The organism is Luteimicrobium sp. NPDC057192 (assembly GCF_042670205.1).
Classification (GTDB): domain Bacteria; phylum Actinomycetota; class Actinomycetes; order Actinomycetales; family Cellulomonadaceae; genus Luteimicrobium.
Genome location: NZ_JBHUWD010000005.1, coordinates 1 through 57,671, shown reverse-complemented (window position 1 = coordinate 57,671; position 57,671 = coordinate 1). Strand labels below are relative to the sequence as shown.

The window sequence follows — 57,671 nt, the reverse complement described above, 5'->3', positions numbered from 1 at the left end:
GGGCTCGGCTGGCGGGATCCCGAGATGGACGCCAGTCACGAGCTCTCGACCAAGCTGCTCGAGTACGGCGCGGCCGGCGTGGCCCCGATCGTGAACCGTAACCGCATCCACGAGCAGCTGCTGGGCGAGGACTACCCGCTGTTCGTCGACGACGGGCGGATCCTCGACACGCTCGCCGCGGTCGCCGTCGATCGCGGGCTCCTCGATCGAGCCAGTGCGGCAGCGCGGCGTGCTGCCGCACATTTCGCCGTCGGACGTGCCTCGGAGCGGCTTCAGTCCGTCTTCGACGTCGATCTGGGTGTGGCGTCGGCTGTCGGCAAGAACACCGTCACGAGGCCCTCGCTCCCCGCTCATCAGTTCCAGCTCGGGATCGTCGAACCGAGCGCTGGGGAGCTCCTGGCTGCTGTCGCTCAACTGCGCGTGCTGCGCGAGGTGTGTCCCGAGTTCACGCTCCGGGTCCTCGTTCGCGGCGGCGCTCTCCGGGCGCGGCGCGGTGCGCCCGACGAGCTGGCGTGGTCTGCAGCTCTGGTCACACTGTTCGCCGACGACGATCTGGCGTGCAGCCTGGCCTTCGACGTCGACGATCACCAGGAGACGTGGATGCGGAAGGTCGGCTGGGTGCGTGCCCGCGGCCTCGCCGGCAGCTGGCGACCGACGTCGGACGAGAGCCGGGCGCGGGTTCCAGACAGGGTGGTGCCGCTGCTGGAGGGCGGCTCCGACGTCATCGTCCCCCGTGACGGCGTAGCGACGTGCGCCTGACGGCAGAGAAGGCGCGGCTGCCGCGCGAGGCTCGGACGGGGCGCATGCCTCGGCACCCTGGAGGAGATTCATGAAGCCGCCGAGCGGTGCGACCGTCGTGCTGGAGCTCGACGAGGGCACGTACACGATGGTCCTTCCCCACGCGCCGGTCGACTACATCCAGCGGACGATCAGCGAGACCGGTAGGCCCTACGAGCACGAGATGCTGCGCGACATCGCGGACCGGCTCGGCTCGGGTGCGGTGTTCGTCGACGTCGGGGCCAACGTCGGCAACCACGCGATCTACGTCGCTGCCACGACCGGCGCCCGCGTGATCGCCTTCGAACCGAATGGTGAGCTGGTCGACGCCCTGCGCGAGAGCATCAAGCTCAACGGTCTCGACCACGTTGTCGACGCGCGCCCCGTCGCGGTCGGCGATGCGCCGGGGAAGGGGCACTTCGCAGCGCTCGACGAGGCGAACCTTGGTGCACAGCGCGTCGCCCTCGATGACGGGGCGGACGGCCCCGGCCTCGACGAGTTCCCGGTCTCGACGCTGGACTCCGAGCTCGGCTCCACGGAGGTCTCGGTCCTCAAGGTCGACGTGGAAGGGATGGAGCTGGCGGTCATCCAGGGCGGTCGTGAGACTCTGCGCAGGTGCCGGCCCCTTCTCTACGTCGAGGCGCAGTCGCCTGAGGCTCTGGCCGCGCTCGTCCCCGAGCTGGTTCCCCTGGGTTACGCGTTCGTGCGCTCCTTCAACGCGACGCCGACCCACCTCTTCGTCCCGGTGGAACGGCTCACGGCGGCAGACCTCCGGGACGCCGCGGCGGCCGGGGCCGCCTCGGCCTACCGGAGCGCTGACGAGCACGTTCTCCGGCGCGACCTCTCAGCGGCCCGTCAGCGGTTCAGAGCACTCTCCACCGAGCACTCGCAGACGAAGGCCGACCTGGCGCGCACCTCGGCCATGGCGTCAGAGGCTCTGCGCCAGCGGAGCCGCCTCAGCCGCGAGCTCGCCAACGACGACACCGGGAGCACCGAGGCTCGCGACGCCGTGGACGAGCTCGCGCGGTCGCTCACGGGTCAGGTGCGCGCCACCCTGGTCGCACGGCGGCGCGCGCTCGCGGTCGACGCCCAGCTGGCGACGTCCCAGGCCGAGCTCGAGGCGGTCCGTTCCGGACGCTGGTATCGGGTCGGCGAGGCTCTTCGACGCGCGCGGACCTCGCCGGGGCGACTCGTGAAGCTCCCCGTCACGTTGCTGCGGATCGCGTCGTCGAGCCCTGCGACGACGTCCGCCCCACGGACGCCACTCCGACTGCCCACGGGTCCGCTGATCCTCAGCCGGGCTCTGGAAGAGGAGCATCTCGCGCGGGTGCGCGCCAGGTTCGGCGCGCGGGTGAACAGGCGGCCGCGACTGCGGGTGGCGGCGATCACCGACGACTTCACGCGGCTGGGCTTTTCACCGGACTGCGACTGGGCGGACATCCCGCGCGAGGGCTGGAAGGAGGCCCTCGAGGAGTTCGATCCCGATCTGGTGTTCGTCGAGTCGGCGTGGCGCGGGCGCGACGAGGCGTGGAAGGACGTCGTGCACACGGCGCCGCCCGAGCTGCGGGAGATCCTCGACTGGGCGCGGGCGGGGTCGGTTGCGACAGTCTTCTGGAACAAGGAGGACCCTGTTCGCTTCGAGCAGTTCGTGGGCGTGGCCGGCCTCTTCGACTTCGTCTTCACGACCGACGTCGACATCGTCGGGCGCTATCGAGCGCGGCTCGGGCACGATCGAGTGCATGCGCTGGGCTTTGCTGTTCAGCCGCGGGAGGTCAACCCCTTCGTTCGCGGGCCGCGGAGCTCCGCGATCATGTTCGCCGGCTCGTACTACCGGAAGTATCCCCAGCGGATGCGCGACTTCGACGCGATCGCCTCAGCGCTCGTCGCCGCCGGGCGCGAGCTGGCGATCTACGACCGCAACGCTGCATCGAACGCGGAGCAGTTCCGCTACCCGGAGTACGCACAGGAGCTCGTCGTCGGTTCCCTGCCTGCTGACAAGATGGCCGCGGCGTACCGGCGGTATCGGGTCGGTCTGACGATCAACACCGTCAAGCAGTCCGACTCGATGTTCGCTCGGCGGGCGCTGGAGCTGCTAGCGAGCGGGACGCTGGTCCTGTCCAACTACAACCGGGCGCTCTCCCTGTTGTTCGGTGACGTCGTCAAGCTGACCGACGACGGGCGGGAGGCCGTGCGCTGGCTCGTCGATCTCGATCGTGATCCGCTCCTTGAGCGGATGATCCGATCCGAGGGGCTTCGGCGCGTGATGTCCGAGCACACGTACGCGGATCGGTGGGACGCGGTTCGGTCGGTGATCTCAGGCGTCGCGCCTGACAGGGGCGGCCCACGCGTCGCCGTGGTGCTCCGTGCCGACACGCCGGACGAGCTCGACCTCATGCTGGCAGTGCTCCGTGACCAGCGCGGTGTCCGAGCCGACGCGATGGTGCTGACCATCGAGCCCGCGGTTGCTGCCCGCGCGATCGAGGAAGGCCTCGCAGCGTTCACGTTCGAGGAGTGGGACGGTGGCGCCCTCTGGACCGACGACCACGTCGTCGTCGGGCTCGCGATGCTCGCTCCTGACCAGCAGTACGACAGCTATCACCTGCTCGACCTCGCGCTCGGCCTCCGCTATGCGGATGCGGAGGTCGTCGTGCGTCCGGACGCGGACGATCCCGAGTTCGCCTACGTGAAGCAAGCGTCCTGGTCGCGCGCGATGGTGAGGGACTCGGCGCTGCGTGCCGAAGATGTGGTCCAGGGACTGCGCGGGCAACCGGTCGTGAAGGCTCTCGGCCGCCGGATCGTCACCCTCGGACACGCTCTTCCGGACGATGTCGAGGTGTCCCTGCGCCGGCTCCGTCACTACCACCACGTCCGGACGCCGAGCGTCCTCGACGAGCTCGAGGAGGTTCCTTCGATCGCTGGTCGGGGCTGGGTGGGAGCAATCCTCCACGGATGGCTCACCGAACAGGTCCCGGGGGTGACACTGGTCGACGGCACGCTGCTGCGCGTCGAAGGACTGGACGGACAACCGACGGTCGTCGAACTGCCGCGGACCATCTCACCGCGACGTCTTTGGCGCGCCAACAAGGTGATGCTGCGGGTGGACGGCGTCGGCCACGGCGTCGACGTCGCGCTCGTCCTTCGCGACGCTGAGAACGAGGTAGTCGCCACCGTGGTGGCGCCAGTTGGCCGGGCAGTCCGTGGGGAGTTCCCGCGTTCGGCTGTCTCGGCAACCCTCGAGCTGCGCGCTGAGGCGACCGGCAGAGCGGATATCAAGGCCGTGTGGCACCAGCTTCCCGCCGAGGGACGTGCCCTGGTCCCGCGGACCGGCACGCTCGTGGTGTCGACGGCGTATCCCAGCCGGGAGGACCTCTACAAGTACATGTTCGTGCACAGTCGCGTGCTTCGGTACCGGCAGCGCGGGGTCGACGTCGACGTGGCGATCGGGAACCCGCGCCACAAGGAGCTGGAGTTCGCGGAGTTCGAGGGCATCGAGGCGAGCCGGATGCCTTTCGAGGTGCTAGGACGAGCAGTTCGGGAGCCCGGCGTCGAACGCGTGCTGGTCCACTTCCTCAACGAGCGCATGTGGGAGGAGCTTCGGACGGCGTCGTCGACGACGCAGTTCTATCTCTGGTTCCACGGCTCGGAGATCCAACACTGGTCGCGGCGACTCGAGTTTCTCGAACCAGACGAGGACCGGGAACGGTTCGAGCGGGATGGACGAGCACGGGCGGCGTTCTGGGAGCGGCTCGTCGAGCTGGACGACCCGCGGGTGAACTACATCTTCGTGTCGCGGCACTTCCTCGAGGAGACCGAGGCCGACCTCGGTCGTACCCTTCCCCGAAACCGCGTCGCCGTCATTCACAACCCCGTCGACACAGACGTCTTCCCGTTCCGCGAGAAGACGGCGGATCAGCGCCTTCGGATTCTCTCGGTGAGGCCGTACGCGTCACGGAAGTACGCCAACGACCTTGCCGTCGAAGCCGTGCTGAGGCTCGCCGAGAAGCCGTACTTCGACCAGCTGCGCTTCACGTTCGTGGGTGACGGTCCGCACTTCGACCGGACCTTGGCGCCGCTGCGCGGGTTCGCCAACGTCACGATCCAGCAGGGATTCCTGTCGCGGACACAGCTGGCCGCGCTCTACCGGGAGAACGGCGTCTTCCTCTGCCCGACCCGCCAGGACACCCAGGGAGTCTCCCGAGACGAGGCCATGTCGTCCGGGATGGTGCCGGTCACGAGTGGCGTGTCCGCCGTTCCCGAGTTCGTCGACGAGGACTGCGGCTTTCTGGCAGGCGCGGAGGACGCGGGCGGGTTGGCGGACGGGATCGACGCGCTCTACGAGGACCCCGACAGGTTCCTCCGGATGTCCGCGGCGGCCGCGCAGCGGGTGCGGCGGCAGTCGGATGCGGCGCGCGTGATCGAGCAGGAGCTCGGCTTCATGGGCTTCGACCTCTGACGCGGTTCGACGGTGAGCCCACAGACTCCGAGAGAGCGGACGTGACGATGCAAGGACGCGATCTGGACCGGTGGAAGCGCCCGGTCCACGAGTACACCGATGTGGCTGAGCTCGAGTCCCTCTCGAGCGTTCCGACGGGTCTGCACTCTGTCGGCGTGGGGCGCTCGGTCGTCGACCTCATCTTCGAGCCGGCAGGCGCGGCGACCACGATTGTGCTGTTCCACGCTGCCCTTCGGCGCGATGCCTACCCCAGCCCGCATTTCACGGGGTTCAACCTGACCGGTGGTGCTCCCGTCAACCGGGTGTTCGTCGCGGACCCGGTCCTGTACGACGACGAGGGCCTCGACCTGGCGTGGTACGCCGGAGCCGACGGCCTGCCGCTGCAGCCGGCCCTGCTCCGCATCATCGAGCACCTTCACCACACTGCCGGCGGGACACGGCTTGCGACTTTCGGCGCTTCGGGCGGTGGGTTCGCTGCGATGTACTACGCGAACCACCTCCCGGGTGCGCTGGCCATCGCGGTCAACCCGCAGACGAACATCGCCCGGTACGTCCAACGTTCCGTGAGGCGCTATCTCGAAGTCGCCTGGGACCGTGGTGACGAGCCGGACCTCGAGCAAGCCCTCGCGGCGGTCGACTTCGACCTGACGACGACGTACGACGGCCGTGCGAGCGACCTGCTCTATATCCAGAACACGGGCGACAGGCACCGCGACCAGCACCTGCGGCCGTTCGTCGAGAAGCTCGACGACAAGGACCGGACGTGGATCCTCGAGAGGGCGTGGGGCGAGGGCCACGTCGCCGTCCCGCCAGCTGAGCTGAAGGAGATCGTCCAGCTCGTCCTGAACGAGCCGGGGCCCTGGGCGCAGGTGCTCCGCAACGTCGGGACGCGGGGCCCGTGGTGGCGCATGGGGCGTCGGGAGCAGCCCGTCCTGCCGCTGGTGCCCGCTGCTCGCTGGAGCTGACGGTCCGAGGGCTCAGGCGAGCAGGCCGGTCGTGTCGAGGACGTGACCGGACGCTCCCGCGAGCTCGGTGCCGGTGAAGGCGTCGTGCGCGACGAGCACGACGACGCAGTCGGCGCCGTCGATCGCGCGGGCGAGGTCGGTCAGCTCGACGTTGCGACGGTTCGCGAGCTCCGCGGGGAGGGCCTCCACGTGCGGCTCGACGACACGGACCGTGGCCCCGGGGTGCCGGTCGGCGAGCTCCGCGACGATGCGCCGTGCGGGCGACTCGCGGAGGTCGTCGATGTTGGGCTTGAACGCCAGGCCGAGGGCCGCGACGACGGGGGCCTCGACGCCCTCGATCGCACCGGCGACCTTGTCGAGCACCCACTCGGGCTTGCTGTCGTTGACCTCGCGGGCGGTGCGGATGAGTCGGCTGCCCTCGGGGTCCGCGGCGACGATGAACCACGGGTCGACGGCGATGCAGTGGCCGCCGACGCCCGGTCCGGGACGCAGGATGTTGACCCGCGGGTGGTGGTTGGCGAGCTCGATGAGCTCCCAGACGTCGACGCCGAGCTTGTCGCAGATCAGCGAGAGCTCGTTCGCGAAGGCGATGTTGACGTCGCGGAACGAGTTCTCGACGAGCTTCGCCATCTCGGCGGTCGTCGCGTCGGTGAGCAGGATCTCGCCGACGCAGAACAGACGGTAGAGGTCGCGGGCGGCCTCGGCGGCGGCGGGCGTGAGACCGCCGACGACGCGGTCGTTGGAGACGATCTCCTTCATCACGTAGCCGGGGAGGACCCGCTCGGGGCAGTGCGCGACATGGACGTCGAGCGCGCCGTCGGTCACGAGGTCGGGGCGGAGCTCGCTCAGCCGGCGGGCGACGAGCTCGGTCGTCCCGGGCGGGGAGGTCGACTCCAGCACGACGAGCGAGCCTGCGGCGACCGTCGGCGCGATCGACTCGGTGGCAGCGACGACGTACGTGAGGTCGGGGGAGCGGTCCTCGTGGAACGGCGTCGGGACAGCGAGCACGTAGGCGTCCGCGGGCTCGACGGTGTGCGACGCGGTGAGGCGGCCCGCACGGACGGCCTCCTCGACGTACTCGGCGAGGCCGGGCTCGACGAACGGCACGGCGCCCGAGCTGATGGCCTCCACGGTCCGCGGGCTGACGTCCATGCCGTGGACGCGCACGCCCGCCGAGGCGAGGACGGCCGCCGTCGGGAGACCGATGTATCCGAGGCCGACGACCGTGACGGTCTCGAAGGTGCGGGTGTTCACGAAGCTCTCCAGCGGGTCAGGCGTGAGGACGGAAGTCGGAGAGGCGGGCGCCCCTGCCGAACAGGTGGTCGAGGGCGGCGACGGTGCGCGCCGCGGCGCGCCCGTCACCGTACGGGTTCACGGCGTTCGACATCTGCGCGTACGAGGCCTCGTCGTGGAGGAGGAGCTGCGCCGTGTCGACGATCAGGTCCTCGTCGGTGCCGACGAGCCGGGCGGCCCCTGCGGCGACACCCTCGCCGCGCTCGGTGTCCTCCCGCATGACGAGGAGCGGCTTCCCGAGCGAGGGCGCCTCTTCCTGGATCCCGCCGGAATCGGTGAGCACGAGGGCGCTCTTGCGCAGGAGGTGCGCGAAGTCGAGGTAGTCCAGCGGCTCGGTGAGCCGGAAGTTGTCGAGGCCCGTGAGCAGCGGCGCGAAGGACTCCCGCACCACGGGGTTGGCGTGGAGCGGGAACACGAAGTCCACGTCCGGCTCGCTCGCGGCGAGGCGGTGGAGTGCCCGCGCGACCCGCTCCATCGGCGCACCCCAGGACTCGCGCCGGTGCGACGTGACGAGGACCAGGCGGCGCGGCGAGCGGAGCGTCTCCATCAGGACGGGGTCGGCGGGCGTGTGCTCGACCGTCGAGGCGAGGAGCAGCGCGTCGATCACGGTGTTTCCCGTGACGACGATCGAGTCCGGGTCGACCCCTTCGCTGAGGAGGTTCTTCCGCGTGTGCTCGGTCGGCGTCAGGTGGAGGTCCGTGATGTGGGTGAGTGCCCGGCGGTTGCCCTCCTCGGGGAAGGGAGACCGGATCGACTCGGTGCGCAGCCCGGCTTCGACGTGGACCACCGGGATCCGGTGGTAGAACGCGCTGAGGCCTGCGGCGAGCGCCGACGAGGTGTCGCCCTGCACGAGCACCGCCGCCGGCGCGACGTCCTCGAGGATCGGGCTGAGTCCCTGCATCGTCCGCGCAGCGACCAGGTCCGGGCCTTGTCCGTGGGCGAAGACGTCGAGGTCGTGTGCCGGGACGACGCCGAAGCCGGCGTTGATCTGGTCGAGCATCCCGCGGTGCTGGCCCGTGACGACCACGACGCACGAGAAGTGCTCCGACGCCTCGAGGGCCTTCACGATCGGCGCCATCTTGATCGCCTCGGGCCTCGTGCCGTAGACGAGCATGATCGGCATCTTCATCGGACTGCATCTTCCCCTGGACGGGCGCGGACCGGTTGTGCCGCGCGGTGGATCGTATCGTGTCGCGCGCGCCAGACGAAACCTGCCGTTCGCCTACGAGACGTCTCGCTGTCGCCGGGGGTTCACGTGACGCAGCCGGCCTGCGCGAGTGCCGCGCGACGGGGGGAGAGCCGTCGAGCAGCGGACGCGCCCGGCGGGCGCGTCGCCCGACCCCGACGCGCCCACGACCGGGGCGCGCTCCGAGAACCCTCGACGTTTCGAGGCGCTTACCCGGATCGTCGGCGGGCCCGCCGCGGGGATCGGGGTGGCGTGCGCGCCGCTGACCGCCGGGAACTCACTCCCCGAGCGCCCGGGCGAGGGGCGCTTCGACGTCGGCCTCGAGGGTGCGCGAGAACGTCGCGGACATGTGGCCCTGGTCGAAGTACGCGATCACGCCCCCGACGACGCCGTAGCACGTCCCGTCCTTGCAGAACCGCGGCGTGAGGTCGAGCGTGGACACCATGCCCGACCGGTCACCGCGCGCCGCCTCGAAGAGCGGGTCGCGGACGAGCGCCGTCTTCTCGGGGTCGGCACAGGCCGCCAGGTCGGTCGGGTTCTCGGCGACACAGTCGGGAACGGGCTTCTGGTGGAACGGCACGTCGCGGATCACGAGGGCGGGGACACCGGCGTCCGTCCACGTCTTCAGCGTCTTCGCGAACAGCCCGCGCGCGACGTCGCCCCGGTCTGCGGCGGCGACGCCCTTGAGCTGGAGCCACGTACGGTTGGACGCGACGACGAGGTCGTAGTGGCCCGACGCGATCGAGGAGATCTGCCAGCGCGCGAGCTTCCGGCAGTTCTCGCCGTCCGAGGCGGGCCCGATGAGCTGGACCGCGTCCGCCGGGTAGCACTGGGAAGCGAGGTAGGTCGTGACCTGCCAGCCGTTTCGGGTGGCGATGTCGGCCAGCGCGGGCTGCCAGTAGCCGCCGTGCGAGTTCCCGACGAGCGCGATCCGCTTGGTGGGGTTCTTCGCGCCGTACGTGCAGGTCTTGCGCGACGTGAAGGGCTGCGCGTTCCAGCAGTCGTCCTCGTACACCTGGGCCTTGTCGGTCTTGGCGTAGGTCGCCGGGGTGAGGAGCTTGCTCCCGACGAAGTCGCACGCCTTCTCCCGCGCGGCCGCCGCCCCGAAGCACGTCGAGTCGGCGTGGAGCGCCGACGCGACCGCGTCCTGAGCCTGCTGCGCGACGTGCTCCTCGTGCATCCGCACCCCCGTCGCGGCCCCGACGGTGACGCCCATCAGCAGCGCGCCGACCAGGAACGTGCGCCACAGCGGCCGGGCGAGGCCGCGGCTGCGGCGCACCGGGTCCTCGACGAGGACCTTGGTCAGCCACGCGAGGAGGAAGGCCACGACCATGAGCGCGATCTTCACGGGCCAGTACACGTCGTGGCCGAGCACGAACGGCGTGACCACGATGAGCGGCCAGTGCCACAGGTAGATCGAGTACGAGATGTCACCCGTGAGCTGGACGCCGCGCGCGCTCCAGACCCGGTCGGGGGACCACGGCGCGTCGTCGGCCGCCGCGGCGATCACTGCGGCGGCGCCCACGGTCGGCAGGAGCGCCGCGATGCCGGGGAAGGGCGTGGCCGCGTCGTACAGCAGCGCGGACGCGACGATCGCCCCGATGCCGAGCCAGGCGAGGGGAGCGCGGCCTGCGCGCGGCACGAGCCGGTACCCGCGCACCGCGACGAGCGCGACGAGGCCACCCAGCGCGAGCTCCCACATGCGGGTCGGGGTGACGAAGTACGCCTGGGCCGGCTTGCTGGCGGTGTCGGCGAACGAGTAGGCGAGGGACGCGACGAAGACGGCGGCCAGACCGACCTCGACCCACGGGAAGCGTGAGCGGAACCGGCGGGCGCACCAGAGCGCGGCACCGATCACCAGCGGCCACACGATGTAGAACTGCTCCTCGACGGAGAGCGACCAGTAGTGCTGGACCGGGGTGTGGAGGTCGTCGGCCGCGAAGTAGTCGGTCGCGGACCCGGCGAGCGCCCAGTTCTCCACGTAGAGCGCGGCGGACGCCGTCTCGTGCGCGATCCGGGGGAGCGCGGTGGCGGGGAGGAACGCGACGCTCGCGGCGAGGCTGACCAGCAGCACGAGGCTGGCCGCGGGCAGGAGGCGACGCACCCGGCGGCCCCAGAACGCCCCGAGGTCGCGCCAGCGCTGCGGCGGCTTGGTGAGGAGGTGGGACGTGATGAGGAACCCGGAGATCACGAAGAAGACGTCGACCCCGATGTAACCGCCCGGCAGACGGCCCGGCCAGAAGTGCGAGAGGACCACGAGGCCCACCGCGAGCGCGCGGAGACCCTGGATGTCGCGACGCGGAGGTTCGACCGGGCGCGACGCGCCGGTCGTCGGAGCGCTCGCGGGCGCGGCGGTGGCGAGTTGCATGGGAGGCCTGTCGGGGAGTGGGCAAGCGCTAGGGCATCCGCCAGGGTAGTGGATGGGTGAGGCGTTCAGAGCGGACCGCCGTCCGGGAGGGGCTGCCCGTCCGAGAGCGGCATCGCACGGGTGCTGCCGTAGGATCCGTCCACCGTCCCGCGTGACGGTCCCATGGGGGGAACAGCGGGACGAAGAAGTGAGGATCCATGATTCGTCGGATCATTGCCGCGGGTTCCGCGGCTGCCGGGCTGGTGCTCGCGGGCGCGGTGGCGCCCGCCGTGGCCGCTGACCCGGCTCCAGCGGCGAGCCCCTTGAGCGTCCACGTCTCGGCGGCGGACGTCGTGCTCAACCCGCACGCGACGCGCACGCTCACCATCAAGGCGTCCCTGAGCCGCGCGCTCGTCAAGGGCGAGGTCGCGGCGGTCGTCGTCGGGCCGTGGGACTCGGACGACGTCGTGCTCGTGCCGCTCGAGGGCGCGTCCGGCGCGAAGTCGCTCAGCACCTCGTTCCCGCTCGACGTCAGCAGCCCCGCGGGCAGCTGGGGCGCCGAGGTCGGTGTCTTCGAGGGCGCCATCGACGACGTCTACAACGGCGACGTCGACCCGTTCGTGGACGTGACGGCGCGCTTCCACGTGAAGCTCCCGACGGCGCTCACGGTCAACGCGTCCCCGGAGCCGGCGGCGGTGGGGGAGACCCTCACGGTCGCCGGGAGGCTGAACCGCTACAGCCAGACGGCCAAGAAGTACGTCGCCTACAGCGGCAGGAAGGTCGACGTGTACTTCGACCCTGCGGGCGCGGCCCCGCGCGCCAAGGTCGCGACGGTCACGACGAGCTCCGCGGGCACGTACGCCAAGAAGCTCACGGCGAAGACCACCGGTGTGTGGAGCGCGCAGTACGCGGGGACGTCGTCGTACGCGGCGGTGCGCTCGACCGGTGACTACGTGGTCGTGAGCAAGAGGAAGACGCACCTGACGGTGAACGCGTCCCCGGAGCCCGTGAAGAAGGGCGGCACCGTCACGGTCGTGGGCAGGCTGACGCACGCGACGTCCGTCCGCGGGACCCTTCACTACACCGCCTACCAGGGCAAGACGGTCACCGTGTGGTTCGACCCGACGGGTCCGAAGGGCCCGACGAAGGTGGCGACCCTCACGACGCGCGCCGACGGCACGTTCGCGGCCCGGCGCACCCAGTCCGTCCCGGGCGTGTGGCGCGTGAAGTTCGCGGGCACCGCGAACTACGCCGCCGCGACGTCGACGGGTGACTACGTCGCCGTCAAGTAGCGCCGCGCGTCACCGCTCACGAGGGCTCCTCCCCCACGGGGAGGGGCCCTCGTCGTGTGTCGACGCCGGCCGTCATCCTCTTCCGGACCGCCGCCCAGAGCAGGTTCCCGAGCACGAGCGCGGCGACCGCGGCGGCCACGACCCAGCCCACCGGCACCCCGACGAGGCGCAGCCCGGAGGCGAGGAGGAGGATCGCGAGCGCTCGCCGGATGATGCCGCCGGGCGCCCGGCTCGAGACGCGTGCCCCGAACCAGGCGCCCGGGACGGCTCCCACGAGCAGCGACGTCGTCAGGCCGAGGGAGAAGTCGCCGTAGAGGAGGTGCCCCAGGGAGGCGGCGGCCACGAGCGGCACGGCCTGCACGAGGTCCGTCCCGACGACCTGGGACGCCTTCAGGGCGGGGTACATGAGCAGCAGGATGACGATGACGATCGAGCCCGCGCCCACCGACGTCATGCCGACGAGCAGCCCGGCGACGGCGCCGAGCGCGACCGTCGGCAGTGGGCGCACGACGACGTCCGGGGAGGACGGCTCGGCCGGGCCCTCGCCGAGCGGTGAGTGCCGACGGGTCATCTGGAGCACGGCGCGCACCACGAGGCCCGCGGACGCGATCAGCAGGGCGGCGCCGAGCACGACCTTCACGGCGTCGTCGAACCCGTCGCCGAGCGGCAGCACGCGCAGCAGCAGGACGCCCGAGAAGGCGGCGGGCACGGAGCCCAGGCAGAGCCAGCCCACGAGGCGGAGGTTCACGGTTCGTCGCCGCAGGTGCACGACGGCGCCGGCGGGCTTCATGAACAGGCTCGCGACGACGTCGCTGGAAACGGCCATCAGCGGGTCGACCTTGAACACGAAGACCAGCATCGGCGTCATGAGGGCGCCGCCACCCATGCCGGTGAGCCCGACGACGAAGCCCACGAGCAGCCCTCCGAGCACGAGGGCCGGGTCGATGCTCACGGCCCCTCGCGGTGGGTGGTCGGGAGACTGCGGCGCGCGTCGGCGGCCGGGCCGGAGGGCATCTGGCGATGGTAGGGCCGACGTGGTCGCAGTGTGGACACCCGATCCGCGGTGTGAGACAACGCAAACGCGCGGCAGTCGGCGAGCCACGAACGGCGACCGTTCGGCCGCTGTTCTCCCGCTGTGCACCGGGCGGTGGCCTCGGACGCATAGCGTCCCGCCACCGTCCCGCGCCACGGGCCCACAGGAGGCACAGCGGGACGAAGAATCGAGGATCCATGCTCCGACGGATCATCGCCGCGGGCGCCGCGGCCGGGGGGCTCGTCCTCGCCGGCGCGGTCGCACCGGCGACGGCGGTCACGACCGCTCCCGCACCCGTCCACGTCCTGGGGGTGACGGCGACGAGCGTGACGCTCGTGCCGCACCGCACGGCCGTCGTCCGCGTCACGGCGAGGCTCGACCGTGCCCTCGTGGGGAGCGAAGATGCCGTCGCCGTCGTCGGGCCGCACGACGCCGCGGGCCCTGACGAGCTCGGGTACGCCGAGCTCGTGCCCGGCGCTGCCGGCACCACACTCACGGCGACCTTCACCCTGCCCGACGCCGTCCGGCCCGGCCTCTGGGACGTCGAGGCGGCCGTCTTCCCCGACGGCGACGCCGACACACCGTCCTCCTACCGGGACGCGGGCTTCCGTGTGAAGCTGCCGACGGCGCTGACGGTCGACGCGGCACCCGAGCCGGCCGCCGTCGGCGAGACCCTGACCGTGACGGGCACGCTCGAGCGCTACGGGCAGTCGACGGGGAGGTACGTCGGCTACGGGAACCAGCGGGTGGACGTGTACTTCGACCCGGCCGGTCCGGCGCCGCGCACGAAGGTCCGCACCGTCCGGACGGGCGCCACGGGTCGGTACTCGACGACGTCCACGGCGACCACCACGGGCGTCTGGAGCGCGCAGTTCGCCGGGTCCACCTTCAACGCGGCGAGCCGGTCGAGCGGCGACGGCGTCGTCGTGGCGAAGCGGAAGACGCGGGTCGCGGTGTCGGCGGCCCCGAAGCCCGTCGTGAAGGGCGGCCGCGTCACGGTCAGCGGCCGCCTCACGCGTGCGACGTCGCTCCGCGGGACCCCGCGCTACGTGTCCTACGGCGGGCGGACCGTCACGGTGTGGTTCGACCCCGTCGGGCCGAAGGCGCCCACCAAGGTCGCGACGACGACGACCCGGTCGGACGGCACGTTCACGAGGAAGCTCACGCAGTCCGTCTCGGGCGTGTGGCAGGTGCGGTTCGGCGGTACCGCGTACTTCGCGGCGTCGGCGGGCAAGACGGCCGTCGCCGTCCGGTAGCGGACGGCCGGTGCCGGGGGCGCCGTGACCTCACACGCGGGTCCTCCGCCGTGTGAGACGTCACGGCGCCCCTCGCTGTGCCCTGGCTATGGTGTCCGGGGCATCCGTCTGTGCGTATCGGTGCGTGGACGACGAGCGGTGCCCGCGATCGACGCGACCGTACGGCCGCGAGGAGGAGTGAGACACGTGACGGTCATCGACGACAGGCTCGGGCCGATCTACGACGAGCTGGTCCGACGGAACCCGGGCGAGACGGAGTTCCACCAGGCGGCGCACGAGGTGCTGTCGAGCCTGGGCCCGGTCCTCGACCGCAACCCGCAGTACGTCGATGCGCAGGTCATCCGCCGGCTCTGCGAGCCCGAGCGGCAGATCATCTTCCGGGTGCCGTGGGTCGACGACCAGGGCGTCGTCCAGATCAACCGCGGCTTCCGGGTCGAGTTCAACTCCGCCCTCGGCCCGTTCAAGGGCGGGCTGCGGTTCCACCCCAGCGTGTACCTGGGCATCGTGAAGTTTCTCGGCTTCGAGCAGATCTTCAAGAACTCCCTGACCGGCCTGCCGATCGGCGGCGGCAAGGGCGGCTCGGACTTCGATCCCAAGGGCCGGTCCGACGGCGAGATCATGCGCTTCTGCCAGTCCTTCATGACGGAGCTGTACCGCCACATCGGCGAGTACACGGACGTCCCGGCGGGCGACATCGGTGTCGGCGGACGCGAGATCGGGTTCCTCTTCGGGCAGTACAAGCGCATCACCAACCGCTACGAGTCCGGCGTGCTCACCGGCAAGGGCCTGACGTGGGGCGGCTCGCTGGTGCGTCCCGAGGCCACCGGCTACGGGGTCGTGTTCTTCGTCGACGAGCTGCTGCGCTCGCGGGGCGAGTCCCTCGACGGGCGCAAGGTCGTCGTCTCCGGTTCCGGGAACGTCGCCACGTACGCGATCGAGAAGATCCACCAGCTCGGCGGGACCGTCGTCGCGTGCTCCGACTCGGGCGGCTACGTCGTCGACGAGGCCGGCATCGACCTCGAGCTCCTCAAGGACGTCAAGGAGAGCCGCCGCGCCCGGATCTCCGAGTACGCCGACGCGCGACCCGGCGCCCGGTACGTGGCGGGCGGCTCCGTGTGGGACGTGCCGTGCGACGTCGCGCTGCCCTGCGCGACCCAGAACGAGATCGGCGAGCGCGAGGCGCGCGCCCTCGTGTCGAACGGGTGCACCGTGGTCGCCGAGGGCGCGAACATGCCTTCCACGCCCGACGCCGTCAAGGTGTTCACCGAGGCGAAGATCGCCTTCGCTCCGGGAAAGGCCGCGAACGCGGGCGGCGTCGCGACGAGCGCGCTCGAGATGCAGCAGAACGCGTCGCGCGACTCCTGGACGTTCGAGTACGCCGAGCGTCGGCTCGAGGAGATCATGCGCGGCATCCACGACCGCTGCCTCGAGACCGCCGACGAGTACGGCAGCCCGGGCGACTACGTGCTGGGCGCGAACGTCGCGGGGTTCACGCGGGTCGCGGACGCGATGCTGGCGCTCGGCGTCATCTGAGCCGGTGACCGCCTGACCGGAGGGGCTGCTCCGGTCAGGCGGAGGCGCGCTTCCCCGTGCGTCGCCGCGCCCGCACGAGGCCGAGCCGCCGTCCCACCCGTTGCCGGCTGTCCGGCCTCGACGCCCGGGCGTCGTGCAGCGCGACCGCGCTCAGCCGCGACAGGAACCGGGCGTGGTAGTCGAGCTCGTAGTGGACGGGGAACTTGCCCCACGGGTGGCCGGCGAAGCTCACGGTCTCGTCCGTGAACACGTCGACGGCGTGGTCCGCGAGCGGGCGGAAGTGGTCGTTCATCCGCGCCCATCGCTCGTTCATGCGCCTGATCTTGGGCACGTCGTGCAGCGGCTTGAGGTCGCCCTCGTCGGTGCGGTAGTGCGTGGCGTTGCGTGCCTCGTGCAGGACGATCTTCGCGTCCGGCACCGCCTCGCGGATCGTGTCGGCGAACCGGTGGCTCGCGTCGAGCCACCGGTCCATGTACTCGGGTGCGTCCGGCGGGAGGTCCTGGCGCCACGTCTCCTTGTAGTACGGCGTGTGGACGATCTTCCACCGGTTCCGCGTCACGACGCCGTCGTCCAGCAGGGCGCAGCCGAAGTGCACGTCGCCGAAGAAGTCGACGATCACGTACTCCGGCTGCGCCTCGCGCAGGCTCGGCACGAACGAGCGGGTCAGGTCGGCTGCGACCTGCTTCTGCTCCCAGTCCTTGATCCCCGAGAGGTCGACCGTCGACGCGTCGATCGGTGGGCTCGTCTGCGCGACCACCGTCGACTGGTTCGAGAGCAGCACGCAGTCGAACAGGTCCTTGTAGTTCGGCGAGAAGCGCCGGTTGAAGACGTCCCTGCTCACGCAGCTTCCGAAGACGGCGACCTTGATGGGGAGGACTGGCACGTCCCACAGACTACGTTCCGGACGCTGTGGTACCGGGTCAGATGACCCGGAGCCTCAGCGTCGCGCTGTTCCTCGGCAGGATGGTCGAGGTCCCGCTGTACTTGGCCACGATCTTGATCGTGCCCTTCCGCGTCGTCCGGGGGAGCGTCACGGTGAACGCTCCCTTGCGGGACGCGTACATCGTCACCGTCTTCACCTTGTGGCCGTTCTCGTAGATGCGGACGACGCCCGTCGGACCCGAGTAGCCGCGCACCGTCAGACGCACGGCGAGCCTCGGCTTCGCTCCCTTGTGCACCGTCGTGTGGGCGAGGCGGACGCCGATGGACGAGTACGCCTTGGTGACGGCGACCCGGGCGCTCGCCGACGCCGCCTCGACGTTGCGTGCCTTCGTCGCGGCGCCCGGCGTGAAGGTGGCGGTGATCGTGTGGGTCTTGATGCTGAGGGTCTTGGGCAGGAGGTAGGACGCGACCCCCGTGCTCGACGTGGTCACGGTCCTGAGCACCTTCGAGCCGTCCTTGAACGTGACCGTGCCCGTGGGGACGGCGCCGTTCGTCGTGGCCGTGCGCGCCGTGAGCCGGACGGCGGTCTGGCGGTAGCGCTGCGACGTCGCCGAGCGCGACAGGGACAGCCGCGCCTTGCGGTGCACGACGAACGCGACCGTCGCGGTCGAGCCCTGGGACGCGACCCGGATGGAGACCTTGCCGCTCCGCGTGGTGAACGTCTGGCCGGCGGGGACGTACGACGTCCGGTTCGTCACAGGGCCGAACGGGACGAGCGACTGCTCGTACTTCGTCCACGCCTGAGTGCCGTCCGTGTAGTCGACGTCGGCGGGCGCGAGGCGGAGCACGCGGACGCCGTACCCGATCGTGTACCGCCACGTCGGGAAGTCGTCCCAGGCATACGTGCCGAACGGCGACGGCACGCCCGGGAACGAGACCCCGGGCAGGCTCGGCCGGTACTCCACGGTGTAGACCTCACCGGTCGACGGGTCCTTCACCTGCGCGGCCTGCAGGCCTGAGGGCGCGCCGGTCTCGCTCTGGGGCACCGGCCGCAGCGTGACGGTCGACGTGTCGGCGACGGAGCGGTGCTGGGACGTGGACAGCAGGCCGAGGCGCAGCTTCTGCGGACCGGACAGCGCGGGCACGCCCTTGTCGCCGAAGCCCGCGCCCATCACGTCGAACGGGTCCTGGTAGTTGAGCATCGAGCACGGAGCGGACCGGTAGGCGCCGTCGTTCCGGCCGCTCGAGCACCACCAGGCGCTCGCGTGCTGGAGCCCGAAGTTGTGGCCGAGCTCGTGGGCGAGCGACTGCCGGGAGGTGTAGAACTCGGGGCCCGTCGTGTGGTTCACCGTGGCGTCGGTCGAGCCGAAGAGCGCGAACGTCAGACCGTTGTTGCCGATGCCGGCCTTGGCCGGGACGGTGCCGAGGCCGAGGGTCTGGTCGCACGTCGTCGCGCCGTAGTGGTCGCCCGACGCGAACGGGTAGAGGACCACGAGGTGCTCGCGCGCCGGGATGCCGGTGTCCGGTGCGCCACCGGCCCACCAGTCCTTCTTCGCGACCTTCAGCGACGCGGCCTTCCACATCGAGGTGATGCCGGCGCTCGTCCTGCAGGTCGCCCCGCTCGTGATCCGCTGGACCGTCTTCACCCGGAACGTCACCCGGCCTGCCGACTGGCCGGCCCAGTACGACGAGACCTCGTGCACGAGCGACGTCACGTCCGCCGTCGTCGCCGAGCTCTTCTTCGTGCTGCTCGGGTCGACGATCACGACGTCCAGCTGGTGCACCGCCGTCGACGACGTCGCGGCGCCGAGGCTGTCGGGGACGGCCGACCGCAGGAGCGGCGTCGGGAGGGTCGACGACGACGCCGGGGGCGTCGAGCGCGGCGCGTACGGGAGCGTGTCGTCGCGGTGCCCGTCGGTCGCCGACCGCAGACCGGTCGGGTTCGGATGCGGGGCGGCGCCGTCGGCGTGTGCCGGACCGGCGAGCGTGAGTGTCAGCGCACCCGCGACGAGAGTCGAGGTGAGCACGGTGGTACGGCGCCGCAGGCGCATGGATCCCCCCAGAGCATGCTGTGAGCCGCGGATGTGCGGCGTGGTCGGTCGAGAGTACCGGGTCGCAGGACCCGTCCACGACGGCGGCCCGCCGCTCGGGACGAGCGACGAGCCGCCGGTTCACGGTGCGCGCCGGTCAGTACCAGCGCACGTACTGGCGGTAGGTCGTGTAGCTGGTGTCCGTGATGCGCCAGGTACCGCCTGACACCGCGGACGACGGGACGCTCGCGTAGAGCGTGAACGACGCGCAGCCGTCACCGTCGAGGGACGCCGCGTTGTAGACGTCGTCGGTCTGCTCCCACGCGGTGTCGTCGTAGACGTGACCGTTCCCGCCGACGAACGCGACGTCGAGGTCGAGCCACGGAGCGGTCGCCTGCGCGTCGATGAACGCGCACACCTGGGCCGGCGCCGCGAGGTAGCGGTCGCCGTAGGCGCCCTCCACCCAGGAGGACTTTCCGACCACCGCGAGGTAGCTGTCGAGCTGGAAGACCTGGTTCGCGATGAACGGGTGGGACCGCGACGAGTTGACGAAGAGGATCGCGGGGCTGCTCGCGCGAGTCCCGACCACGTTCTTGACGACGACGCGGTAGCGCCGAAGGTCGACGATGGAGTGGGCCACGACGGTCAGCCGGGACGACGTCTTTCCGGCGAGGGTCTTCCACGAGTCGCCGTAGTCGTCCGAGTACTGCCACTGATAGTGGAGCGACCCGCCCGTCGCCCTGACCGAGAACGACGTCGTCGTCTCGGCGTTCACGACGACCGGCTGCGGCTGGGCGGTGATCTTCGGGGTGGTGACGCCCTTCGGCCCGTAGATGACGGCGGTCCGGGTGCTGGTGCGGCTGGTCGTCGTGTAGGTGCCGCGACGGCCGGTCACGGTGACGGTGATGCGGTGGTGGTAGTTCGCGGCCGCGAGCTTGTACGTCGAGTGCGTGGCACCGGGGATGGCCTTGCCGTCGCGCTTCCACTGGTAGGACAAGCGGGCGGTGGGGGACCAGGCTCGCACGTGCGCGGTGAGGGTGGAGTAGACGCGGGTCGTCCCCGTGATCGTCGGCGCGTAGGTGCGCTTGAACGGCGCGGTGACGTAGACCGGGGCGCTCGTCCGCGACCGGGTGGTGTAGCCGGTGCGGGTGCCCGTCACGGTGACGGTGATCTTCTTGCCGCGGTCGGACGACGTGGTGACGTACGTCGTGTGGGTCGCGCCCTTGATCGAGACGCCGTTGCGCTTCCACCGGAAGGTCAGGTGCGCCGACGGCTTCCAGGTGCCCGCGGTCGCACGCAGGGTGTGGCCGGTCTGGTGGATGCCGGTGATCCTGGGGGCGGGGGCTGACAGGTAGCCGTAGCCGATGGACTTGGCCGCGCTGGTGCGGGTGACCGTCGTGTAGCCGGCGCGCTTGGCGGTGACGGTCACGGTGAGCTTGTGGCCGCGGTAGGCCGACGACGGCGTGTAGGTCGAGCGGGCGGCCCCGGTGATGGGGTGACCGTTCTGCTTCCACTGGTAGGTGAAGGTCGCGGCCGGGGACCAGGTGCCCACGGAGGCCTTGACGGGGTTGCCGACGCGGACGGTCCCGGTGATGGTGGGGGTGGTGGCGCGGGTGAAGGCGGCGTAGCCGATCGTGGCCGTCGCCGTGCTGGTCTTGGACGCGGTGGTGTACCCCGTGAGGGTGCCGGTCACGGTGAGGGTGATCCTGGTGCCGCGGTCGGCCGACCCGAGCAGGTAGGTGGTCCTGGTCGCGCCGGAGATCGGGCTCCCGTTGCGGTTCCACCGGTAGGAGAGCTTGGTGCCGGTGGTCCAGGTGCCCGGGTGGGCCGTGAGGGTGGCGGCGACGCGCGCGGTCCCCGTGATGGTGGGGGTGGGCACGGTCAGGGTGCCGGCGGCGACCTTCGTGCCGGGGGTGGTGCTGGTCGCGTCGGTGTACCCCGCCAGGGAACCGTTCACCGTCACCGACAGGTCGTGTCCCTGGTCGGTGGCCCGGGGCGTGTAGGACGGTGTGGTCGCGCCGGTGATCGGGGACCCGTCGAGGTTCCACTGGAACGTCGCTGCAGGCGCGGGGCTCCAGCCCGTGAGGTCGGCGGTGACCCTCGAGCCCACGGCCACCGTGCCCGTGATCTTCACGGTCGTGGAGGCGAAGGCGTCCGGACCCGGGAACGTGTACGTCGTGCCGGCGAACGTCAGCGAGCTGACGAGCGCGGAGCCTGCCTCGGAGCCGGACCCCAGCGAGACGCCGACGTCCTGGATCGTCGCGGCGCCCAGGGCGGCCTTCCACTCGGCGAACGTGTGATGCCCGGCACCGGGGTCCGCGGCCACGGCCTCGGACCCGGAGGAGCGCGAGAGCGTCCACTCGTCCGACCCGACGGCGACGAGCGTGAAGTACTCGGCGGCGTCGTACTCCCCGTCGCCGTCCGTGTCGCCGCGCAGCTGCAGACCGATCGCGCTGCCGTCCGCCTTGATGCTCGGCGCCTCGGCGGCGTCGGCGAGCTTGACGTGCACCGGGACGAGGCCGAACGCCTGGCTCGACGTGGACGTCGTCCTGAAGCGGACGGCGCCGTCGTCGAAGGCGACGGTGCCGCCGTCGTGGGACTCGCCCGTGTAGAGGACCGGGGACGTGGAGCCCCAGGCGGCGTCGAAGGCCGCCTTCTCGACGAAGCCGGACGTGTCGACGAGCCGGATCGGGACGGTCGCGGCGGGCGAGGCCTCGCCGTCGGCGGCGACGGCACCGCCGGCGAGGGCCGGGATCGACAGCCCGGCGGCGAGGGCCGTGACCAGGGGCACGGCCAGGGAACGGTGGAGCTTCACGCGTCCTCCAGGGAGATGAACGAGGGTGCGCGCGGGCCGCGCGCGGGCGTCACGAGTCGTTCGGTGTTCTCGCCCGGGAAGCGTCAGGAGAAAGGAGGACGGGCGCTGTGCGCCACCGAAGGGATACGGGCTGACCCGTAAGTTAGCACCGGCAACCGATTTCCGGAAGCCCTGCGGCCGCCGTCGTCCGGCGCCGGAGCCGCGATGGGTGAAATTTCGTCCGCGAGGCCTCAGAGCAGTCGATCGCGACGGCGTACGACACCTGACGTCTGCCCGCGCGTGCTACGTTCTCGCGCGACCTCCTGGCGGGTCCTCCACGAACGTCCAGACGGTCACGCTGCTCACCCGTTCTCGTCCCAGGAGGATCCATGCATCGCCTCATGCCCCGTGGCCGCCGTGCCGCCGCCGTCGCCGCTTTCGCGGCCGTCGCCGTCGCCGGCGTCGTCGTCCCCGCGGGGGCGTCGACCGCGGCCCCGCAGGTCGCGTCGTCGACGACGCTCGCGGCCAGCACGACAGCCAAGCCGCACCTCACGTCCCAGCCGTCGTCCGTCGTCGTCGCGTCCGGCCAGCGCGCGACCTTCAAGGTCAGGGCGACCGGTCTCGGCCTCACCTACCGCTGGTACGTGAGCACCGACGGCACCCGCTGGACGAAGATCGCGCACGCCACGCACGCGTCGCACTCGTTCGTCGCGAAGCCGTCGTACAACGGCCACCGGTACCGCGTCGTCGTGCGCAACTCCCACGGCTCCGCGACCTCGCGCGCCGCGCGCGTGACCGTCGCGGTCACGCCGCACATCACCAGCCAGCCCCGCTCGACGACCGTGGCCACCGGCAAGCCCGCGACGTTCGCGGTGCGTGCCACCGGCAACGCGCTCGCCTACCAGTGGTACGTCGCGGCGCCCGGCAAGACCACCTACACGAGGGTCGCCGGCGCGACCCGGTCCACGTACCGGTTCACCGCGACCGCCGCGAAGAGCGGCTACCGGTACCGGGTCCTCGTCCACAACAAGGCCGGGCGCGTCGGTTCCACCGCTGCGCGTCTGACCGTGGTGACGAAGCCCAGGATCACCAAGCAGCCGATCGAGGGGCAGCAGGTCGCGAGCGGCTCCCGTGTGACGCTGGCGGTCAAGGCCTCCGGCATCGGCCTGCACTACCAGTGGCAGTACGTCGACGACTCGGCTGACGGCGACTACGAGTACCACTCCATCAAGGGCGCGACCCGGTCGAGCTACAGCTTCACGGCGACGACGAAGACCCACGACGACTACCGCGTCGTCGTGTCGAACATCGCAGGCCGGGTGGGCAGCGACGACTCCATGGTCATCGTGGACTCCTCGCTCCAGGACCCGTACGGGCCTGACGGCATGGCGCTCCTCACGAGCTGGCTCGTCACGCTCGACACCGAGGTCAAGGGCGGTCCGACCGTCGTGACGGGTGACAACCCCACGACGGTGACCAGCACCTTCTTGGGCATCCCGGCCGACCTGCACGCGCAGACCAACGACCTCACCTTCGCGCTCGTGGTCGGCGGCACGACCTACCCGGCGACCGTCACGGCCAAGTCGCTCGCCACCGCCGGCGTGTACGACTTCGTCGCGACGACCACCGTCCCCGTCCCGGCGGCTACCGCCCGGACCGGTGTGTGGAAGGTGACCGACGCGTCGGGCACCAAGCCGGTCAGCCAGTACCTCACCCAGCGCTGAGCCGAACTGCCGAACGCCGGAGGCCGGTACCCGTCGCGGGTGCCGGCCTCCGGGCGTCCGCGCGGGTGAATTCGCGGGTGACGTCGGCCCGGGGGTGCCCGGGATGGCCGTTGTGCGACACGCCCCGGGCCCGACCGAGCCGTACGATCGGGCGTCTCGTCCACGCACCGGCCTCTGGCCGGACGTCCCAGGAGTTCTCGATGCGCTCGCTCCGCGCCCTGCTCGCCACCGCCCTCGTCGGCGGCCTCCTCGTGTCCGGATCGGCCGTCGTCTCGACGACGGCCTCAGCCGCGACGACCCCGACGGCCCGGGTCACCGGCGCCAAGATCGCGTCGAAGACCGCGCCCTACGGCGGCAAGGCGACGATCAAGCCGCGCGTGTCGGCGTCGGGCAGGGTCGTGGTCAAGACCAAGACGCTCACGGTCAAGCACGGCACCAAGACCGTCGCGAAGAACAAGACGTCCGTGAAGCTCAAGGCCGGGACGTACCGGGTGACGACGCGGGCCACGTTCAAGACCTACAGCCTCAGGACGACGACGAAGACCGTCAGCAGGAAGAAGGTCGGCGTCGCCTTCGGGACGGACGTGACGGTGACCTGCACCCCGACGTCGGTCGTGGCGGACGGCTACGGCGACTTCGACGTCACCGCGAGCTGCACGTCGTCGCGCTTCGACGGCGCGCGCAAGGAGTCGCTCACACTCTTCGACATGGGCGACGGCACCTACTGGGGCTTCGGCGACAACCTCGACGAGCTGACCACGCGCGTGGTGCCTCAGACGAGCAAGCCGTTCAGCGCGGTCCTCAACCCGGGCGCCGACCTCAAGAAGAGCTACCTGGCCAAGCAGACCACCACGACGAAGGTCTGGTCGAAGCTCAAGGCGAAGTCGCTCACCCAGAAGCTCGTGATCAAGCAGGGCAAGCGCCCGAGCCACACGGCCCCGATCAGCGAGTGGAACTGCCCGAGCTGGGCTCCGATCAAGGGCAACGCCGACAGCGGCATCTACCACGTGCCCGGCGGACGCTGGTACAGCCGGACGAAGCCGGAGATCTGCTTCACCACGACGGCGGCTGCACGTGCCGCGGGCTACCGCGCATCCAAGAACGGCTGACGCCGGCTGACCTCACGACGACGCGAGGCCGGCACCCGGTGGGGTGCCGGCCTCGCGCCGTCGTGCGGGGTGCTGCCGCTCAGGAGCCTGACGTCTTCGTCGCACCGGACGTCTTCGTCGCACCGGACGTCGCGGCGTCGCCGAGCACACCGGGGACGAAGTCGGGGTTCTTCTCGAGCCACGCGTCGACGGCGCCCTCGGGGTCGTTGGTGAACCGGTCGTCGTTGCGCATGAGGTTCTCGATCTCACCGATCTGGTCGTCGGTGAGCTTGAAGTTCTTCATCCACTTCGCGACGTCCGGGTGGTCGGCCGCGAAACCCTTGTGCGCGTACGCGTGGATCTGCTCGGCGTCGCCCATGAGACCCTTCGGGTCCTCGAGGTCGCGGATCTTGAACTGGGTGTAGGCCCAGTGCGGACGCCACAGGGTCACGGCGATGTTCTTGCCGCTCTGCTCGGCGCTCTTGAGCGACGCGAGCATCGCGGACGTCGACGACGTCTGGAAGTTCAGGTCGTCGAGGCCGTAGCCCGGGAGCATGTCGTTCTTCACGACCCCGGTCTCGCCCGCGCCCGCCTCGATCCCCACGAGCTTGTTGTCGTAGTCCTTCGCGTCCTTCTTGAGGTCCTCGATCGACTGCGCGGGCGAGTCCTCGTTGACGGCGATCGTCAGCTTGGCGCTGTCGTACCAGGTGCCCAGGTCCTCGAGCTTGTCGCCGTACTTCTTCATGTAGGCGGCGTGCGTGGTCGGCAGCCAGGTGTCGGCGTAGATGTCGTAGCTCCCGCCGGCCAGGCCGGTGAAGATGATGCCGAGGTCGGCTGACTGCGTCTTCACGTCGTAGCCCTGCTCGGTGAGGATCTTCTTGATGACGTACGACGCGGCCGTGCCCTCGTCCCAGCCGGCGGGCGGGAGCGCGATCGAGACGGTCTTGTCGCCGGACGACCCGGACTTGCCGGAGCCCGACGCGTCGTCGTCGGACGAGCAGGCGGCGACGCTCAGCGCGAGGGCGGAGACGGCGACGGTGGCCGCGGCGTAGCGGGTGCGGCGTGCGGTGAACATCAGGGGTTTTCCTTCCTTCGGCGGGCATACGCCCGCCTGGGTCGGGGACCGGTCGGTGGTGACCGGACGGGAGGGGGAGGGTGCGTCGTCGGGCGCGGTGCGCCTGCCCGACGACGCAGTCGGGGTCAGGCGCGGACCTTCGCCAGCGCCCGGGAGACGGGGGCGCGGCCGGCGAGCGCCGAGGTGACGCGGTCGAGGAAGATCGCGAGGATCACGACCGACAGGCCGGCCTCGAAGCCGAGCGCGATGTCGATCTGCTGGAGCGCGGCCACGACGTCCGCGCCGAGCCCGCCGGCCCCGACCATGCCCGCGACGACGACCATCGACAGGGACAGCATGATCACCTGGTTGACGCCGGCCATGATGGTCGGCAGCGCGAGCGGGATCTGGATCTGGCGCAGGATGCGGCGGTCGGTCGCACCGAACGCACGGCCGGCCTCCACGACCTCCGAGTCGACCTGGCGGATGCCGAGCTCCGTGAACCGGACGCCGGGCGCCAGCGCGAACAGCACGGTCGCGACGATGCCCGGGACGTCGCCCGTCAGGAAGATGACGACGGTCGGGATGAGGTAGACGAACGCCGGCATCGTCTGGAGGAAGTCGAGCACGGGGCGGACGGCGCGCGAGACGTGGTCGTTGCGCGCGGCCCAGATCCCCACCGGGATCGCGATCACCAGGGCGATCACGGCGGACACGAGGACGAGCGAGAGGCTGTCCATCGCGTTGTCCCACTGGTCAACGCCGGCGATGATCACGAACCCGACCAGCACGGTCAGGCCGAGCCGCCACGTCTTGGCCCAGGTGGCCAGGAGCGCGAGGACGACCGCGACCACCCAGAACGGTGGGGTCGAGAACAGCCAGTCGACGCCGTCGTAGGCGCCCTCGAGCAGGTTCTTGATCGCGTCGAAGAAGCCCGTGAAGCTCGTGGTCAGCCAGTCGACGAAGCTGTTGATCCACTCGCCGACGTCGATGCGGGGCACGATCGTGCCCGTCTCGTCGTTCACGGCCACCGTGGCGGCGGAGAGTGCTGCGGCGATCATCGGACCGCTCCTTCCGTCGTGGCGGCGGCGGGCTCGGGGACGGGTGCACCGTCCTCGACGGCTGACGGCTCGGGCGCGGTGCCCTGCTCGGGGACCATCGCCTCGAGCAGCGCCTCGCGGTCGATGTGGCCGACGACGTGACCTGCGTCGTCGTGCACCGTGAGCGGGACGTCGCTCTCGGCCGCGGGGGCGAACAGCTCCGCGAGGGGGGTGTCCTCCGCGACCACGGGGACGCCGTCGGGCGTGGGGGCCGCGGCGGAGCCGGCGGCGGTGACGTCGGGCTCGCCGGTCGGGGTCATGACGGACGCGGCCGTGAGGACACGGGTCCGGTCGACGTCGTTCACGAACTGGGCGACGTAGTCGTCGGCCGGCTCGGACAGGATCTGCTCGGGCGTGCCGATCTGGACGACGCGCCCGTCGCGCATGACGGCGATCCGGTCCCCGAGGTGCATGGCCTCGTTGAGGTCGTGCGTGATGAAGACGATCGTCTTGCCGAGGGTGCGCTGCAGCTCGATGAGCTGCTCCTGCATCTCCCGGCGGATCAGCGGGTCGAGAGCCGAGAACGCCTCGTCCATGAGCAGGACGTCGGTGTCGGCGGCGAGCGCGCGGGCGAGCCCGACGCGCTGGCGCATGCCGCCCGACAGCTGCGACGGCAGCGAGTCGTGCCAGCCCTCGAGGCCCACGAGGTCGAGCGCGCGGGCCGCACGCTCGCGGCGCTCGGCCTTCGCCACGCCCTGGATCTCCAGCGGGTAGGCGGCGTTCTCGAGGACGGTCCGGTGCGGGAGCAGCGCGAAGTGCTGGAACACCATCGAGACGCGCGTCCGGCGCAGCTCGCGCAGGCGCGAGCCCGTGACGGCCGTGAGGTCGTCGTCACCCAGCCGGACGTGCCCCGCCGTGGGGGTCCACAGCCCGTTGATCATGCGGATCAGCGTCGACTTGCCCGAGCCCGACAGGCCCATCACGACGAAGATCTCGCCGGGCGCGACGTCGAAGCTCACGTCGATCACGGCCGCGGTACCGAGGTCCTTGACGTCGTCGCGGCTCGCACCCTCCTCGAGCCGGCGGACCGCCTTCTGGGGGCGCCGACCGAAGACCTTGTAGACGTTCTCGACCCGGACCGCGGGCGAGTGTGCTCCCGGGGTCCGGGTTGCGGTCGCACTCATGCGACTTCCACCTCCGTCACGTTCTGCGCGGCGGCGCTGTGCGCGACCCCCAGCGACCCGCGGGTCGCGCGCCGAGGCGCGGCGAGACCCGCAGGGCGAGGGCCGGGGTCCCGGTGGACCCGGCGCCATGCCGACGTTCCACCTTGCCAAAATGCAGGGCAAATCTCGAACTCGCCGGGGGCAATCAACCGCTGATCACCTCGGATCGGCCGCGCGAGATCCGCAGAATGGTGCGCCTGAGGACGGATTCTCAGGAGTTATCTCATTGTGACGTTGCGAGATCGGTCAATAATCGGTATCGCGCGCGCCCGCGCACACGCGCGTTCGATTGCTACGTGCACCCCGTTCGCCGGCGGTGACGCCCCGTTCGCCGGCGGTGACGTCGCGTTCGCCGGCGGTGACGTCGCGTTCGCCGGCGGTGACGTCGCGTTCGCCGGCGGTGACGTCGGGTTCGCCGGCGGTGACGTCGGGTTCGCCGAGGGTGACGTCGGGTTCGCCGAGGGTGACGTCAGCCTGCGCGGAGGAGCGCGAGCCGACCCGACCTTGCCCGGGCGATGTGATCGATCATGCGTCGCTCGTTGCGGTACGCGGCCTTGTCGATGCGGACGAGCGCCCAGCCGCAGTCGACGACGTCGCTCGCCCGCGCCACGTCGAGCGCCACCTGGTCGGGTCGCTCGTGGTACTGGCCGTCGTACTCGATCCCCATCCGGAGCTCGCGCCAACCCATGTCGAGCCGCGCGACGAACCGCGCGCCGTCGAACACCTCGATCTGTGTCTCGAGACGCGGGAAGCCGAGGGTGACGACCCGGAGGCGGACCTTCGACTCCCGTGGCGACTGGGCGCCGCCGTCCATGAGCTGAAGGGCGTCGTGCACGCGTCGGATCCACCGCGCGCCCGCGTTGCGGTCCACGATGACCTGGACGCCGTCCAGGTCGATGCCGCAGGGCGGCGGCACGACGACGGTCGGGTCCGGCATGCGGGGGAGGTCCGCGGTCGGGTCGGCGGCGCGGGCCAACGCGTCAAGCCGGGGCACTGAACGGAAGATGACAGGGTCGCGGGCCACGTCGTACGCGGTCCGCTCGACGGAGGTCACCGGGCCCCATGCGGAGTCGACGATGTCGTCCGGGTGCAGAGAACGTGCACGCACGACGAGCTTGCCCCGCCGGCGGATGCGGTCGGCGTGCCGCATCGCGACGTGGATCGGGCTGTCGTCGCCCGCGAACCAGTTGACCTGGTGGATCCAGAGTGCGGTGTCTCCGCAGAAGACGGCATCGTCGGGCAGCAGCGCGCGCGCAGCGCGGAGTCGTGCGTCGAAGAGGACCGACCTGGTCGGTAGCCCGGCGGGTGCGCGTGGTGGCAGGACGAGTGTTCTGGGCTCGGCTGCGTCGTCGGAAATGCTGGACGGAAGGAGAAGCGTCATGCGACGCATCGTGGCCGCCAGGTATCCACGGCTGCCGCGAGCGGTACACAGGTTGTGCACGACGGCGCTGTCCACAGGTCGGGCGGTCGCCGTCGGCGAGCGCGATGTCGCCGTCGGCGGGCCGTCCGTCACCGTCGGCGGGCCGTCCGTCACCGTCGGCGGACGGAACGTCGCCGTCGACGAAGGCGGCGTCACCGTCGACGAACGCAGCGTCGCCGTCGGCGAGCGCAGTGTCGCCGTCGGCGAACACGTTGTCACCGGGGGCGGGCCGACTACCCTGGACGTGATCCCGCCGCCTCCCGGCGTCGGCCACCCCGCGCGGACGGGAGCCCCCAGCGCACAAGTCCAAGGAGCACGTATGTCCGAGAACGCTTCGTCCGCAGGAAGCACCGGGTTCGACGAGGTCCCCGGCCGCTACAAGGTCCGCAGCCTCGCGCTGGCACCGGCCGGGCGGCACCAGATCCGCCTCGCCGAGCACGAGATGCCGGGCCTCATGGCCCTTCGTGAGGAGTTCGGTCCGACGCAGCCGCTCGCCGGCGCCCGGATCGCCGGCTCGCTGCACATGACCGTCCAGACCGCCGTCCTCATCGAGACCCTCACCGCACTCGGCGCCGAGGTGCGCTGGGCGAGCTGCAACATCTTCTCCACCCAGGACGAGGCGGCCGCGGCGATCGTCGTCGGGCCGGACGGGACTCCCGAGGACCCGCGCGGCGTGCCCGTCTTCGCCTGGAAGGGCGAGTCGCTGACCGAGTACTGGGACTGCACCGAGCAGATCCTCGTCTGGCCGGCCGGCGCCGACGGTGCCGTGCAGGGCCCGAACATGATCCTCGACGACGGCGGCGACGCGACCCTCCTCGTGCACGAGGGCGTCGCGTACGAGCGGGCGGGCGCCGTCCCGGCGGACACGCGCCCCGGCGAGCCCGACCACTCGGAGGAGGCGAACGTCGTCCGCGCCGTGCTGCGCCGCGCCCTCGACGCCGACCCGCTGCGCTGGTCGACCGTCGCGGAGAGCCTCCTCGGCGTCACGGAGGAGACCACGACCGGCGTCCACCGCCTCTACCAGCTGGCCGAGCAGGGGCAGCTCCTGTTCCCCGCGATCAACGTCAACGACTCGGTGACCAAGTCGAAGTTCGACAACAAGTACGGCATCCGCCACTCGCTGCCGGACGGCATCAACCGCGCCACCGACATCCTCATCGGCGGCAAGGTCGCGTTCGTCGCGGGCTACGGGGACGTCGGGAAGGGTGCGGCGGAGGCGTTCCGCGGCCAGGGCGCGCGCGTCATCGTCTCCGAGATCGACCCGATCTGCGCGCTCCAGGCCGCGATGGACGGGTACCAGGTCGCGCGGCTCGAGGACGTCGTCGGCGAGGCCGACTTCTTCATCACCACGACCGGGAACAAGGACGTCATCCGCACCGAGCACCTGGTCGCGATGAAGGACAAGGCCGTCGTCGGGAACATCGGCCACTTCGACAACGAGATCGACATGGCCGGCCTCGCGCAGGTGCCGGGCGTCGTCCGCACCGAGATCAAGCCGCAGGTCCACGAGTGGACGTTCACGCAGGCCGGGCCCGACGGCGAGGCCGCCGGGCGCTCGATCATCGTCCTGTCCGAGGGGCGTCTGCTCAACCTCGGCAACGCGACGGGTCACCCGTCGTTCGTCATGAGCAACTCGTTCTCGAACCAGGTGATCGGGCAGATCGAGCTGTTCGAGGACGGCTCGCGCGGCTCCGACGACGGCGCCCGCCAGTACCAGCGCGAGGTCTACCGCCTGCCCAAGATCCTCGACGAGAAGGTCGCGCGCCTGCACCTGGACGCGCTCGGCGTCCGGCTCAGCGAGCTCAGCAAGGACCAGGCCGACTACCTCGGCATCCCGGTCGAGGGCCCCTACAAGGCGGACCACTACCGCTACTGAGCCCGACCCGGCTCGCGCGGTCGCCGCGCACCACGAGGGACGCCGGCGCGGCGCACTTCATCCTGTGAGGATGAGGCGCGCCGTGCCGGCGTTCTGGTTCGCTGGTCGGGTGACCGAGAACACACCGCTCACCATCGAGGAGCGGACCGAGCTGGAGTCGCTGCGCGCCGAGGTGACGCGGCTGCGGGCGAAGGCGGCGTCGTCGGGCGGGGAGCCCGGCTCGCCGGGTGCCGGCACGACGACCGGACGCGCGGGCCGGCCGAAGGGCTGGTTGCGCTGGACGGCCACGGGGGTGCTCGTCGTCCTGGCGGCGCTCCTCGCGATCTCGGCGGTCGGTGCGCGGTACGTGCGCAGCCAGCTCCTCGACACCGACCGGTACGTCTCGACGGTCGCGCCCCTCGCCGACGACCCGGCCGTGCAGGGCGCCGTCGCCTCGAAGGTGACCGACGCGATCGTCCAGCAGCTCGACCTCGAGACCCTCACGCGTGACGCGCTCACCGCGCTCACCGAGAACGCCCCGCGCGTGCCGCAGGCCGTCGTCGGGCTCGCGCCCGTCCTCGCGAACCAGGCCAACGGGTTCATCGGCGACCAGGTGACGAGGTTCGTGCAGTCCGACGCGTTCGCGAACCTCTGGGTGCAGGCGAACCGCGCCGCTCACGCGAACGTCGTCGCCGTCCTCACCGGCGGCAGCGGGAAGGCGCTCACGGCCACCGCCGACGGCGCCGTCGTGCTCGACCTCGGGCCCGTCGTCGACACCGTCAAGCAGCGGCTGGTGGCGCGCGGGCTGACGTTCGCCAGCAACATCCCGCAGGTCGACACGTCGATCACGATCTTCCAGTCCAACGACATCGCGAAGGCCCAGCGCTGGACCCGCGCGTTCGACCGTCTCGCCACGTGGCTGCCGTGGATCGCGCTCCTCGTGGCCGCGGCCGCGGTCGGGGTGGCGCCCCCGGGCCGCCGGCGTCGGGCCGTCGTGATCGTGGCGTCCGCGGTGGCGGTCGGGATGATCGCGCTCGGGCTCGGCATCACCATCGGGAGAGCCGTCTACCTCGGCGCGATCCCCGCGCACGTGCTGCCGCCCAGCGCCGCGGCCGTCGTGTTCGACACCGTCGTGCAGCCGCTGCGCGGCACCCTCCGCTTCGTGCTCGTCGTCGCGCTGGTCGTGGCGCTCGCGAGCTTCCTCGTCGGGCCGAGCGCCGCCGCCCAGGCCGTGCGCAACGGGTTCATGTGGCTGGTCGGGCGTGCGTCGGGCGGGCACGCGGGCGACGTGACCCGCGAGCCCAGGCCGTGGGAGGCGTGGATCGCCCGGTACGCGTTGCTGCTGACGGTCGCGCTCGTGGCGTTGGGCGGTCTCGTCCTCGTGTTCTGGCACTATCCGACGGGAGCGGTAGCGTTCTGGATCGCCCTGGTCGTCGTCGTGCTCGTCGTCGCCGTCCAGGTGCTCGCCGCACCGGGGCGCCGCGCGGCGCTGGCGGCGAAAGAGGAGCACGGTCCGCCGGCGGGCCCGGGTGACGCGGCACGGGGGACAACCCCCGCCTAGATGCGGCGGCCGGCCCCGTGGGCCCGGACGCCGCGGGCCGACAGGATGGAGGCATGAGCACGACCATGGCACCCACCCCCCAGGCGTCGACCCCCGGACCTCAGGCCCTCGAGACGACGGCCCCGACCGGTACCCCGCCGGCCACCGTCCGGCGCGAGCCGCTCGGGTTCTTCTCTGGGCCGTTCCGGCGCCGCGCCTGGAGCGAGCTGCTCTTCCTCGTCTGCACGCTGGTGACGGGCTCCGTCGGCCTCGCGTACTTCTTCTTCACCATCGGCGCGGGCGCCGGGTTCGGCGTGACCGTCGTCGGGCTCTACGTCGGCGGGTGGCTCGTCGTGGGGGCGCGGATGTGGGGCGGCCTCTACCGGGCCGAGGGCCGGGCGCTGCTCGGCGTCGACGTGCCGGCACCCCTGCCCTTCCGCGCCGGGCGCGGGTTCTGGGGCCGGATGGGCCGCCAGCTCGGCGACGCCGCAGGCTGGCGCGCGCTCGCGTTCCTGTTCCTCAGCTTCGTCACGAACCTCGTCGGCGCCGTGTTCTCGCTCGTGTTCTTCTTCTACTCGCTCGGCGCCATCACCTACGGCATCTGGTACCGCTTCCTGCCCCTCCAGCAGGCCGACGACGGCACCTGGCACCGCGGCGCCCAGTACGCCGACCAGTGGTTCGTCGACACGCCCGGGCGGATCTGGGCGCAGGCCGGCGTCGGGATCCTGTTCTTCTTCCTGTGGCCGCAGGTCCAGCGCGGCTTCGTCCACGTGACGCGCCTGCTCATCGTCAACCTCCTCGGCCCGACCAGGGCCAGCCTCCGGGTCGCCGACCTCGAGCGCGCCCGCGGCCGCACCGTCGAGGACGCCGACGCCCGCCTCCGCCGCATCGAGCGCGACCTCCACGACGGCACCCAGGCGCGCCTCGTCGCCGTCGCCATGCAGCTCGGCGAGGCCAAGGAGCAGCTCGCCGGGGCGTCGTCGGGCACGGGGGACGAGGACGCCGCCGTGAACGACGCGCTCGGCCTCGTCACCCTCGCCCACGACTCCACCAAGGAAGCGCTCACGGAGCTCCGCGAGATCGCCCGCGGGATCCACCCGCCCGTCCTCGACAACGGCCTCGCGGCCGCGCTGGGGACGCTCGCCGCGCGGTCGCCCGTGCGGACCGTCGTCGACGTCGACCCGGCGCTCGCCGACCGGGAGGCTCTCGCCCCGGCGATCGAGGCGCTCGCGTACTACGCGGTCGCGGAGCTCGTGACCAACGCCGCCAAGCACGCCCACGGGTCGACCGTGTGGGTCCTCGTCGAGCCGGCCGCCTCGCCCCGTCCGCCCGCACCGGGCTCGACCGAGCCGTCGACGTTCGTCCGGATCCGCGTCCGCGACGACGGCGTGGGCGGCGCGGCCGTCAACCTCACCGACCCCCGTCCGGGCGAGGGCAGCGGCCTCGCCGGTCTCGTCGAGCGCGTGCGCGCCGTCGACGGCACCCTGGACGTGACCAGCCCCGTCGGCGCCGGCACCCGCGTCGACGTCCTCCTGCCCACCGTCGTCCCCGGGGAGAAGTAAGTGCGCATCCTCATCGCGGAAGACTCCGCGATCCTCCGCGACGGCCTCGTGGCCCTCCTGCAGCGCAGGGGCCACGAGGTCGTCGGGGCCGTCCCCGACGCCGACGCCCTCCGCGCAACGTACGCCGCGCTGGTGGCGGACGGCGGGCCCGGCGCGCCCGACGTCGTCGTCGTCGACATCCGGATGCCCCCGACGTTCACCGACGAGGGGCTGCGGGCGGCGATCGAGCTGCGCGCCGCGAACCCCGGGCAGGGCGTGCTGGTGTTCTCGCAGTACGTCGAGACGCAGTTCGCGTCCCGCCTCCTCGCCGACGACGCCCGCGGCCTCGGGTACCTGCTCAAGGACCGCGTCGCGGACGTGGGGGAGTTCCTCGGCGCCCTCGAGCGGATCGCCGGCGGCCAGACCGTGCTCGACCCCGAGGTCGTCAGCCAGCTCATGGGCGCCTCCCGCGGCGACGACGGCCTGGCGCGGCTCACGCCCCGCGAGCGCGAGGTGCTCGAGCTCATGGCGCAGGGGCGGTCGAACGGCGCGATCGCCGAAGGCCTCTTCCTGTCGTACGGGGCGGTCGAGAAGAACGTGACGTCGATCTTCGACAAGCTCGGGCTGCCCCCCGACGGCGCCGACCATCGCCGCGTCCTCGCGGTCCTGCGCTACCTGCGCGGGTAGCCTCCGGTCCGCTGTCCGCGCCACCGGCGGCGTCGGCCGCCCAGTCGCGCGAGGTAGCGCGACGGACCGCCGCAGCTCGGCCCCGAGCCCCCGATCTTCCGGACATCTCGGGCGCCTGGTCGGGTGGTTCAACCCGGGCATGTGACGCGCAGCGGGCGCGTGGCGTGGCTTCTCGCGGGGTGCGACGCCGCCGCTGTGGCGGTGCGCCGCTCTGGGCGGAACGAACCCTGTGGGTCTCCTGGCGATCGGGCGCACCGGGGCCCGCCAGGTTGCGCCGCACCGCCCCGTCTTCGTACGGTCGCTAGATCACGAAACGATAACGACAGGAACAAGGCACGCAGAAACGACACCGACGAGGCAGCCGCACGGCCGCCCCGAAGGGAGGCGCATGACGGCGCCCGCCACCCGTCCGACGACCGCACCGACACCCGCACCGACACTCTCCGCGACGCGCCGACCCGCACCGCACCGCCTGCCGCCGGCCCGCACGAGCCCCGCGGCCTCCGCATCCTCCTCTGCGCCGCCGCGTGAACGGTTCGCCCTCGTCGACGGCCTCCGCCTCCTCGCGGCCCTCGGCGTGGTCCTCTACCACTTCACCGCCCGCGACAACCCGGCCTGGCACACCGACGTCGCCCGCATCTTCCCGAACCTCGGCGGCGTGACCGTCTACGGCGCCCTGGGCGTCGAGCTGTTCTTCCTGATCAGCGGGTTCGTCATCCTCATGAGCGCGTGGGGCCGGACGGTCCCGGCGTTCGTGGCGTCGAGGGTGGGGCGGCTCTACCCGGCCTACTGGCTGGGTGTGCTGTCGACGGGCTTCCTGCTGCTCGTCGTCTGGCCGCGCAAGGACCTGGGCGTCCACGACGTCGCGGTGAACCTCACCATGGGGCAGGCGGCGTTCGGGGTGAACGACGTCGACGGCGTGTACTGGACCCTCTGGACCGAGCTCCGCTTCTACCTGCTGGTCGGGCTCCTCATGGTCTGGGGGTTCACGCCCCGTCGGGTGGCCTGGCTGTGCGCCGTCTGGCCGCCGGTCGCGTGGGTGCTGGCGACGCGGCTGCCGGTGGACTGGTCGTCGTGGCCGGGCGGCATCAACTGGCCGGCAGCGCTCCTCGTCGACCAGTACGCGGGTCTCTTCGCCGCCGGGATGATGATCTTCCTCGTCGCCCGGCACGGGGCGACCCCGGCGCGGCTCGCGGTGCTCGCGTCGAACGTGACGCTCGTCGTCTGGCAGCTCGCTCCCCGGCTGCAGGTCCGCTTCGCGTCCACCACGGAGCACCCGGTGTCCACCACCGTGATCCGCGTCGGGCTGCTGGCGGCGCTCGGCCTGCTGCTCGCCGCGACGTGGACGCCGCTGCGGCGGGTGCGCTGGTCGGGGCTCGTGCTGGCCGGCGCGCTGACCTACCCGGTCTACCTGCTGCACGAGTGGTGGGGCTGGTGGCTCATCCACCTGGTGCCGTCCGGCGTGCCGGCCTACCTGACGCTCGGGTCGGTGCTGCTCGTCGTGCTCGGGGTCGCGGCGCTCGTCCACCACGGCGTCGAGCGACGGGTCGGGCCTGCGCTGCGGCGCTGGGTGGCAGGGGCGCTCGACCGCGCCGGGGGCGCCCTGGCGCGCCTCGCACCGCGGCCGCGCGAGGCCTGAGGCGACGACCCGAGCGGGCGGCGGGGGAGAGCCCCCGTCGCCCGCTCGTGCGTCCCCGCCGGACGGTCGGAGGACGGCGCCATACCGCGCTGACCTGCGATTTCGGAGAGTGGAGACGTCCCCGAGGAAACGTCTCAGGAGCGTCCCATGGCCATCGCCGCACCTCCGTCCCTGCCCCGTCCGGCAACGCTGCCGGGCACGTCGGCCCCGCCCGCGCGTCGGCCCGCGGCCCCTCCCGCGGAACCGTCGAACGAGCTCGTCACCCGGCCCTCCGCGCCACCCAACCCGGCGCCGGGCCGCCCCGTCCGCACCGGCGCCACCCCCGCCGCCGCCCGGCGACCGGCGCGCAAGCCCCGCGACCTGTTCGTCGACGTCGTCCGTGCGCTCGGCACCCTCGGCGTCATCGCGCTGCACTGGTCGATGGTCGACGCGACCATCAGCGGCGGTGCTCTGCACGTCGGCAACGCGCTCGGGTCGGGGCCGGGGTGGCTCGTGACGTGGCTGATGCCGCTCCCGCTCCTGTTCTTCGCTGCGGGCGCGGCTGCCGGCCACGAGCGCCGCGCCACGACGCGGGGCCCGTGGGCCCTCACGGTCCACCGGGTGCGCCGGCTGGTCCGGCCCGTCGGGGTGCTGCTCGGCGCCTGGGCCGGCGCGGCGGCGGTGCTGCTCGCGCTGGGGGTGCCCGAGGGCGTCGTCGTCCCGGTCCTGCACAAGGTCCCGCAGCCGCTCTGGTTCCTCGGCGTCTACCTGGCACTCACGGCCGCGACGACGCTCGTGACGAAGGCGGTCCGTCGTCTCGGCGAACGCCTCCCCGCCGCGGTGGGCCTCGCGATGGTCGCCGTCGTCGGCGTCGACGTGCTCCGCATCGGTGCCGGACACCCGGCGGCCGGGTGGCTGAACCTCTTGCTCGTCTGGCTGATCCCGTTCGCGCTCGGGGTCGCGTACGCCGAGGGCACGCTGACGCGCCGGCCGGCGGCGCTCGTCGCGGGAGCCGTCGGGGGCGTCGTCGCCGCGGTAGCGCTCATCGTGGCCGGCCCCTACCCGATCAGCCTCGTCGGGATGCCCGGGGACGCGTTCTCCAACCTCGCCCCGCCGACGGCACCCGTCGCCGCGTTCGGGATCGCCCAGGTCTGCCTCGCGCTCCTCGCGCGCGACGCGCTGACCCGGTGGGCGACGTCGGGTCGCGGCGCGCGGCTCGTGACGTGGGTCAGCGCCCGCTCCATGACGCTCTACCTGTGGCACCTCACGGCGATGTTCGCCGTCGCGGGCGTCGTCATGCTCGCCATGCACGAGCGGCTGCCGGTGCCGTGGTCCGCGGACTGGTGGTCGACCCGGCTGACCTGGTTCGCCGCGATGGCGGCGGCCCTCGCCGGGCTCGTGGCGCTGTTCGGGCGGGTCGAGCGACGACGGTGAGCGCCGTCGTCGGGCGAGGTGGCGCCGCTTCCCGGGAGCGGCGCTACTTCGCCGTGAACGACGACACCCACGCCGCGGGGAAGCCGAACTTCGCCCGCAGGGTGTCGGCCTTGCCGGTGATGCTCGCCTTCTTGCCCGTGGACGAGGTCGCCGTGAGCGTCTTCATCTGGCCGCTCGAGTACTTCGCCGACACGCTGATCGCCTTCACGTCGGTCAGGCCGAAGATCCGCTTCGCGGTCGACTGCGAGACGCTGCGCGTCCACGACCGGTACGAGTTGCCGGGCGCGTCGAGGCTCCACGGGTCCGCGACGCTCTGCTCGTACGGGACCTTGGCGACCCACACGTCCTGCGAGGACGCGGTGCGCCCGCCCGACGACGAGTAGTAGTGCGTCGCGACGACCTTGCCGCCGTAGAGCAGGGCCTTGGCCCGGGTGGTGGACGTCAGGGTCTTGTTCACGGCCGCCACCCAGAGCTTGCCGTAGTAGCCGCTCGTGCCCTCGTTCTGCTTCTTCCAGCCGGTGAAGTTCTGGTCGCGGACGTCGTCGACCACGTTGCAGGCGCACTTCGCATTCTTCGAGGCGAGCTTGGTGATCGCGTAGCTGCGGGCGACGATCGCCTGCGCGGCGAGCGCGTGCACGCCCTCGCCCGTGCCCCAGGACGAGGGCATCTCGGCGATCCCGTACAGGTACTCGGTGTTGAGCCGCAGGTCGTTGACGACGTTGGGGTGGCCGCCGATGGCGGTGATGGTGAAGCGGCCGTTGCGGTAGGTGCCCTGGGCGCCCTTCACGGTCGCGACAGCCTTGGTCGACGTCGGCTTGTAGTAGGTCGTCCCGGACCAGTGGACCCGAAGCAGGGAGTCGGTGTACTTCTTGGTGACCGTCGTCGTGCCGCTGGCGACCTTGAACGTCGCGGTGACCTTGGTGCCGCTGACCCCGATCGTCACGGTGACGGGTGCCTTGCCCTCGTACAGCGTCGTGTCCTTCGACGACCGCAACCGCCAGGTGCCCGAGTCGATGTGGACCGTCGTCGAGGTCGCCGTGTCGGAGTAGCTGCCGGCCGGGTAGCCGTAGGGCTCCGGGCCCCAGATCTGCACGGCGATCGACGTCGGTGTGGTGACGACCGCGGGCGCCGCTCCTGTGTAGTACTTCTTGAGGATCGTCGTGGAGCTGTGGCCGAGCCGGGCCAGCTGGTAGGCGCCGTACTGCGGCATGCCGACGCCGTGCCCGAACCCCGAGCCCTTCGCGGTGAACGACGACGGCACGGTCGCCGCGGTGGTCCGGACGGTCACCTTCACCGCCGCGCTGGTGGCCTTGCCGGACACCACGAGCCGGTACAAGGCCGTGGACGTCGGCTTCACGACCACCGACCCGCTGCCGTTCGTGATCTTCGCCGTCTTGGCCGTGGTGGCCCACGTCGAGCCGCTCTTCTTCTGCAGCCTCGCGGTCGCGGACGACACCCTCGCGCCGCGGTACGTGTACGTGACGGCGAGCGTCGTCGAGCGGCCCTTCGTGATGGTCGACGACGCCGCCTTCGCGCTGATCACGTACGGCGCCTTGATGGTGAGCGTCTTGGCCGCGGAGTAGACCCCCGACGACGTCCTCGCCCGGAACACCGCCGTCGCGCGCGGCTTCACGCTGATGGTGCCCGTGCCCGCGCTCGAGGTCTTCGTCGACCCGAGCGCGTACCAGATGCCGTTGACGCGCTGCTGCACGGCGACCGTGCCCGCGTGGCCCTTGCCCCCGACCTTCCACGTCACCGTGAGCTTGGTCGACACGCCCTGGTAAGCGCTCGACGGCCCCGTGAGCGTGACCGTCGTGGTCGCCGCCTGCGCGGGCGCGGCGAGGCCCGCGAGACCCAGCGTCAGGCCGGCGGCGAGCCCCATCGTGACCGCGACGTTGCGGATCCGTCCCATCGTCCCCATGTCTCCACCGTGACACGGGCCCCTACATCCGTCACCCCGAGCGACGTTCTAGCAGGTCACGCGATCGTCACGCGGCCGCTCGTCACGGCTTCGGCGTGAACGACGTGACCCATGCCGCGGGAAGGCCGAGCGTGGTCCGCCACCACTCCGGGCTGGCCGAGACGGTCGCGGTCTTCCCGGCGGCCGACGTGCCCTTGAGCTCGCGGATCTGGCCGCTCGAGTACTTCTGCGAGACCGCGATCGACCTGACGTCCGTGAGCGGCACGCTCGCGTAGGAGAAGATCTTCTTCGCCTGCGCCTGCGTGATCGAGCGCGTCCACGACGCGTACGGGTTGCCGGGCGCGGACCGCGCCGGGTCGCTCACCGAGACCAGGTACGGCTGCTGCGGACCCGCCGTCGAGCCCTGCCACACGTCGGCGTTGTCCGCCGTCCGGCCGCCCGACGCCGCGAAGTACGGCGTCTGGATCGGCTTCCCCGCGGAGGTGACCGCCTGCGCGCTCGACGCGCTCGTCGCGGTGGCGTTCACGGCCGCGACCCAGAGCTTGCCGTAGACGGCGTCGGTGCCCTCGCCCTGCTTGTTCCAGCCGGTGTAGTTCTGGTCGCGGACGTCGTCGACGACGTTGCAGCCGCACTTCGGGTTGACGGAGCGGAGCTTGCTGAGCGCGTAGGTGCGCGCGACGATCGCCTGCGCCTCGAGCGCCGCCGCGCCCTTGCCCGACCCCCACGACGACGGCATCTCCGCGATGCCGTAGAGGTACTCGGTGTTGAACGCCACGTCGTTGACGACGTTGGGCTGCGAGCCGACGACCGTGATCACGAGCGAGCCGTTGCGGTAGGTGCCCTGGGCGCCGCTGACCGACGCCTGCCCGGACGCCCACGTCGCCGTGAACGACGCGGTGGCGGCGGGCTGCGGCGGGATCGTCCCGGTGGTCACGGAGGTGCCCGTGAACTCGGTGAGCGTGATCTTCGCTGCGCTCCCGGTGCCCGTGACGGTGACCCGGAGCTTCTCCGCCGACGTCCCGGTCAGGGAGTAGCGCAGGTCGCTGCTCGTCACGGACCAGGAGCCCGTGAACGACAGGGTCGTCGTCGACCCCGTGTCGGAGTACGTGCCGGGAGAGTAGCCGTAGGGCTCGGGCCCCCAGACCTGCACCTTGATGCGCTCCGGGGTCGTGACGTCCCCGACCGTGGTGCCCGTGTAGTAGTGGCGCAGGATCGACTGTGCGGTCGTGAGCGTGTTGGTGCCCGTGCTGGTGAGCGCCGTCTCGTACGCGCCGTACTGGGACAGCCCGACGCCGTGACCCGAGCCGGACCCGCTGACGGTGAACGTCGACGGCGGCCGCACGGTGACCGCGTGGCTCGCGCTCACGACCTTGCCGACGACGTGGAACCGGTAGGCGGTGGTCACGGTCGGGTGCACCGTCACGCTGCCGTGGCCGGAGGTGATCCGGACGCTCGTGGCCTTGACCCAGCTGCTCCCGCTGCGCCGCTCCACGAGCGCCGTCGCGGTCGCGCCGACGCCGTGGTGACGGTAGACGAGGGCGAACGTCTTGCCCGTCCCGGCCATGATGGTCGACCCCGCGGTGCTCGTCAGCGTGTACGCGGCCTTCACCGTGACCGTGCGCGCGTTCGACGACTTCCGCGTCGAGGTGAGCGTCCGGTACGTCGTGGTCGCGGTCCGCTTGACGGCGAACTTCGCGACCCCGGACGTGGTCGTCGTCTTCGCGGCGACCTTGACCCACGTCGTCCCGGACTTCCTCTGCAGCGTGACGGTGCCGCGGTGGCCCTTGCCGCCGATCTTCCAGGTGGTGGTGAGGGTGACCGCCTGGTCGCTCCACGCGGACGTCGGCCCCGTGAGGGTCACGGTCGTGGTGGCCGCCTCCGCGGGTGCCGCGAGGCCCACCGCCCCGACGACGACGGCGAGCGCGGTGAGCACGGACGCGAGCGTCCCGCGGAGGGTCGCCCGGGTGCCGCAGGAGGTCGTCGTCGAGGTCACGCGCACACTCTGCCACGCGTGGGTGACGTTCCTGAAGCGTCGAGCCGAAGCCTGTGGACGGAAAGTGTGGCGGCTTCGAGCGCGTCCGGTGCTGGGGTGCCGACGTCGCCCACGGGGCGCGTTCAGCGCCGCGGGTCCGGGACGCCGAACGGCAGGCGCGAGACCCGGTCGGCGACCTCGTGCTGCACGTGCGTGGCGCGCAGCGCGGCACCGTGCTCGCGCTCGCGGCGCTCGGTCAGGACCGCGGTGAGGAACGGCTCGGGCGGGGTGCCCCACGGGGGGCCGGGGGCGACGAAGCGCTCGACGCGTGCGGCCAGGTCGGTGCCGACGCGGGCCCGGCTCGCCGGTGCCATGCCGGCGGCCCGCCCGAGGAACTGCCGGGCCGCGAGCGCCAGGCCGTCGGGCAGCCGGGCGACGTCGGCGGTGCGGACCCACGCCACGAGCTGGGGTGGGACGGGCGGGAGCGGCGCGAGCCCCGGGCCGCCCCGGACGCGCAGCACGTACGTGCCCGCGAGGTAGTCGCCAGCGCGCTTCCCCTTCGCGTTGCAGAGGCTGACGATCAGCGCGATCGACCCGAAGGTCAGCCAGATCTCGACCACGCCCACGAGCGCCCGCACGAACGCCTGCCGGAACCGGACCGGGCCGCCGTCGTCGCGGACCACCCGCGTGCCCACGGCGAGCTTGCCGAGGGAGCGTCCACGGCTCAGCGTCTCGACCGTCGTCGGGACACCCACGAGCAGGAGCGCGAGCAGGACGATCGACAGCGCGGGAGCCGTCGCGTCGGAGGCGAGCGCGTCGAGCGCGATCAGCCCCGCGACCGCCAGGACGCCGAGGACCACGAGGTCGAGCAGGCCCGCGAGCATCCTGGACGCGAATGCCGCCGGCCGCGTCTCGAGCACGACGGCCTCGCCGATGAGCACGCCGTCCGCGGGAGCCTCCACGCGGCGAGCGTACCGGTCGCCGGCCCCGCTCGGGGGAAGGGTGTGGGAGGGTGGCGCCGTGGACCTCGACGCCCTCACCGCCGCGCGCGCCGACCAGTGGGCGCGCCTCGACGAGCTGGCCCGGCGGCGCCGGCTCGACGGCGCCGAGGCCGACGAGCTCGCGCGGCTCTACCAGGCCGTCGCGACCGACCTGTCGACCATCCGCTCGACCGCGCCCGACCCGACGATCGTCGCGAACCTCTCCGGGTCGTTGGCACGGGCGAGGGCCCGGCTCGCGGGCGCGCACGAGCCCGCCTGGTCGGACCTCGCGCGGTTCGCCGTCGTGACCGCCCCGGCCGCGCTCTACCGGATCCGGTGGTGGATCGCCGGGGTCGCCGCGGCGTCGGTGGCCGTCGCGGTCGTCGTGGGCTGGTGGGTCGCGACCGACGACGGCGCGCTCGCCGCGCTCGGCCCGAAGTCCGCCCGCGACCAGTACGCGCTGCACGACTTCACCGACTACTACGCGCCCGGCAGCACGTTCGCGAGCGTGGTCTGGACCAACAACGCCTGGCTCTCCGCCCTCTGCGTCGCGCTCGGCATCACCGGGATCGGGCCGCTGTGGGTGCTGTTCACGAACGCGGTGAACGTGGGGTCGGTCGGCGGGCTCATGGCCACCTACGGGCGCCTCGACGACTTCTTCGCCTCGATCCTCCCGCACGGGATGCTCGAGCTCACGGCCCTGTTCACGGCGGGCGCCGCGGGGCTCCGGATCTTCTGGACGCTCGTCGACCCCGGCCCGCGTCCCCGGTCGCGGGCGCTCGCGGAGGAGGGGCGCTCGCTGCTCACGGTCGCGATCACGCTCGTCGTGGCGCTCGCGGTCTCGGGCCTGATCGAGGGGTTCGTGACCGGTTCCGGGCTGCCCGAGTGGTTCAAGCTCGCCGTCGGGGCGCTCGCGCTGGCCGCGTTCTGGGTCTACGTGCTCGTGCTCGGTGGCCGCGCGGCGCGCTCGGGCGAGACGGGCGACCTCGACGCCGACCGCGCGGGCGACGTCCGGCCGGTCGCGGCCTGACCCGACGCCGCCGCACGCCGCGTCATCCGCGGGCGTCGCGTGCCGCGTCCCGTGCCGCGAGCGCGGCGAGCTGCGCGTTGTACGCCACGAGCTCGGCATCGCCGTCCCGGTCCGCCTGCCGGTCCTTGCGGCGCGCCTCGCGCTTGTCCGAGGCCTGCCACTGCACCGCCACGATCACGGCGGCGAGGAACGTCGGGAACTCGCCCGCGCCCCACGCGATCCCGCCGGCGCTGTGCTGGTCCGCGAGCAGCGCGGCGTCGCTCGTGTATCCCATCGCGTGCCACCAGTCGGCGGCGATGAGCGCGTCCGTCGACATGAGCGCGATCCCGAAGAACGCGTGGAAGGTGAGCGTGACCAGCAGCACGACGAGCCGCAGGGGCGGGGCGGGGCGCTCGGGACCGGGGTCCGCGCCGACGAGCAGCCAGAAGAACAGGTACCCGCTGAGCAGGAAGTGCACCTGCATGAGCACGTGCACGGGGTGGTCGAAGAGCGCGGCCTGGAACCAGCCCGTGAAGTAGAACGCGACGAGGCTGCCCGCGAAGATCACGCCCGCGACCGCGGGCCGGGCGAGGATCCGCGCGTACCAGGAGTGGACGCCGAGGAGGATCCACTCGCGCGGCCCGCGGCTGTGGTCGGTGCGCGCCGGCAGCACGCGCAGGGCCAGCAGCACGGGTGCGCCCAGCACGAGCGGCAGCGGCACGAACATCATGAGCCCCATGTGCAGGACCATGTGGGTGCTGAACTGCACGGACCCGTAGACGGCCGGTCCGCCCGACGTGCAGTACAGCAGCAGGAAGCACCCCAGGAGCCACGCCGAGGTGCGGCCGGCGGACCAGCGGTCCCCCCGGCGGCGCAGCCGGACGACGGCGGCCACGTACAGTCCGGCCATCGTCAGCGCGAGCGCCGCGAACGCCCAGTCGAGGTGGAACGCGGTCAGCATCCGGACGAGCGTCACGGGCGGCGGGGAGCGGAAGCCCAGCAGCTCGTAGCGCACGTCGCCGGTGATGGGGTTCTGGGCGACGGGCGGGGCGCTGCGGGACAGGGCCACGGAGACCCCGAGCGTGACCGCCATGACGAGCGCCTCGACGAGCGCGAGCCGCAGGAACGCGGCCCGGTCGCCGCGGCGCAGCGCGGGGATCGTCCGCCGCCGGTGCCACCAGCCCATCAGCCCGAGCGCGGTCAGCGCGAGGCACTTCACCAGGATGAGCACGCCGTACGGCGTGGTGACCAGGTCCGCCGGCGACTGCAGCCGCAGCCACGCGTTGACGACGCCGGACGCGGCGACCGCGACGAACGCGAGTCCCGCGACAGTCGAGTAGCGCTGCGTCACGACCGGCAGCGACCGGCCGAGCGTGCCGCGCAGCACGACGAGCGCGACGAGCCCGCCGAGCCACACCGTGACGCCGAGCAGGTGCACGGCGAGCGCGTTCACGGCGTTGCCGTGCTCCGCGCTGCCCGCGGCGTGGCCGCCGAGCGCGAGCGGCAGGAGCGCCGCCAGGGCGAGCACCGCGGCGATCCCGACCGCTGTCGTCCGGCGGCTCGCGAGCAGCACGACGAGCGTGACACCCACGAGGGCGGCCGAGACGAGGAGGGTCTGGCCCAGCTCGACGTGCAGGGACAGGAACACGACCTGGTGCGGGAAGCCCGGCGACGAGAGCGGGACCCCCATGATGTCCGCGGCCTCGAGCACGAGGTTCGCGAGGAGCGCGACCAGCCAGACGGCGCCCGCGCGCACCGCCCACCGCGTCGCGACCCACTGCGACCGGCCGAGGACGCGCGAGCCGGAACGAGCGCCCGGGATCGCCGTCGCAGCGAGGACCAGGAAGCCGATCGTCACCGCGGCCGCGCCGTCCTGGACCGCCCGTGCGACCGGGAGCCCGACGTCGACCACGGGTCCGGCGTCGAGGACGCTCACGCCCCGCAGCGCTCCGGTGAACGACAGGGCGACGAGCAGCGCGACGAGACACAGGGGTGCTGCCGCCAGCAGGACGGCGCCCGGCGGGACCGGGCGAGGCGGCGGGGCGTCCTGGTCGTGGACAGGGGGCCGGGGGCCGGGCGGCGGCCCGGACCTCGGCGAGAGGTCGCTGGGCACGGCGGACGAGGGCTGCCCGGCGACGGGCAGCCCTGAGGAGGGCGAGGTCATGGTGGTGCTCCACGGGTCGTGACGTCAGGTGGTCCGGGCGCGCTGGCACGACGGACCGGTGCCCGTCGGCTACGCGAGCACCGGCGGCGGCCCGCGACGCAGGAGCGGGCCCGCGACCACCCGGCCACGCGGCGCGGCGGGAGCGGGCGGGGGCGCCACGATCCGGCGGATCCGCGGCAGAGGACGCGCAGCGACGGCGAGCACCGCGGGCAGCGTGCGGGCCCACCACCCGAACGTGCGGAGCGCCGCGGCGTCGCCGACGACGAGCAGGGCGGCGACCGCCAGGGTGGCCGCGAGGTGGGCGGCCAGCATCGCGCGGTCGCCGGGCGTGCCCGTGAGGCCCGCCAGGAGGGCGTGGGAGTGCCCGAGGTGGCCTGTGCCGGCGGCGGCCGACGGTGTCGCCCCCCGGAGCGCCGGCCCGGCGTGGGCGAGGTGACCGGCGTGGGCGGCGAGCGTTCCTGCGGGGGCGAGCGCCGTCGTCGGGCCGGACGGGAGGACGGAGAACGCCGCGTGGGCGAGAAGCTGGAGCGCGAGCAGGGCGGGGACGGTGACGGCCGCCCGCAGGCGGGCGCGGGCGCACAGGGCGCCCGTCAGCGCCGCGGCCGCGGTGACGGCGACCAGGCCCAGACCGCCCGGCAGGCCGCCGCCGCACAGCGCGTGCGCGCCCGCCGCGAGGACGACGCTCGTGGCCGCGACGAGGAGCGTGCGGGCCAGGACGAGCGCGTGAGCGCCCGGCGCGTCGGGCGTCGGGGAGGTCGCCGGGGCGGCCGGAGACGGGGTCGGGCTCGACACGCTCAGGTGAGGACCACCGCGAGGAACGGGATCACGAACGTCGCGAGCAGCGCCACGATCGCGATGATCGCGGTGCGGCGTCGGCGTTGCTCGGCGGTCAGGCGGGCCATGGCTCGAGCCTACCCGCGCGACCTGTCAGAAACTGGCGGCACCCTGCTGCCGTGAAGTTCTGACATGCGGGTGTCGGTTCGGGCGTGTCAGAACGTGACGGCACCCTGCTGCCGTGAGCTTCTGACAGGTCGCGCGGTCAGAGGCGGCCGGCCGCCTTGAGCGCGAGATACGCGTCCGCGACGCGCGGGGCCAGCGCGTCCGGCCCCGCCTCGACGACCTCCGCACCGCGCTGCCTCAGGATCCCGGCGACCGCCGCACGCTCGAGCCCCACGCGCTCGGCCGCGGCGGCGTCGTACACCTCGGCGCTGGTCTCCCGGGCGGTCCGCAGCGCGTCGAGCTCGGGGTCCGCGACGGACGCGACGAGCACCTGGTGCCGCGCGGCGAGCGGCCCGACGACGGGCAGCAGCCCGGTCTCGACGGCGGCCGGGTCGAGGGTCGTCACGAGCACGACGAGCGCGCGCTGCGACACCAGGGCCCGCACCTGCCCGACGAGCCCGGGCCAGTCCGCCTCGACGAGGGCGGGCTCGATCGTCGCGAGTGCCTCGGCGAGCGTGGGCAGCAGCCGGGTCCCGGCGGCCCCGCGGACCCGCGCCCGGACGGACCGGTCGTAGGCGAGCACGTCGACGCGGTCGCCGGCGTGCGACGCGAGCGCGGCGAGCAGGAGCGCCGCCTCGATGCCGGCGTCGAGACGCGGCTGGTCGCCGACGCGGGCCGCGGCGGTGCGGGAGGTGTCGAGCACGACGACGACGCGCCGGTCCCGCTCGGGCCGCCACGTCCGCACGACGACGTCCCCCCGGCGAGCGGTCGCGCGCCAGTCGATGGACCGGACGTCGTCGCCGATGACGTACTCGCGCAGCGAGTCGAACTCGGTCCCCTCGCCGCGCACCTGGACGGTCGCCCGGCCGTCGAGCTCGCGGAGCCGGGCGAGGCGGGAGGGCAGGTGCTTGCGGGACGCGAACTCGGGCAGGACGCGCAGGCGACCGCGGACGGGCAGGGAGGCCTGCCGGCCGGCCAGACGCAGCGGGCCGAGCGAGCGGACCGTCACGGCGCCGGCCGCGCGGTCGCCGCGGCGCTCCGGGACGAGGCGGGTGCTGGTGCGCGTCGCCTCGCCGGGAGCCAGCGCGAGAGGGTGACGGTTCTCGTGGGTCCCCGCGGACGGCACCCAGGCGTCGCGGACGATCCCGCGCAGCGCACGCCGGGACCCGTTGCGGAGCGTCAGCACGCTGCGCGCCGTCCCGCCGAGCCGCACCGCCGACGGCGTGACCTCGCGCTCGATCACCACGTCGCGCGGGCTCGCTGCCCACGCGACGTCGACCGCGCAGGCGAGCACGACGACGAGCGTGGCCACGAGCACGGTGGCCGCGTGGGGAGCGACGAGCACCGCGAGCGTGAGCACGCCCGCGAGCGCGACCGCCCGCCAGGTGACGATCACGCGTGCCGCCGCGGGCGGCGTCGGGCGGTGCCCACCCGGACCAGCCTCACCACGGCACCGGGACCGACGCCAGCACGGAGTCGAGGACGCTCGCGGCGGTCACGCCCTCGAGCTCGGCCTCGGGCCGCAGGCGGACGCGGTGACGCAGCGTCGGGTGCGCGAGGGTCTTCACGTCGTCGGGCGTGACGTAGCCCCGGCCCGAGAGCCACGCCCACGCGCGCGCGGTCGCGAGCAGCGCGGTCGCGCCTCGGGGCGAGACGCCGAGCGACAGCGACGGGGACGTGCGCGTGGCGCGGCAGACGTCGACGACGTACCCGAGCACCTCGGGCGCCACCTGGACCGTCCGAACACCGGCCCGGGCCCGCGCCAGCTCGGCGGCTCCGGCGACGGGGCGCACGCCCGCGGCCGCGAGGTCGCGCGGGTCGAACCCGGCGGCGTGGCGGGCGAGGACCTCGACCTCGGCCGACCGCTCGGGGATCGGCAGCTCGACCTTGAGGAGGAACCGGTCGAGCTGGGCCTCGGGCAGCGGGTAGGTGCCCTCGTACTCGACGGGGTTCTGGGTCGCGATCACCAGGAACGGGTCGGGCAGGGGCCGCGGCTGGCCGTCGACCGACACCTGGCGCTCCTCCATGGCCTCGAGGAGGGACGCCTGCGTCTTCGGCGGGGTGCGGTTGATCTCGTCCGCGAGCAGGAGGTTCGTGAAGACCGGCCCCTCACGGAACGAGAAGGCCGCGGTCCGGGCGTCGTACACGAGCGAGCCCGTGACGTCGCCGGGCATGAGGTCGGGCGTGAACTGGACGCGCTTGGTGTCGAGCGTGAGGGCCGCCGCGAGCGTGCGGACCAGCAGGGTCTTGGCGACCCCGGGGACCCCCTCGAGGAGCACGTGGCCCTGGCACAGCAGCGCCACGAGCAGGCTCGAGACGGCGGCGTCCTGCCCGACGACGGCCTTGCCGACCTCCGTGCGCACGCTCGCCAGGGCGTGCTGGAGGGAGAGGTCGGGGGCGGGCGCCGCGTCGGCGGCCCGGGCTGCGGGGGCGGCCGGCGCCGGCGCGGGCGGCTGCTCCGCGGGGGGAACGTTCGGGGTGTCGGTCACGGTCGGACCTCGCTCTCCAGGTCGTCGAGGTGCCGCGCGAGCGTGAGCAGCGCGGCGTCGTCGGGCGGGGGTGGGCCGTACAGCAGCCCGTGGACGTCGGTCGCGGGGCGCCCGGTCGCGCGGACCACCGCGTCGACGAGCGCGTCGGGGGCCGCCCCGGCGGGCACGCCGAGGCGGGTGCCGAGGCGGGACGCGGTCGCGGCCCGCAGCCCGGCGGCCGCGTGGCCGCGCGAGCCGCCCGCCCGGTACAGGCGGCCGCGGCCTCGCGTCGCCTCGGAGGCGCGGACCACGACGGGCAGGTCCTCGGGGACGAGCGGGCCGAGCCGCCGGCCGCGCCACACGACGGCGACGGCCGCGACCACGAGGAGCCAGGCCGCCACGGCGCCCGAGCCCGGCGGGAGCAGCGCGGCCACCCCGGTGGTGCCGGACGCGTCGGCGGCACGGTCGCGCTCGGGGACCAGCCAGACGAGCTCGGCGTCCCGGCCCAGCATCCGCAGGACGAGCGCCGCGTTGCCCGCCTCGGCGAGGTGCGCGTTCGTGGCGATGGCGGGGTCGTCGAGCACGGCCACCCGGCGAGCGCCGTCGACGACCGCGTACGAGCCCGTGCCGCGCTCGGCGGCCTCGGGCGGGAAGCAGGTGGTGACGCCCGGGTCGCCGGGGTCGAGCGCGGTCAGACCTCCGCCCGCGCTCGTGATCGTCCCGGCGGCGCGCGCGTCCGGGTCGGAGCAGCTCGCGGAGCTCGTCGTGACGAAGCCACCGCCGTAGCCCCACGTCAGCTCGGGAGCGAGGGCGGTCAGCGACGCGTCGCTCGGGCCGAGGATCGCGAGGTCGGCGTCGGTCCCCGCGAGGAGCCGCAGGTCGGCGTCGCTGAGGTCGTCGCCCGTCGTGTCGCCGGGGAGCACCGCGAGCGTCGTGCTGGCGGTCGCGCGTCGCGCGGCGTCCTCGGCCGACCGCGTGTACGTCACGTGGACGCCGTGATGCCCCAGGATCTGCGCGACGGCGCGGCTCCCGTCCGGCCCGGCCGCGTCGGGTGCGAAGGGCACGTCCGACGACGGCGGCCGCAGCAGCGCCAGGAGGAGCGTGACGAACGCGCCGAGCAGGAGCAGGGCCACGACCCAGCGGACGGCGCGCCACCGGCGGGCGGCCCTCGTGCGCGTGGTGGTGCCGTCGCCGCGCACCGGGCCGGAGCCGCCCGGGTGACGCTGCGGCACGGGCGCCCCGAACGGGTCGGTCGACGCCGGTACCGGGGGAGCGGCGGTCGTGCCGGGCCGGCCCGCGCTCATGCGTCCGCCCCCACGGGGACGTCGGCGCGGCGGGGTGCGCGCGCCCGGAGCGCCTCGTCGAGGCGCCGGAGGGCGGCGTCGTCGTCGGGGCCGGCGTGGCGGCCGCCGTAGCGGACGTCGTCGAACGTGCGGGCCGCGGACTCGAGGCCCGGGGCGAGGTCGTCGTCGAACGCCCCGGACGCGTCGCGCGCCGCCTCGTCGGCGGTGCGACCCGGCACCTCGGCGAGGACGACCCGCTCCTCGAGCCCACGGACGAGCGCCCGGAAGCGCTCGACGACGGCCTCGTCCCAGGCCCCGCGGGCGGCGGCCTCGTCGGCGAGCGCGCGCAGCTCCGCCGCGGACCGGGCGGCGTCGTCGAAGACCGGGCGAGCGGTGCGCACGCGCCGGGTGCGGCGCACCGGGCCCGCGATCACCAGGGCGCCGCCCACGACGGCGAGCACCACCGCCACGACGACGACCGCCGCCCACCCGGGTGGCATCCCGAGCGTCGGGGCGCCGTCGAACAGCTCACCGAGCCAGTGCAGGAAGCGGACCAGGAGCGACTCGCGCTGGTGGTACTCGGGCCGGGACAGCTCGTCGACCGCCCAGCGCTGCGCCGTCGGGCCGTCCGGGGTCACGGGCGGCCCGTCGAGCCGCACCCCGGACGCGCGCACGAGCAGGCCGACGGCGGTCACAGCCCCGAGGACCCCGGCGGCGTCGGGCCGCCCGAGCCGTCCCACATCCCCGGCTGCGTGGGCGGCGGGGTCGAGGCCGGGGGCTGGCCGGGGTCGGTCGGGCCGGGTGCCGCGGCCGCGGCGGCGAGCGCGACGTCGAGGCCCTCGCGCCGCATCCGCTGGTCGATGTAGAGGAGCGCGACGACGCTGCCGAGGAACGCCGTCGCGAGCGTGCTCGCGACCAGCGCGCCGACGCCCGAACCGACGAGGTAGGCCACGAGCGCGCCGCCGGACAGCGAGTCCGAGGACGCGGTGCCGAGCCCGACGACCGACGCGAGGATGCTGAACGGGATCTGCACGATGTACGACATCAGGTAGGTGATGACGAGCGTCAGCACCACGATCCCGAAGACGCGCCAGAACGACCCGCGCACCAGGGCCCACGCGCGCCCGATCGCCTGGCGCGGTCCGACGCGCTCGAGCACGTAGGCGGGCGCCGCGAACACGACGTGCACCCAGAACCAGACGAGGCCCACGAGGAGCGCGAGGAACCCGACCACCCCGAACGCGACCGCCGCGCCCGTGGACGCCTGCGCGATCAGGACGAGGAGCACGAGCCAGACGGCCAGGGCGGCGACAGGGATGGCCGACGTGAACAGCGACAGCACCACGAGACCGCCCAGGCGGCGACCGCGCACGGCGGTCCACACCTCGCCCGGCGTGGCGACCCGGCCGAGCACCGAGCGACCGACGCTCGAGATGACCAGCCCGTTCGCGAGGACGCTCACGACGACCTGCACCACGACCGCCGCGAGGAACAGCAGCCCCAGCCCCCACACGGTCGACGCCGACGGGTCCTCGACCGACGTCGTCCGTCCGGTGCTGACGTCGTCGAGGACGTCGTACAGCCACGACAGCTGGCCCAGCGCGAGCCACGCGGCGACGGCGGACACGGTCGCCGAGAAGACGGACAGCAGCGCCGGCAGCCCGAGGACGACCTTGGGGTTGTGGCGGATCGCGCGGAACGCGCCGTCGTACACGTCGCCGAGCCCGAGCGGGCGCAGCGGGACGATCCCCGGGCGCTGGTCCGCGGGCGCGAGCGGCGGCGCCCCGGGCGGCCCGTACCCGGGCGGCCCGTAGGTCGGCTGCCCGTACGTCTGCTGGCCGTAGCCGGCGCCGTATTGCCCGTACCGAGGCTGCCCGGAGGACGGCTGGCCGTAGCCGGGCTGCCCCGCCGCAGGCTGCCCGTAGCCCGGCGGCCCGTACTGGCCGGGGGCGGGCTGGCCCGCGCCCGGCTGACCGGGCGCCGGCTGACCCGGCGGCGTCGCACCAGCGGGCCCGTACCCGGGCGCGTACTGCCCGTACCGGGGCTGCGGCGGGGGCGCCGGGCGCTCGTCGCCGGTGGGCTGCTCGGGCCCGCTGTCGGGTGTGCTCATCGGTCCTCGGGTCGCGTCGTCGGGTCCGGCCGCGCGGACCGTGCCGACGGTCCGGCGCTGCGCCGCGGCGCAGGTGGTGCGGCACGCCGCCTGCCCTGCGTGCGGCAACCCTAGCCGTTCGCCCCCACGGCGTCCCGCGCCGCCCGGCCGTGCCGCGCCGGAAGGGCCGCGGCAGCGCCGTCGTGCCTGCCCCCGGGGGTCGGCGGCTCATGACAGACTTCGGGCATGAGAGCTCGTGTGCTGGTGGTCGACGACGACACCGCCCTCGCCGAGATGATCGGCATCGTGCTGAAGTCCGAGGGTTTCGAACCCGTGTTCTGCGCCGACGGCGACGCCGCGCTGGGCGTGTTCCGTGCGTCGCAGCCGGACCTCGTGCTGCTCGACCTCATGCTGCCCGGCAAGGACGGCACGGAGGTGTGCCGTGAGATCCGGGCCGAGTCGGGCACGCCCATCATCATGCTGACGGCCAAGAGCGACACGGTGGACGTCGTGACGGGCCTCGAGTCGGGCGCCGACGACTACATCTCCAAGCCGTTCAAGCCCAAGGAGCTCGTGGCGCGGATCCGGGCGCGCCTGCGCCGCAGCGAGGACCCGATGCCCGAGGTCCTCAAGGTCGCGGACGTCGAGATCGACGTCACGGGACACCGGGTCACGCGGGACGGCGCGGCGATCGCGCTCACGCCCCTCGAGTTCGACCTGCTCGTCGCGCTCGCGCGCAAGCCGTGGCAGGTGTTCAGCCGCGAGGTCCTCCTGGAGAAGGTCTGGGGCTACCGGCACGCCGCGGACACGCGGCTCGTCAACGTCCACGTCCAGCGCCTGCGGTCCAAGGTCGAGCACGACCCGGAGAACCCGGAGATCGTCCTGACCGTGCGCGGCGTCGGGTACAAGGCCGGGGCGACGACGCAGGGCTGAGCCCGTCGGGGGTGCTGTCGGTCGGGGAGAAGGGTCGGGACGCGAGGACGAGGACGGTGCGGGTGGTAGCGGGGCGACGGTCGAGCCGCGGGCTCGGGGTGCGGGCGCGCCTGGCGTGGCGCCGCGTCTCGCGCTGGTGCCTCGCGCTGCCCCGGCGCGTCGTCGAGGGCTGGCGGGCGTCGCTCCAGGTGCGGGTCGTCACGACGGCCCTCGTCATCGGCTTCCTCGCCATCCTCACGCTGGGCGCCTACCTCTCGCAGTCGGTCCGGGACGGTCTGTTCGAGCGGCGGGTCGACCAGGTGCTGCTCGAGTCGCAGCGGTCGACGCAGGAGACGCAGTCGACGTTCACGTCGGCGTCCGCGAAGGACTCGACCGAGGTGCAGCAGCTCCTCAACGACACCGTCCTGCGCCTGCAGACCGGCGGTTCGGGCAACCGCGACGTGTTCCTCCTCAAGCCCGCCGGCTCGACGACGGCCGGTTCGGTCACCGACGCGATGTCCGCGGCGAGCTACCTGCCGCTGATCTCGTCCGACCTGCGCAACGAGGTGGAGCAGGGCAGCGGTCAGTACTGGCAGTCGGTGGGGATCCCGCAGGCCGACGGCTCGGTCGAACCGGGCGTCGTCGTGGGGTCGACGGTCCAGGTGCCGATCGTCGGGACCTTCGAGCTCTACTACCTGTACTCCATGCAGGACGACGAGGACACGCTCCGGTTCATCCAGGGTGTCCTCGTGATCGGGGCGGTCGTGCTCCTGGGCCTGGTCGGCATCTCGACCTTCCTCGTGACGCGCCAGGTCGTGGCGCCCGTGCGCAACGCGGCGCGGGTGGCCGGCCGCCTCGCCGACGGTCACCTCGACGAGCGCCTCGCTGTGCGCGGCACCGACGAGATGGCGACGCTGGGCCGCGCGTTCAACGGGATGGCCGAGTCTCTCCAGGTCCAGATCGCGCGGTGGGAGGAGCTCTCGACGCTGCAGCGGCGGTTCGTCTCGGACGTGTCCCACGAGCTGCGCACGCCGCTCACGACCATCCGGATGGCCGGCGACGTCCTGCACGAGTCGAGCGAGGACTTCTCGCCGGCCGCGCGCCGGTCCGCGGAGCTGCTGCGTGCCCAGGTCGACCGGTTCGAGGAGCTGCTCGCCGACCTGCTCGAGATCTCCCGGTTCGACGCCGGCGCCGTCGGGCTGGAGGCCGAGCGGGCGAACCTGTCGAAGATCGTGGACGGCGTCGTCGAGAACGTCCTGACGCTCGCCGAGCGCAAGGACGTCTGGGTCTCGGTCCAGCTCCCGCCCGACCCGGTCGTCGCCGACCTGGACCCGCGCCGGATCGAGCGCGTGCTGCGCAACCTCGTGGTGAACGCGATCGAGCACGCCGAGGGCCGGCCCGTGGAGATCAACGTGGGCGGCGACGACGACGCCGTGGCCGTGGTCGTCCGCGACTTCGGCGTGGGGCTCACGGAACGGGAGAGCGAGCACGTGTTCGACCGGTTCTGGCGGGCCGACCCGGCGCGCGCCCGCACGACGGGCGGCACCGGGCTGGGCCTCGCGATCGCCCTCGAGGACGCGCACCTGCACGGCGGGTGGCTCGAGGTGTGGGGCCGCCCGGCGCGCGGCGCCGCGTTCCGGCTCACGCTGCCGCGCCGGGCCGGGATCCAGCTCGTCGGCTCCCCGCTGCCGCTCGCGCCGTCGAGCGACGTGCCGCGTTCCTGGCCCGCGCAGGCGCACGTCGAGCTCGGCACCGCGACCGGGGCGGACCGGCGCGAGACCAGCGGCCCGTCGTCGCTGCCCGACCTCACGGTCGGGGCCCACCGCGACGTGCTCGGCACCGACGGCGAGGAGGTCCCGTGAGATCCGGACCCACACCTGCGCCGTCGTCCCGGCGCGCCACGTGGAGCCGCCGCGGCGCGGCGCTGCTCGCGGCCACCGTCGTGGCCGTCCTCGCGGCGTGCTCGTCGCTGCCCGTCACGGGCGGCGTCCACGCCGGCACCACCGCGGTCCCGGGACCGGGGCCGGTCTACCTCGGCACGCCCGACTCCCCGCAGGAGGGCGCGTCGCCGCTGGAGATCGTCCGCGGGTTCATCGACGCGCAGGCGGCCGGCGTCGGCGACGACTTCACCGTCGCGAAGGAGTTCCTCGCGCCCGACGCCACCGGCTGGGACCCGTGGGACTCGGTGACGGTCTTCTCGGGCGAGCCGACGCTCACCGTCCGGACGGCCGCGCAGGCCACGCCCGCGAGCGCCCGCAAGGCCGCCGCCCCGACGCCGACGCCGGGCGCGCGCACCGTCGTGCACGGCGGGCTCGCCTCGCTCGCGACCGTCGCGTCGGACGGGGAGTTCCAGCAGGAGGCGCCGAACCGCACCAAGGACCTCACGTTCACGCTCGAGGCCGACCAGGACGGCCAGTGGCGGATCACCGAGCTCGACGACGGTATCGAGATGTCCGCGGCGAACTTCGAGTACGTGTACCGGTCGGTGAGCGTCTACTTCCCGACGACGGACCACCAGGTCCTCGTCCCCGACGTGCGGTGGTTCCCGCAGCGCACCGCCCAGACGCAGTCCGTGCAGGCCGTGCTCCAGGGTCCGGTGGCGTGGCTGCGCGACTCGGTCGACTCCGTGGTGCCCGAGGGCACGACGCTGAGCGTCGACGCGGTCGCCGTCGACGAGGACGGCGTCGCGACCGTCGACCTGACGGCGCCGGCGCTCACCGCGTCCGGCACCGACCGGGCCGTGCTGCTCCAGCAGCTCACGGCGGTCCTCACCCAGTTCCCGCAGGTGCGGTCCGTGCGCCTGGAGGTCGCGGGGAGCCCCCTGAAGGTCACCGGTCCGGCGAGCCTGTCGCGCGACCCGTCGCCGGGCGACGACCCGTACGTCGTCACGGGCGACCGGGTGCGCCTGCTGCAGTCGGCGACCGGCAAGCAGGAGGTCGTGAACGGCACCGTCTCCACCCCCGCGGGTGTGACGGCGCTCGCGGTCGGGACGAACGGGAACCCGGCGGTCGTCCGGGTCGGGGCGTCGCAGCTCGTCCAGGTCACGGGCGAGGCCCGTCGGACGCTCCTGACCGGCGACGCGCTGGCGAGCCCCTCGGTCGACCGCTTCCGCTGGATCTGGTCGGCCCGCGGCGAGGACGGGCACCTCGAGCTGTTCGACCGCGACGGGCGGCACGTCCGGCTCGCGGTGACGTGGCTGCAGGGCCGCACGGTTCGGTCCGTCCAGGTCTCGCGCGACGGCGCGCGCGTCGCGCTCGTGACCGAGGGCGCCACGGGCGTCCAGGTGGATCTCGCCGGGGTCGTCCGCAGCGGGGCGGGTGCGCCGGTCCGGCTGTCCGACCCGGTCACGGTCGGCGCGACGCTGACCGACGCGCGCCAGGTCGTGTGGGTCGACGAGGACGACCTCGCGGTGCTCGGCCGGGCGGGGACCGCGACGAGCCCGACGGTCAACGTCGTGCCGGTCGCCGACTACGCGCGGTCGCTCTCGTCCGTCTCGGACGTCGAGTCGATCGCGTCGGGCCGGGGCGAGTCGTCGTTGTACGCGGTGACGACGGCTCACGAGCTCTTCGGACGCCGGGCCACCGGAGCGACCTGGCTGTCCGTCGCGACGGGCGTCGAGGCGGCCGCCTTCCCCGGCTGACGCGGGCCGAGGCCCACCCCCAGCCGCCCGCCCGACGACGTCACGCACCGCGGGTGCACCGCCGCGCCCGGCGCGCGGGCGGGGTGCGGGACCGTGGGCCGGTGCCCCAGGCCACGACACCACCTGCTCCCGCCCCGCGGCAGTTCCCGCCGACGTCGCCACGGACCCCACCCGCCCTTCCCCGCGAGATACCGAGATCCGGCCGAGATACCGAGCCCGGGTCGGTATC

The 57,671-nt window shown here is 72.9% G+C and carries 39 protein-coding genes (1 of these 39 running past the window's edge); 18 read left to right on the top strand and 21 right to left on the bottom strand.

The window, feature by feature from the left end; translation table 11 throughout:
- The 3 genes from ACFT5B_RS04265 to ACFT5B_RS04255 form a co-directional block, all read left to right on the top strand.
- Positions 1–759: the end of a hypothetical protein gene (locus ACFT5B_RS04265; protein WP_386796735.1), read on the top strand. Its footprint begins 864 nt before the window's first position; 759 of the gene's 1,623 nt are visible here — the last part of the coding sequence; its start codon lies beyond the left edge, outside the window; it ends in the stop codon at positions 757–759.
- A gap of 202 nt (positions 760–961) precedes the next feature.
- A complete protein-coding gene (locus ACFT5B_RS04260) occupies positions 962–5,230 on the top strand; it encodes an FkbM family methyltransferase (RefSeq protein ID WP_386796734.1) in 4,269 nt (1,422 codons plus the stop codon).
- Positions 5,231–5,385: 155 nt separating this feature from the next.
- Entirely contained in the window at positions 5,386–6,195 is an 810-nt protein-coding gene (locus ACFT5B_RS04255; RefSeq protein WP_386796733.1) for a hypothetical protein, read from the top strand.
- 12 nt (positions 6,196–6,207) lie between these two features.
- Here ACFT5B_RS04255 and wecC read toward each other — a convergent pair whose 3' ends face one another.
- From wecC to ACFT5B_RS04240, 3 genes are all read right to left on the bottom strand, one after another.
- Positions 6,208–7,449: a UDP-N-acetyl-D-mannosamine dehydrogenase gene (wecC, locus tag ACFT5B_RS04250; RefSeq protein ID WP_386796732.1), complete on the bottom strand. Its 1,242-nt coding sequence runs from the start codon at positions 7,447–7,449 to the stop codon at positions 6,208–6,210.
- A gap of 16 nt (positions 7,450–7,465) precedes the next feature.
- The gene (wecB, locus tag ACFT5B_RS04245) at positions 7,466–8,617 is read right to left on the bottom strand and encodes a non-hydrolyzing UDP-N-acetylglucosamine 2-epimerase (RefSeq protein WP_386796731.1); all 1,152 of its coding nucleotides are present in this window, start codon (positions 8,615–8,617) and stop codon (positions 7,466–7,468) included.
- 334 nt (positions 8,618–8,951) lie between these two features.
- Positions 8,952–11,042, bottom strand: a complete 2,091-nt coding sequence (locus ACFT5B_RS04240; RefSeq protein WP_386796730.1) for an acyltransferase family protein — start codon at positions 11,040–11,042, stop codon at positions 8,952–8,954.
- A gap of 197 nt (positions 11,043–11,239) precedes the next feature.
- Here ACFT5B_RS04240 and ACFT5B_RS04235 point away from each other — a divergent pair, with 197 nt between their 5' ends.
- Complete coding sequence (locus tag ACFT5B_RS04235) at positions 11,240–12,313, top strand: hypothetical protein (protein WP_386796729.1); 1,074 nt, start codon at positions 11,240–11,242, stop codon at positions 12,311–12,313.
- A 16-nt stretch (positions 12,314–12,329) separates the two neighbouring features.
- Here ACFT5B_RS04235 and ACFT5B_RS04230 read toward each other — a convergent pair whose 3' ends face one another.
- Complete coding sequence (locus ACFT5B_RS04230) at positions 12,330–13,265, bottom strand: sulfite exporter TauE/SafE family protein (RefSeq protein WP_386796728.1); 936 nt, start codon at positions 13,263–13,265, stop codon at positions 12,330–12,332.
- Positions 13,266–13,543: 278 nt separating this feature from the next.
- Between ACFT5B_RS04230 and ACFT5B_RS04225 the strand changes: the two genes are divergently transcribed.
- Both ACFT5B_RS04225 and gdhA read left to right on the top strand, forming a co-directional pair.
- A complete protein-coding gene (locus ACFT5B_RS04225; protein ID WP_386796727.1) occupies positions 13,544–14,602 on the top strand; it encodes a hypothetical protein in 1,059 nt (352 codons plus the stop codon).
- A gap of 195 nt (positions 14,603–14,797) precedes the next feature.
- Positions 14,798–16,135, top strand: coding sequence for an NADP-specific glutamate dehydrogenase (gdhA, locus tag ACFT5B_RS04220; protein ID WP_386796806.1), 1,338 nt, complete (start codon positions 14,798–14,800; stop codon positions 16,133–16,135).
- A gap of 34 nt (positions 16,136–16,169) precedes the next feature.
- On the opposite strand, the gene ACFT5B_RS04215 is transcribed toward gdhA, so the two are convergent.
- The 3 genes from ACFT5B_RS04215 to ACFT5B_RS04205 form a co-directional block, all read right to left on the bottom strand.
- Positions 16,170–17,018 carry a DUF6270 domain-containing protein gene (locus ACFT5B_RS04215; RefSeq protein WP_386796726.1) on the bottom strand — a complete coding sequence of 283 codons (849 nt, stop codon included), beginning with the start codon at positions 17,016–17,018 and terminating at the stop codon, positions 16,170–16,172.
- A 37-nt stretch (positions 17,019–17,055) separates the two neighbouring features.
- Positions 17,056–19,044, bottom strand: coding sequence for an Ig-like domain repeat protein (locus tag ACFT5B_RS04210; protein WP_386796725.1), 1,989 nt, complete (start codon positions 19,042–19,044; stop codon positions 17,056–17,058).
- Between the two features lie 160 nt (positions 19,045–19,204).
- Positions 19,205–21,862: a hypothetical protein gene (locus tag ACFT5B_RS04205; RefSeq protein ID WP_386796724.1), complete on the bottom strand. Its 2,658-nt coding sequence runs from the start codon at positions 21,860–21,862 to the stop codon at positions 19,205–19,207.
- Between the two features lie 368 nt (positions 21,863–22,230).
- Between ACFT5B_RS04205 and ACFT5B_RS04200 the strand changes: the two genes are divergently transcribed.
- Together ACFT5B_RS04200 and ACFT5B_RS04195 are read left to right on the top strand one after the other, a co-directional pair.
- Positions 22,231–23,565: a hypothetical protein gene (locus tag ACFT5B_RS04200; RefSeq protein WP_386796723.1), complete on the top strand. Its 1,335-nt coding sequence runs from the start codon at positions 22,231–22,233 to the stop codon at positions 23,563–23,565.
- A 200-nt stretch (positions 23,566–23,765) separates the two neighbouring features.
- Positions 23,766–24,674 carry a hypothetical protein gene (locus ACFT5B_RS04195; RefSeq protein WP_386796722.1) on the top strand — a complete coding sequence of 303 codons (909 nt, stop codon included), beginning with the start codon at positions 23,766–23,768 and terminating at the stop codon, positions 24,672–24,674.
- A 79-nt stretch (positions 24,675–24,753) separates the two neighbouring features.
- Here ACFT5B_RS04195 and ACFT5B_RS04190 read toward each other — a convergent pair whose 3' ends face one another.
- From ACFT5B_RS04190 to ACFT5B_RS04175, 4 genes are all read right to left on the bottom strand, one after another.
- A complete protein-coding gene (locus ACFT5B_RS04190) occupies positions 24,754–25,728 on the bottom strand; it encodes a glycine betaine ABC transporter substrate-binding protein (protein WP_386796721.1) in 975 nt (324 codons plus the stop codon).
- 125 nt (positions 25,729–25,853) lie between these two features.
- Complete coding sequence (locus tag ACFT5B_RS04185; RefSeq protein ID WP_386796720.1) at positions 25,854–26,768, bottom strand: ABC transporter permease; 915 nt, start codon at positions 26,766–26,768, stop codon at positions 25,854–25,856.
- Positions 26,765–27,931: a glycine betaine/L-proline ABC transporter ATP-binding protein gene (locus ACFT5B_RS04180; RefSeq protein ID WP_386796719.1), complete on the bottom strand. Its 1,167-nt coding sequence runs from the start codon at positions 27,929–27,931 to the stop codon at positions 26,765–26,767. The genes ACFT5B_RS04185 and ACFT5B_RS04180 overlap by 4 nt, the downstream gene beginning before the upstream one ends.
- Positions 27,932–28,439: 508 nt before the next feature.
- Positions 28,440–29,351, bottom strand: coding sequence for a hypothetical protein (locus ACFT5B_RS04175; RefSeq protein ID WP_386796718.1), 912 nt, complete (start codon positions 29,349–29,351; stop codon positions 28,440–28,442).
- A gap of 358 nt (positions 29,352–29,709) precedes the next feature.
- Between ACFT5B_RS04175 and ahcY the strand changes: the two genes are divergently transcribed.
- The 6 genes from ahcY (at position 29,710) to ACFT5B_RS04145 (ending at position 38,065) form a co-directional block, all read left to right on the top strand.
- Complete coding sequence (ahcY, locus tag ACFT5B_RS04170; protein ID WP_386796717.1) at positions 29,710–31,266, top strand: adenosylhomocysteinase; 1,557 nt, start codon at positions 29,710–29,712, stop codon at positions 31,264–31,266.
- A gap of 109 nt (positions 31,267–31,375) precedes the next feature.
- Positions 31,376–32,806: a hypothetical protein gene (locus tag ACFT5B_RS04165; protein ID WP_386796716.1), complete on the top strand. Its 1,431-nt coding sequence runs from the start codon at positions 31,376–31,378 to the stop codon at positions 32,804–32,806.
- Positions 32,807–32,859: 53 nt separating this feature from the next.
- Positions 32,860–34,347, top strand: coding sequence for a sensor histidine kinase (locus ACFT5B_RS04160; RefSeq protein WP_386796715.1), 1,488 nt, complete (start codon positions 32,860–32,862; stop codon positions 34,345–34,347).
- The gene (locus ACFT5B_RS04155; RefSeq protein ID WP_386796714.1) at positions 34,348–35,013 is read left to right on the top strand and encodes a LuxR C-terminal-related transcriptional regulator; all 666 of its coding nucleotides are present in this window, start codon (positions 34,348–34,350) and stop codon (positions 35,011–35,013) included.
- Between the two features lie 388 nt (positions 35,014–35,401).
- Positions 35,402–36,652: an acyltransferase family protein gene (locus ACFT5B_RS04150; protein ID WP_386796713.1), complete on the top strand. Its 1,251-nt coding sequence runs from the start codon at positions 35,402–35,404 to the stop codon at positions 36,650–36,652.
- 147 nt (positions 36,653–36,799) lie between these two features.
- Positions 36,800–38,065, top strand: coding sequence for an acyltransferase (locus ACFT5B_RS04145; RefSeq protein WP_386796712.1), 1,266 nt, complete (start codon positions 36,800–36,802; stop codon positions 38,063–38,065).
- A 43-nt stretch (positions 38,066–38,108) separates the two neighbouring features.
- On the opposite strand, the gene ACFT5B_RS04140 is transcribed toward ACFT5B_RS04145, so the two are convergent.
- From ACFT5B_RS04140 to ACFT5B_RS04130, 3 genes are all read right to left on the bottom strand, one after another.
- The gene (locus tag ACFT5B_RS04140; protein ID WP_386796711.1) at positions 38,109–39,986 is read right to left on the bottom strand and encodes a SpoIID/LytB domain-containing protein; all 1,878 of its coding nucleotides are present in this window, start codon (positions 39,984–39,986) and stop codon (positions 38,109–38,111) included.
- 82 nt (positions 39,987–40,068) lie between these two features.
- A complete protein-coding gene (locus ACFT5B_RS04135; protein ID WP_386796710.1) occupies positions 40,069–41,979 on the bottom strand; it encodes a SpoIID/LytB domain-containing protein in 1,911 nt (636 codons plus the stop codon).
- A 122-nt stretch (positions 41,980–42,101) separates the two neighbouring features.
- Positions 42,102–42,920, bottom strand: coding sequence for an RDD family protein (locus ACFT5B_RS04130; RefSeq protein ID WP_386796709.1), 819 nt, complete (start codon positions 42,918–42,920; stop codon positions 42,102–42,104).
- 58 nt (positions 42,921–42,978) lie between these two features.
- Between ACFT5B_RS04130 and ACFT5B_RS04125 the strand changes: the two genes are divergently transcribed.
- Positions 42,979–43,968, top strand: a complete 990-nt coding sequence (locus ACFT5B_RS04125) for a stage II sporulation protein M (RefSeq protein WP_386796708.1) — start codon at positions 42,979–42,981, stop codon at positions 43,966–43,968.
- Positions 43,969–43,990: 22 nt separating this feature from the next.
- On the opposite strand, the gene ACFT5B_RS04120 is transcribed toward ACFT5B_RS04125, so the two are convergent.
- The 7 genes from ACFT5B_RS04120 to ACFT5B_RS04090 form a co-directional block, all read right to left on the bottom strand.
- On the bottom strand, positions 43,991–46,111 hold the full coding sequence (locus ACFT5B_RS04120) for a cytochrome c oxidase assembly protein (RefSeq protein WP_386796707.1): 2,121 nt from the start codon (positions 46,109–46,111) through the stop codon (positions 43,991–43,993).
- Positions 46,112–46,180: 69 nt separating this feature from the next.
- Entirely contained in the window at positions 46,181–46,903 is a 723-nt protein-coding gene (locus tag ACFT5B_RS04115; RefSeq protein WP_386796706.1) for a hypothetical protein, read from the bottom strand.
- A 247-nt stretch (positions 46,904–47,150) separates the two neighbouring features.
- On the bottom strand, positions 47,151–48,446 hold the full coding sequence (locus tag ACFT5B_RS04110; RefSeq protein WP_386796705.1) for a DUF58 domain-containing protein: 1,296 nt from the start codon (positions 48,444–48,446) through the stop codon (positions 47,151–47,153).
- A gap of 46 nt (positions 48,447–48,492) precedes the next feature.
- Positions 48,493–49,422, bottom strand: a complete 930-nt coding sequence (locus ACFT5B_RS04105; protein WP_386796805.1) for an AAA family ATPase — start codon at positions 49,420–49,422, stop codon at positions 48,493–48,495.
- A gap of 113 nt (positions 49,423–49,535) precedes the next feature.
- A complete protein-coding gene (locus ACFT5B_RS04100; protein ID WP_386796704.1) occupies positions 49,536–50,822 on the bottom strand; it encodes a DUF4350 domain-containing protein in 1,287 nt (428 codons plus the stop codon).
- The gene (locus ACFT5B_RS04095; RefSeq protein WP_386796703.1) at positions 50,819–51,496 is read right to left on the bottom strand and encodes a DUF4129 domain-containing protein; all 678 of its coding nucleotides are present in this window, start codon (positions 51,494–51,496) and stop codon (positions 50,819–50,821) included. Before ACFT5B_RS04095 ends, ACFT5B_RS04100 begins: the two co-directional genes overlap by 4 nt.
- Positions 51,493–52,911 (bottom strand): hypothetical protein, encoded by a 1,419-nt coding sequence (locus ACFT5B_RS04090; protein WP_386796702.1) that lies wholly within the window; start codon positions 52,909–52,911, stop codon positions 51,493–51,495. Before ACFT5B_RS04090 ends, ACFT5B_RS04095 begins: the two co-directional genes overlap by 4 nt.
- A gap of 225 nt (positions 52,912–53,136) precedes the next feature.
- Here ACFT5B_RS04090 and mtrA point away from each other — a divergent pair, with 225 nt between their 5' ends.
- From mtrA to ACFT5B_RS04075, 3 genes are read left to right on the top strand one after another with little or no spacing between them, the layout of a single operon-like run.
- Complete coding sequence (mtrA, locus tag ACFT5B_RS04085; RefSeq protein WP_386796701.1) at positions 53,137–53,823, top strand: MtrAB system response regulator MtrA; 687 nt, start codon at positions 53,137–53,139, stop codon at positions 53,821–53,823.
- A 56-nt stretch (positions 53,824–53,879) separates the two neighbouring features.
- Positions 53,880–55,664: an MtrAB system histidine kinase MtrB gene (gene mtrB / locus ACFT5B_RS04080; RefSeq protein WP_386796700.1), complete on the top strand. Its 1,785-nt coding sequence runs from the start codon at positions 53,880–53,882 to the stop codon at positions 55,662–55,664.
- Complete coding sequence (locus tag ACFT5B_RS04075) at positions 55,661–57,442, top strand: LpqB family beta-propeller domain-containing protein (protein ID WP_386796699.1); 1,782 nt, start codon at positions 55,661–55,663, stop codon at positions 57,440–57,442. The genes mtrB and ACFT5B_RS04075 overlap by 4 nt, the downstream gene beginning before the upstream one ends.
- Positions 57,443–57,671 lie beyond the last annotated feature (229 nt).

Coding starts and splice junctions, on each gene's coding strand:
- ACFT5B_RS04100 (WP_386796704.1), bottom strand. CDS start 50,822: ATGAGCGCGGGCCGGCCCGGCACGACCGCCGCTCCCCCGGTACCGGCG.
- ACFT5B_RS04140 (WP_386796711.1), bottom strand. CDS start 39,986: ATGGGGACGATGGGACGGATCCGCAACGTCGCGGTCACGATGGGGCTC.
- ACFT5B_RS04180 (WP_386796719.1), bottom strand. CDS start 27,931: ATGAGTGCGACCGCAACCCGGACCCCGGGAGCACACTCGCCCGCGGTC.
- ACFT5B_RS04120 (WP_386796707.1), bottom strand. CDS start 46,111: ATGACCTCGCCCTCCTCAGGGCTGCCCGTCGCCGGGCAGCCCTCGTCC.
- ACFT5B_RS04235 (WP_386796729.1), top strand. CDS start 11,240: ATGATTCGTCGGATCATTGCCGCGGGTTCCGCGGCTGCCGGGCTGGTG.
- ACFT5B_RS04260 (WP_386796734.1), top strand. CDS start 962: ATGCTGCGCGACATCGCGGACCGGCTCGGCTCGGGTGCGGTGTTCGTC.
- ACFT5B_RS04240 (WP_386796730.1), bottom strand. CDS start 11,042: ATGCAACTCGCCACCGCCGCGCCCGCGAGCGCTCCGACGACCGGCGCG.
- ACFT5B_RS04190 (WP_386796721.1), bottom strand. CDS start 25,728: ATGTTCACCGCACGCCGCACCCGCTACGCCGCGGCCACCGTCGCCGTC.
- ACFT5B_RS04090 (WP_386796702.1), bottom strand. CDS start 52,911: ATGAGCACACCCGACAGCGGGCCCGAGCAGCCCACCGGCGACGAGCGC.
- ACFT5B_RS04150 (WP_386796713.1), top strand. CDS start 35,402: ATGACGGCGCCCGCCACCCGTCCGACGACCGCACCGACACCCGCACCG.
- ACFT5B_RS04225 (WP_386796727.1), top strand. CDS start 13,544: ATGCTCCGACGGATCATCGCCGCGGGCGCCGCGGCCGGGGGGCTCGTC.
- ACFT5B_RS04195 (WP_386796722.1), top strand. CDS start 23,766: ATGCGCTCGCTCCGCGCCCTGCTCGCCACCGCCCTCGTCGGCGGCCTC.
- ACFT5B_RS04185 (WP_386796720.1), bottom strand. CDS start 26,768: ATGATCGCCGCAGCACTCTCCGCCGCCACGGTGGCCGTGAACGACGAG.
- ACFT5B_RS04145 (WP_386796712.1), top strand. CDS start 36,800: ATGGCCATCGCCGCACCTCCGTCCCTGCCCCGTCCGGCAACGCTGCCG.
- mtrA (WP_386796701.1), top strand. CDS start 53,137: ATGAGAGCTCGTGTGCTGGTGGTCGACGACGACACCGCCCTCGCCGAG.
- ACFT5B_RS04160 (WP_386796715.1), top strand. CDS start 32,860: ATGAGCACGACCATGGCACCCACCCCCCAGGCGTCGACCCCCGGACCT.
- wecB (WP_386796731.1), bottom strand. CDS start 8,617: ATGAAGATGCCGATCATGCTCGTCTACGGCACGAGGCCCGAGGCGATC.
- ACFT5B_RS04200 (WP_386796723.1), top strand. CDS start 22,231: ATGCATCGCCTCATGCCCCGTGGCCGCCGTGCCGCCGCCGTCGCCGCT.
- ACFT5B_RS04175 (WP_386796718.1), bottom strand. CDS start 29,351: ATGACGCTTCTCCTTCCGTCCAGCATTTCCGACGACGCAGCCGAGCCC.
- ahcY (WP_386796717.1), top strand. CDS start 29,710: ATGTCCGAGAACGCTTCGTCCGCAGGAAGCACCGGGTTCGACGAGGTC.